Source organism: Streptomyces sp. NPDC020362, from assembly GCF_040642095.1.
Taxonomy (GTDB): domain Bacteria; phylum Actinomycetota; class Actinomycetes; order Streptomycetales; family Streptomycetaceae; genus Streptomyces.
Window position 1 is genome coordinate 1 of sequence record NZ_JBFAET010000030.1, and the last position, 55,559, is coordinate 55,559.

A 55,559-nucleotide genomic window follows, 5' to 3' on the forward strand; every position below is an offset into this window, starting at 1 on the left:
CTGTCGGCCGACGAGGTGCGCGAGCAGTTGGAGGGGCTGGCCGGGCCAGGCCGTTCGCTGCCGGACGCACGGGCGCACGAACTGTTCGAGCAGCGGGTACGGGCGCATCCGGACGCGGTGGCGGCCGTGCACGGCGAGCAGCAGTGGACGTACGCGGAGCTGAACGCGCGCGCGAACCGGTTGGCGCGGGCGCTCCTGGAGCGGGGGCTGGGCCGCGAAGACGTGGTCGCCGTGGTCACCGAACGCCATCTCGACTGGCTGGCCGCGACGCTGGCGGTGTTCAAGGCGGGCGGCGCGTACCTGCCGATCGAGCCGCACTTCCCGGCCGACCGGGTCGCGGCAACGTTGTCAAGGGCGGCGTGCCGGCTGGTCCTGACCGAGCCCGGCAGCACCCAGAACCTCGACCGGGCGCTCGAATCCGTGCCGGGGACCGAGAAGCTGCTCATCGAGACGGCCTACGCGGAACCGCACGCCGAAGGCGATCTCGGAGTGCGGGTCGACGCAGGTCAGCTGGCCTACATCTACTTCACGTCCGGCTCCACCGGCGAGCCGAAGGGCGCGATGTGCGAGCACGCGGGCTTCCTCAACCATCTCCACGCCAAGATCGACGACCTGGGAATCGGCGAAGGCTCTGTGGTGGCGCAGACCGCCCCGCAGTGCTTCGACATCTCGCTGTGGCAACTGGTGTCCTCGCTGATGGTGGGCGGGCGCACGCTGCTGGTCGGGCAGGACGTGATCGTGGACGTGGAGCGGTTCGTCGACACGCTCGTGCGCGGCCGGGCGGCGGTGGCACAGCTCGTGCCCTCCTATCTGGAGGTCGTCGTCTCGTATCTGGAGCAGCACCCCCGCGAACTGCCGGACCTCCGGTGTGTGTCGGTGACCGGTGAGGCGCTGAAGCGGGAGCTGGTCCAGCGCTGGTTCGCGATCCAGCCGGGCATCAGGCTGGTCAACGCCTATGGGCTGACCGAGACGTCGGACGACACCAACCACGAGGTCATGGACGCGGTGCCCGAGCGCGTTCTGCTGGGGCGTGCGGTCAACAACGTGCACGTCTACGTCGTGGACGAGCACCTGTCGCTGGTGCCGCTGGGCGCCCCGGGGCTGATCGCGTTCTCCGGTGTCTGCGTCGGCCGCGGGTACGTCAACGATCCCGAGCGGACCTGTGAGGCCTACCGGGAGGACCCGTACCGGCCGGGTGAGCGGCTCTACCTCGGGGGTGACTGGGGGCGCTGGCACCCCGGCGGCAAGCTGGAGTTCCTCGGCCGCCGCGACAACCAGGTCAAGATCCGCGGCTTCCGCATCGAGATCGGCGAGATCGAGAACGCCCTGCTGCGGGTGACCGGCGTACGGGACGGTGCGGTGGTCGTCGCCGACCGCGGGGGCCAGAACAAGCACTTGATCGCCTTCTACGCCGGCCGGTGTCTGGACACGCAGGAACTGCGCGAGGCGCTGAGTGCCTCCCTGCCCGCCTACATGGTTCCCTCGGCCTTCCACTGGCAGCCCGGCCTGCCGCTGACCGGCAACGGCAAGATCGACCGGAAGGTGCTCACCGCTCTCGCCGAGGAGACGGAACCTGCCGCGGCCGACGAGCACGACTCCGTCCCGCTCACCCCGACCGAGCGGCGGCTGGCGGCCGTCTGGGCCGATCTGCTGGGCGTCCCCGAGCGCACCATCGGCCGCAAGGACCACTTCTTCGACTCCGGGGGCACCTCCCTGACGGCGGTCCGGCTCACCATCGCCCTCGACCGCGCGGTGTCCCTGAAGGACATCACCCGGCGCCCGGTGCTCGCCGACCTGGCCGCCCTCCTCGACGGCACGGCACGGCAGCGCACGGAGCTGCTGCAGCCGCTGTCGGCAGTGGGCGGAGCGGCGGAGCGCGCCCTGGTGTGCTTCCCCTACGCGGGCGGCAACGCGGTCAACTACCAGCCGATGGCAAGCGCGCTGGCGAGCACCGGCATGGCGGTGTTCGCGGTGGACCTGCCCGGCCACGACCTGGCTGCCCACCACGAGCCGTTCGCCTCGATCGCGCAGGTGGCGGAGCGGGTCGCCGCCGAGATCGCCGCGCGTGGCCTGACCCGGGTCCTGCTGTGGGGCCACTCGTCGGGCACCGCACAGGCCATCGAAACGGCCAGGAAGCTCAAGGAGCACGGCGTGGACGTGCCCCGGGTGTTCCTCGGTGCGCAGTTGCTCGGCACCGCCGCCGCCCGGCGCGCCGCCGTCGCGGAGCTGACGGGCCTGAGCAACGCCGAGATCGCAGCCCGGCTGACCGCGGAGAGCGGCTACACCGAACTCTCGGAGCTGAACGCGGAGCACGCCGAGCACATCGGTGCCGCCTACCGGCACGACTGCGTGTCCGCGCACCGCTACTTCTGCGCCGCCATGAAAGATCCGGCACCGGTGAAGCTGGCCGCGCCGGTCTCGGTGGTCGTCGCCGCCGACGACCCGCACACGGCCGGCCACGCCAAGCGCTATCAGGACTGGCTGCTCCTGGCCGAGCACGTGGACCTGCACGAGCTGCCGGACGGCGGCCACTACTTCCCGCGCACCTGCCCGGCCCAGGCAGCACAGGCCGTCCTGGGCGTCGTGGCACCACTGTCCTCCTCCTGAACCGTCGTACAGAGCCTCCAGACGGGCAACCGAAGGGAAACCGAGATGTCGTCCTCACCTCTCGCAGCGCCTCTCGACGTGGAGCTGCGGCCGGACAGACCCGCGATCCTGCACGTCGACTCCCCCGGTGACGCGCCGAGTTGGGCGGCCGAGTGCCGCGAGTCGCTGCGCGCGCAGGTCACCCAGCACGGGGCACTGCTCGTCCGCGGCCTGGACCTGCGGGAGGCGTCCCGGGCCGGTGCCGTCTTCGCAGGGCTCGCCGGCGTGCTCATGCCGGAGCGAGAGGCCTTCGCCCCCCGCGAGGCGTACGGCCCCGGGCTGTACTCCTCCACCACCTGGCCGGCCAACCAGCCGATGTGCATGCACCACGAACTGAGCTATCTGCTGGAGGTTCCCGGCCTGATGCTGTTCGCGTGTCTGACCGCGCCCTCCCAGGGCGGGGCGACCGCGGTGGCCGACGCGGAACAGGTGCTCCAGGCGCTGCCCACCGCGCTGACGGAGCGGTTCGAGCGCGAGGGCTGGCTGCTGACCCGCTCCTACAACGACGAGATCGGGGCGTCCCTGACGGAGTCGTTCGGCACGGACGACCGCACGGAGATCGAGCACTACTGCAGGGCCAACGCCATCGACTTCACCTGGCTGGCGGACGGCTCCCTGCGCACCGAGCAGCGCCGCAGCGCCATCGTGCGCCATCCGCTCACAGGCCGGCGCTGCTGGTTCAACCAGGTCGCCTTCCTCAACCAGTGGACGCTGGCCGAGGAGGTGCGCGAGTACCTGGTGGACGTCTACGGCGAGGACGGACTGCCGTTCAACACCCGCTACGGCGACGGCTCGCCGATCGGCGAGGACGTCGTCCAGCTGCTCAACGCCACCTACGAGGAGCACACCCGACGCGAGCCCTGGCAGGCCGGTGACCTGCTGCTCGTCGACAACATCCGCACTGCGCACAGCAGAGAGCCCTTCACCGGAGAGCGGCAGGTGGTGGTCGGCATGGCCGAACCCCGCCGCCTGGCCGACTGCTGCCCGACCCCGGAGGCAAGCCAGCGATGACCCGTATGTCGTCCACCGCCGCCCAGCCGTCCGTCCCGCAGGGGGACTCGGCGCCGACGTTCGCGGTGATCACCGGTACGCAGGTGCAGCAAGCGCTCAGCGGACGCGAGAAACAGATCGTGGAGCTGGTCGAGGCCACCTACCGGCTCCACGGCGCCGGGGACACGGTCAACCCGCCGTCCTACTTCCTGCGCTTCCCCGACCGTCCCCGTGCGCGGATCATCGCGCTGCCGGCCTCCGTCGGAGGCTCGGTCCACGTGGACGGCCTCAAGTGGATCTCCAGCTTCCCGGACAACGTGAGTGCCGGGCTGCCCCGGGCCTCCGCGGTCCTGATCCTCAACGACCCCGAGACGGGCTATCCGTTCGCCTGCCTGGAGAGCTCCATCATCAGCGCGACCAGGACCGCGGCGTCCGCCGCGCTGGCCGCCGACTGGCTCAGCCGCACCCGGCCCCGCCCCACCCGAGTCGGATTCTTCGGTACGGGTCTGATCGCCCGCTACATCCACACCTTCCTGGCGGGCACCGGCTGGTCGTTCGACACGATCGGCGTGCACGACGTGTCCGCCGAGAGCGCCGCGGGCTTCCGCGGGTACCTGCGTCAGGCCGACACCACCGCGCAGGTCACCGTCCACGACAGCGCCGAGGACCTCGTCCGCTCCAGCGACCTGGTGGTCTTCGCCACCATCGCCGGCGAACCCCATGTCAGCGACCCGGCCTGGTTCACCCACAACCCCCTGGTCCTGCACATCTCGCTGCGCGACCTCGCGCCCGAGATCCTGCTCGCCTCGGCCAACTTCGTCGACGACGTCGAGCACTGTCTGAAGGCCGACACGTCCCCCCATCTGGTCGAGCAGCGCACCGGCAACCGCGACTTCCTGAACGGCACCCTCAACGACGTGATGCTCGGGCGGGCGGCCCCGCCGACCGACCGACCCGTCATCTTCTCGCCCTTCGGACTCGGCGTCCTCGACCTCGCCGTCGGCAAGTACGTCTACGACGAAGCAGCAGGGGCGGGCGACCTCCGCCTCATCGACGACTTCTTCCACGACCTGCGCCGGTACGGCTGAGGCCGTTGTCCTCAGCCCTGGTCTCAGGAGGCCCACGTGCCCGTCATTTCCGCTCCCCATGACTTCAACGAAGGCGGTCTCTTCGTCGATCTGGAGTCGATCTTCGGATGCCCCCTCTACCTGAAGTGCGAGGGATTCAACTTCGCCGGCTCCATCAAGCTGAAGGCCGCGAACGAGATGGTGGAGAGCGCCGAGCGTGACGGAGTCCTGACATCGGACTCCATCCTCGTCGAGTCCTCTTCCGGGAACCTGGGTGTGGCCCTCAGCATGATCGCCGCGAGCAAGGGCTACCGGTTCCTGTGTGTGACGGACTCCCGCTGCAACCTGTCGACCAGACTGCTGATGGAAGCGCTCGGCAGCCAGGTGCACGTCGTGGCCGACCTGGACGCGAACGGCGGCTTCCTGGGAACGCGGATCGACTACGTCCGCTCCCTGTGCGAGTCCGACTCCCGCTATGTGTGGCTCAGCCAGTACACCAACGCGGGCAACTGGCGGGCGCACTACCGCACGACGGCCCAGGAGATCGCCCGCTACTTCCCGCAGTTGGACGTAGTGTTCATCGGGGCGGGCACCGCCGGGACCCTGATGGGCTGCGCACGCTACTTCCGCCAGTGGAACCGGCCGGTGCGGATCGTGGCCGTGGACAGCGTGGGCTCGGTGGCCTTCGGCGGCAAGCCGGGCCGGCGGATGATCCCCGGTCTGGGCATGAGCATGGTGCCCCCGTTGCTCGACGTGTCCTTCGTGGACGAGGTCATCCGGGTGGAGGAGGCGGACACCATCCGCACCTGCCACCGCATGGCCCGGCGCGGGTTCCTGTTCGGCGGCTCCACCGGCACGGTGGTCAGCGGCGCGACGGACTGGCTGACCCGGAACAACACACGGGACATGACCGCGGTGGCCATCGCGCCCGACCTCGGCGAGCGCTACCTCGACACCATCTACCAGACCAACTGGCTGCAGGATCTGTACGGCGACCACATACTCGACCCCGAGCACGTGACCGCCACGACCCAGCGCGGCAAGCCCGCATCACCGCAACCGGAGCGTCGGCCGAGATCCTAGCCGGGGCCCCGTCGGGCAGAGCATGATCACGGCACCCTGGGGCGGCGGGCTGCTGCTCGGCCGCCCCAGGAGGCGAGCAGGCGCAGCCCGTCGTGAGTGGGCGTGCCGGGCTCGGCCGTCCACACGACCAGTTGCCGGTCGGGGTCCGTGCCGACGGTGAGGGTGTCCCGGTCGAGGGCGAGTTCGCCCACGACAGGATGGTGCAGGATCTTGGTGCCACGCTCATGGCGTCGACGTCGTGGGCGGCCCACCAGGTCCGGAAGTCCTCGTCCTGCACGGACAGCTCACCGACCGGCACGGCCAGCTGCTCGTCCTGGGGGTACTCGGCGGCCTCCGTGCGCAACTCGGGCGACGCAGGTCCGGGCCACTGTGTCCCACTCCGAACGAAGCCGCCGCAGCGCGGGCCCGGTGAAAAGCAGCCGTACGTAAGTGCGCCGCTTCTCCGGGATCCGCGAGAAATCGGTGACGCGGGCCGCCCCGGGGGAATTCCAGGCGAGGATGTTCATACGCCGTCCCAGGACGATGGCCGGGGTGGACGTCAGATCGTCCAGCAGCCGCTGCAGCTGCGGCTGCACCTTCTGGGCGGCCCGCCGCCGGGCCGGGCACCGGCCTTGCCTCAGCCTGCCGGGCCTTGAGGAACTCGCCCAGTTCCTTCAGGTGCGCGCTGCTGGTCACACGGGTCGGTCTCGCACCGAGGGTCGCCCGGGCGGGTGGGAGAAATTCTTCCCAGGATGCATGCGTCCCGGGAAGAAACTCTCCCCTTTGCACGTCCCGATTCACCATGTGAGCGTTGCCTGTGTACGGATTTCACCGTCGTACCGGCAAAGAATCCATCTTCTGGGAGCATCACCCGTGCAATTCCTCAAGAAACAGTCCACGAGCAAGGCGCCGGCCGAGTGGTTCACCGGCGATGCGTGGTGGGACGTGATCCATCCGGGCGCCGAGCCGTCCCGGATGCGAGTGAACCTGGTCCGCTTCGCACCCGGTGCCCGCACCGCCTGGCATCGTCACGCCCTGGGCCAGACGCTGCACGTCGTCTCCGGCGTCGCCCTGATCGGCACCCGTGACGGCAAGGTCTTCGAGGCCCGTCCCGGTGAGACCGTCTCGTGCCCGCCCGACGAGGAGCACTGGCACGGCGCCGCCCCCGAGTACTTCATGGAGCACCTGGCGATGTGGGAGGGCACGGCCGACGGCACTCCCGAGTTGCTCTGGGCCGAGCACGTCACCGACGAGCAGTACGCCCGCCCGCGCACCCGCTCCTGACACCACCCCCGACTGCGAACACCGGGGTATCACCCCATGCGGGCAACATTCCTGTACGGCGCGGGCGACGTGCGCGTGGAGAACGCGACCGACCCGGTCCTCGAACAGCCCACCGACGCCGTCGTGCGCATCGTCCGGTCGTGCATCTGCGGCAGCGATCTGCACCCGTACCACAACCTGCCGGCCTCCGAGCAGCGCACTCCGATGGGCCATGAATTCATCGGGGTGACGAGGAACTCGGCTCCGAGGCCTCGGGACTGCAGCGCGGCGACCTGGTCGTGGCCCCCTTCGCGTACTCCGACAACACCTGTGTGTTCTGCCGGGAGGGCCTCGACCCCGGCCGCGTCTTCAACCGCACCACCGGCGTCGAGGAGGTCCCCGAGGGCTACCGTGCGATGGACCGCCGCGAAGCCCTCAAGGTCCTCGTCCGCCCCTGACCCGGGGCCCGCGGCTCCTAGGCGGCGAGGCGTTCCGCCAGCGCCTTCGCCTTGGTGGCCGCCTCCTGGAGGGCCCGGTCACGGGAGGCCTCGAAGAGCGGCACCAGCTCGGCCATGGCCGGGTTCTGCGGCGCCATGGTCAGCTCCGGCACGATGAAGTCGAGGTCCAGGCCGAGGAAGTCGGCGAGAACCGCGGTCAGGTAGTTCTGGACGTACTCGTAGGACTCGCGCGGGGTGCCCGGCGCGTAGGAGCCTCCGCGGCTGGCCACGACGGTGACCGGAGTGCCCTTGGCGGAGGGGGTCTCGCCCGCCGTACGGCCGAACAGGATCACGTTGTCCAGCCACGCCTTGAGGGTCGAGGGGATCGTGAAGTTGTACATCGGCGCGCCGATGAGGACCGCGTCCGCCTGCTCCAGCTCCTCGATCAGCTTCACACGGTCTGCGAAGTCGGCCGCCTGCTCAGGCGTGTGGGTGGCGGGATCGGCGAAGCCGGCGGTGTGGGCGGCGGCGGTGATGTGCGGGACGGGGTTCACCGCCAGGTCGCGGTGGATCACCGTGCCGCTGGGGTGCTGCTCCTGCCAGGCCTTGCGAAAGGCGTCCGTGACGGCCCGCGAGGCGGACGCCTCACCCGGGAAGAGGGACGAGTCGATGTGCAGCAGGGTGGCCATGGGTGTCTCCAGAAGAACGAGCCCGGCGCGCGACGCGGGGCTGAGGTTTCGTACTCAGCTATATCTAACACAGGAGCTTACTTTTTTTCACCCCCATACAGCGGGGTAGTACCCTGATGCCATGGCGGAGCAGACCCATGACACGGCCGAGTGCAAGCGCGTGGACGACGGCATCACCCGTGTCTTCCAGGTGCTGGGCAAGCGCTGGAACGGCCCGATCCTGGCCGTCCTGATGGGGCAGCCGACACACTTCGCCAATCTGCGCCGGGCCATCCCGGGCATCAGCGAGCGCATGCTCTCCGACCGGCTCGCCGAGCTCGGGGCCGCGGGACTCGTGGTGCGTGAGGTCGACGAAGGACCGCCGCTGCGCGTCGCGTACCGGCTGACCGAGTCGGGAGCCGCACTGGAGCCCTCCCTCAGGGAACTCGGCGAGTGGGCGAAGAAGCACCTGCCGGACGCACCGCCCTGCCCGGGCACGGCCGGTTAGCGCCGGATCTCCCCCGCGCGATCCACGGCGACGGCCCGGGTGCGGCCGGGGGATCCTCGGCGACGCGCCGACGCGCATCCGGGGCACGGCCACGGCGTGAGTCAGGGTGTCAGCCGGGGTACTCGCGGACGCGGGACGAACCGTGCTGGACGGCCCCTCGAAGGCATGGTGCATCCCGTGCGAGAGGAGCAACGGTCGTGGAGTACAAGCTCGAGGTCGTGGTGGTCCCGGTCGGTGACGTGGACCGGGCCAAGGCCTTCTACAAAGGGCTGGGCTGGCGCGAGGACGCCGACTTCGCCACCGGTGAGGACTTCCGCGTGGTGCAGATGACGCCACCGGCCTCGCCGGCCTCGGTCATCTTCGGCAAGGGCGTCACCTCAGCCGCACCCGGATCGGCCCAGGGCATGATGCTCGCCGTCGACGACATCGAGGCGGCGCGGGCCGACCTGGCCGACAAGGGCGCGCCGGTGAGCGGTGTGTTCCACGACGCCGGCGGGGTGTTCCACCACGCCGGGACGGACGCACGGGTCGACGGCCCGGACCCGGACGGCAGGAGCTACGGCTCGTTCCTCTCCTTCGACGACCCGGACGGCAACAGCTGGTTCGTCCAGGAGATCACCGCCCGGCTGCCCGGACGCTGATCCGCGCATGCCCCCGAGGCTCCCGGTTCAGCGTCTGGGCGCGTGGGCCGGGAATCCCGGGCGGAAGGAGATCCCATGGCCACAACCTATGCATCTGCGGCCGAGCTGGCCGCCGCGCTGCGCCGCGCCGCCGAGGCGCACGGCAGGCACGAGGAGGAGATCGGCCACGCCGACCCCGACTGGCCGGACTGGTACGCCCGGTTCATGGTGGAGGAGCAGCCCCGGGCGAGCGAGGACGCCCCTCCCGGCTGACGCCCGCAGCTTCCGACCGGCCCCCGGCCAGACAGGTCTGATCCGGCCCCCGGAGGTTTCGGAGCGCCGGCTCGGACTTGGCGGCGAGTGGGGACGATGCGCTGCACAGGCGACTGCTGAAGCACGTGCACATTGCGGACACCGTCAGCCACAGGGGCTCCAGCGGGAACGGCCGGGCACAAGCGGTGGAGCGAACTTCGGTGGAGCGAAGGGGCTTCAGTTCTCCGGCGCGCCGGCCGGACCGGACTCTGGCTCGCGCTCCTCATCCGTCGAGCCCTCCCCGCTCGACGAGCCGGCTGACGATCACGTTGCGCTGGATCTCGTTGGTGCCCTCGCCGACGATCATCAGCGGGGCGTCGCGGAAGTAGCGCTCCACGTCGAACTCGGTCGAGTAGCCGTAACCACCATGGATCCGACGGCGTTGAGGGCGATCTGCATCGCGGTCTCGGACGCGAAGAGCTTCGCCATGCCCGCCTCCATGTCGATCCGCCGGCCGGCGTCCGCCTCCCGGGCCGCGTACAGCGTCAGGTGGCGGGCGGCGGTCAGGGAGGTCGCCATGTCGGCCAGGTAGGTGCCGATGGACTGGTGCTGCCAGATCGGCTTGCCGAACGACTCGCGCTGCTGGGCGTAGGCGAGCGCGTCCTCCAGCGCCGCCCAGCCCACCCCGAGCGCGCGGGCGGCGACCTGGAGGCGGCCGGTCTCCAGGCCCCGCATCATCTGCGCGAAGCCCTGGCCCTCGTTCCCGCCGAGCACCGCGCCGGCCGGCGCCCGGTAGTTCTCGAAGGAGAGTTCGCAGCTCTCCACGCCCTTGTAACCGAGCTTGGGCAGGTCCCGGGAGACGGTCAGGCCCGGTCCGTGTTCGACCAGCAGGACGGAGATGCCCCGGTGTGCGGGGCTCGCCTGCGGATCGGTCTTGCACAACAGGGCGATCAGCCGGGAGCGGCGGGCGTTGGTGATCCACGTCTTGGTGCCGTTGACCACGTAACCGTCGGCGTCCCTGCGGGCGACCGTGCGCAGGGCCTGCAGGTCGGAGCCGCCGCCCGGCTCGGTCAGGGCCATCGTCGCCCGGATCTCGCCGGAGGCCAGCCTCGGCAGGTAGCGGCGCTTCTGTTCCTCGGTGCCGAAGTGCAGCAGCAGCTTGACGACCACGGTGTGGCCGCCCATCGCGCCGGCCAGGCTCATCCAGCCCCGCGCCAGTTCCTCGGTGATCAGCACGTAGCAGGGTGTGGAGACCGGGGTGCCGCCGTACTCCTCGGGAACGGCGAGGCCGAAGACGCCGAGGTCCTTCATCCGGTCGACGAGGGCCTCCGGATAGGTGTCCGTGTGCTCCAGTTCCCGGACGACCGGCTTGACGTCCTTGTCTACGAATGCGTGCACCGTCCTGACGACGGACTGTTCCTCTCCGGACAGGCTGTCCAGGGCGCTCATGAGCGACGCTCCTTCGAGAAGTGTTTCTGACCCGAAACCGCTCCGTACCATCATGGGGACTCATGACCGTCGCGGTCACCCACGCGCCGGCCGCCCCGCGCCGGCCACCAGCACCGGCACGGTCCCGACGGTCGTGGAGTCCGGCAGTTGCTTCCGCGCCGGTGCCTTCGGCCTCCTCATATCTGCCTCCTCGATGCCGGGTGACGACGCGACAGCCAACCTGTTCCGCGTCGCGGTCGAGGAGCCGCTGGAGTGGTGGGGCTCTCATGGACCGTCTCACCGCGGACATGGCGGACCCCGCGGCCGCGTTCGCCCAGAGCTCCCGGACGACCGGCCGACGGGCCGACCGGCGGACCAGCCGACCAGCCGACCAGCCGACAGCACCGGCGGCACCCCGAGCCGAGCCGGGTCCTGCTGCACCACGGACCCGAACCGGCCCACTCCGACGGCTACCTGGCACCGCGGGCGTTCCACGACCTCCGCGCCGCGGTGGACGCGGGGCGGTGCCAGGTGGCGGACCCGGAGCTCGCACCGGCGCTGACGGCGGGCTCGGCGCCGGCGCTGGGCTCACTGCTGCACGCACAGCCCGACCGTGTGTTCGCCACGGGGTGCCGGGCGGTTCTCACCGCTCGGCTGCCGAGTGGCGGGCCACCGTGCCCCGTTACGGGGGAACGGGGTACCGGCCGGCACATCACCGATGCGATGATCGCGGCGGCGCTCGACGAGCCGCCGCGAGCGGCAGCGCCGTGCCCCTGTGAGGGATCCCTCTCCATCACGTCAGGAGTTCGCAGTGAGCAGTGTCCACCACGACGTCGGCCACCTTCCTCCACCCCGGGTGGAGGAGGTCAGCGAGGACGTGTTCGCCTACATACAGCCCGACGGCAGCTGGTGGATCAACAACACCGGCTTTCTCGTCGGGCGGCGCGGCGTGATCAGCGTGGACGCCTGCTCGACGGTGCGGCGCACGCAGGCGTATCTGGACGCGATCGCCACCGTCACGCCGCAGCCGGTCCGGACGCTGATCAACACGCACCACCACGGTGACCACACCTTCGGCAACCACCTCTTCGGCGGTGCCACCATCGTCGGGCACGAGGCCACCCGGTCGAGCATCATCGAGTGGGGCGGGCCGGGGGCGGCGGCAGCGTTCTGGACCGAGGTCGAGTGGGGTGACGTCACGGTCGAACCGCCGTTCCTGACGTACACCGACGCGGTCACCGTGTGGTCCGACGACCTCCGCGCCGAGGTGCGTCACGTCGGTACGCCCGCCCACACGACCAACGACTCCATCGTCTGGCTGCCCGAGCGGGGGCTGCTCTTCAGCGGCGACGTGCTGTTCAACGGCGGTACGCCCTTCCTCCTCCAGGGATCCGTGGCCGGTGCCGTCCAGGTCCTGGAGGAAGTGATCAAGCCTCTGGGGGCGACGACCATCGTCCCCGGACACGGAGCCGTCGCCGGACCCGGACTCGTCGACGACGTTCTCGGCTATCTGCGGTTCGTCCAGGCCACCGCCCGGGCAGGCCGCGACGCCGGTCTCTCGCCTCTGGAGACCGCCCGTGAAACGGACCTGGGCAGGTACGCCGACCTGCTGGACTCCGAGCGCATCGTCGGCAATCTCCACCGGGCCTACGCGGAACTGGAGGGCGGCCCCCTCGGCCGGCCCATCGACGCCGCGGCCGCCCTCGGCGACATGGTCACCTACAACGGCGGCCGCCCTCTGACCTGCCTCGCCTAGGGCCTTTCACTCGGGTCAGGCCGGCTTCTGGCGACGGCGCCTTATGACAGACCCGAGCGGGGGCTGGTGCGCGCAACTGCAAGGCGGAGGAGGGAGTCGACGCGATGGGGTCCCCCGCGCGAGCGAAGCCGAGCGTGGGGGAGTCGGCGAGTGACGACAACGCCGCTGGTGGTGCCCCCACGCCCTTGAGGCAGTGGGAGAGTGCGTGCCGGCCCCGCGACTCCGGCAAGATCTGACAGAGAGGCCCTGAGAAGCCCTGACGGCATGCGCGATGTGGGCCCGATACTCGGCGGGGCGCCTGCACCGTTCACTCAATGCGCAACTGCTTGGTTGCGCAAGGGAGTCCGGATGTGCAACCTTGAGGTAGCGCATCCGGACGAGATGAGGTTGCAATGATTCCCGACGCGATCGAACGGTCCATCGCGATCGATGCCCCCGTGGAGCGGGTGTGGTCCGTGCTGACCGAACCAGGTTTCCTCGGCCGCTGGTTCGGCAATGGAGAGCCGGTCAAGATCGACCTGTGCCCCGGCGGTCTGCTCATCTTCGACCACGGCGTCCATGGCGTCATTCCCGCCCGTATCCAGACCGTCGAGCCGCCACGCGTCTTCTCCTGGCGGTGGTCGCAAGGTGCTGCCGGCGAAGAGCCGGACGACAGCAACGCCACCTTGGTCGAGTTCACGCTGACCGGGGACGACTCCACCGGCGGCACCCGACTCACCCTGGTCGAGAGCGGCTTCACGCGGCTGGGACTGTCGGCCGACGAAGTCGCCGACCGTCACCGCGCCAACAGCCACAACTGGCCCGGCAAGCTCGGACTGCTGCGCGCGGACTGCGAACAGACCAAGGCATGACCGGCACCGCCGATGACGAGCAGGCGCCCGAGGACGTCCTGGTAGCTTTGGCCGACCCGATCCGCCGGGAAGTGCTCGCCATCCTCGCCCGCTCGGGCGGCGCCACCTCGACATCCCTGGCAGCGAGCCTCCCCGTCACCCGCCAGGCGGTGGCCAAACACCTGGCCGTCCTCGACCGCGCGGGACTGGTACGCGCTCACCGGGCCGGGCGCGAGGTCCGCTACGAAGCCGACGTGCAACCGCTGAGACAGGCAATGCGCTGGATGGACACCCTCGCCACCCAGTGGGAACAGCGCCTCGACGCAATCAAGGATCTGGCGGAAGGGACCACTCCGCCCTGAACCCCCGCAGTGCCGTCTCAGGCCCGCTGTACAGGGCGGAGCCTCCTGCAGCAGATGAGCGCGCAACCGAGGATGAGGAAGGCTTCGTGGATGCCGCCTGCGGATCTCCCAGCGGATCCGCAGGCGGCGGAACCAGTGCAGATGGGCGAATGCACGCTCCACGACCCACCGTCGGGTGCCCAGGCCGGAGCCGTGCTCGGTGCCGCGGCAGGCGATCAGCGGCTTCACGCCGAGGTCCCGGACCAGCCCGCGGTACTTGTCGTGGTCGTAACCGCGGTCGGAGAGAACAAGATCCCGGCGACGACGCGTTCGGCCCTGGTTTCCCCGCACGGGCGGCACCGCTTCAAGGAGCGGGATCAGCCGAGTGACGCCGTGGCGGTTGCCACCGGTCAACGTGACCGCAAGCGAGCCGGAGCCGAGTTCCTGCGGCAGGTACTCCCGGGCGATCCCGGTATGCAGCACGAACAGGATGCCAGGAAACACCAGTCGGTCCGGATGCCGCCTGCGGCCCGGATGCCGACTCCGCCGCTCGACCTTCGGCAACAGCGGCTCAATCACCGCCCACACCTCGTCATCGGCTTCCCGGGGTTTCTGCCGAGCCACCCCGCACCCCGCATTATCGATCCCGGAGCGATCCAACCACTTCGAAGATCATTTCGTTAGGAGTTCCAAGAGCCGGAGCCGTCGCTCGGTTCCGCGAAGTCCCTGATGTGGGCCGGGAGATCGCCGGAAGACGGCGGCTGGGGCCGGCGGGCGGCGTCGCTGCCGGCCGGCGCGGTGACACCCAGATCACGACGCATCGCCTCTCTCATCCCGGCGGTCAGGGACCAGAGCGCATGTTGCGCCTCGGCGGCTGACCGCAGGGTTTCACCCGGTCGCGGATTCCCCTGTTCCAGGCGCTTGACCTGCCCGTAGACGCGGGTCAGCGCCCGGTTCAGCTCGCCGGCCGGAGCGACCACGGCATCGGGGGCGATCATCAGCGCCTCGGACCAGCGGTCGCGATGGGCGTCCTTGGCTCCTTCCAGCGCCCGAATGTCCTCGTCCCCGGGCGTACCGTCCCGCAGGACGTACAGGTGACGGCCGAGCGCCGTCGAGAACTGCCGTGCATCCCGGTGCAGTTGTGAGTAGCAGCTCCTGCGCAGGTCGCGGTTGTCGCGGGCATCCTGGATGGCCCGGGTCATCTCCAGTTCACGCCTCTTGGCCCGGTCGGCACCCCGCTGGGTGAGCAGGACTCCCGCGAGCGTCCCCGCCACACCGGTCACCGCAATCAGCGCCGCCCCCATGTCCATTGGATCACCCTAGACCGCGCCCTGCGGTCGGCGGACGGAGACGAACTACGGGCAGGAAACGCCCGGTTCGGTGAATCGCTACAGGGGCCCGGACGCCGAGGAGGTGTGTCGGATCAGGCCCGTCCGTTTGACGGTGGTCAGGAGGGGGGTGGTGTCGATGGCGGTGATCCCCTCCAGGGCGCCGACGGACTCGGTGAGGAAGGTGTACAGGGCATCGAGGTCGGCCGCGGCGACGGCGACGACGAGGTTGGCGGGACCGGTGGTGGCCGCGCAGAACCGAACCTGCGGGTGGACGCCGAGGGTCTGCGCGGTCTCCTGGAGCGCGCCGGGGCGCACGGCGATCCACAGCAGGGCTTCGGCGTGTGCGCCGAGCAGTGCGAGGTCGACCTCGGTCGCCAGGCGCAGGACCCGGCCGCGCACGAGTGCGTCGAGTCGTCGTCGGGCGGTGAGTGCGGTGGTGCCGGCGCGGCGGGCGAGGTCCGAGTAGGTGGCCCGGCCGTCCTCGGTCAGCGCCGCGATCAGCGCGCTGTCGATGTCGAGGGACGCAGGCGGCGCTGTCGGCGCAGGCGGCGGTGTCGGGTCGGGAGCGAGCCGGGCCAGCTCCTCGGCCGAGAGGAGACCGGCGGTCCAGCGGAACGCAGTGGGGAAGACGCGCAGCAGGGTGTGGGAGGTCCAGGAGCCGACCGCGTCGGTGGCGGGCAGGTCACGCAGAAGCAGTGCGTTGCGGGCGTCGGGACCGTCGAGGAAGAAGACCGTGGAGATCTCGTCACCGCCGCCCAGGATGTCGACCCAGACGGTGTCGGTGCGACGCGCCAGGGCGTGGGCGACCTGACGGATCTTGTTGGGGCGGCAGCGGATCCGCAGGGCCATGGGGATCAGATGCGGGAAACGTGCCGGGTTGCGGACGACGGTCGCGCGCAGGGTGCCGTCCGCGTACAGCGGTGCGACGCGCCGTACGACGGTGCGCTCGGACAGGTCCAGGCAGCGGGCCACCTCACGCCAGGAGGCGCGCGGCGAGGCGACGAGGGCGGCCGCGATCCGGCGGTCGGTCTCGTCGAGTGCTTGTCGCATGATCTCCATGATAGGCCGCATCATTGGCAGGATTCCTGCCCCGACGCCCGCCATGTGTACGTGAATCACCGACAGGCTCGTACAACGGTCTCGTCGGCGGACGCGACGGACCACCGGTCCGGTCTCCCGCGGCCCCCGGCACGCTCCGAACGAAACCTTCGAGATCCGGTGGAGAATGCGATGACCGACCACGGAGCCGATCTGCTGATCCGAGCCGCTGCGGTGCACACCCTGGTGCCCGGCCGGGCCCCGCAGCGGGCGCTGGCGGTGCGCGGCGACCGTGTCGCGGCCGTGTCACCCGACCCGAACGGCCTGGACCACTGGGTGAGTTCACGCACCACGGCCCATGACCTGCCCGGCGCCACGGTGCTGCCCGCGTTCGACGACACCCACACCCACCTGATCTTCGCCGCGCTCGGCGCTCACGATGTTCCCGTCCACCAGACCCGTACCATCCCCGAATTCCTGGACCTGATCCGGCAGCATGCCGAGACCACCCCCGCGGGCCAGTGGATCCGCACCACCACCAACTGGCAGGAACTCAACCTGGCCGAGCGCCGCATGCCCACCGCTGCCGAACTCGACCGGGCCACCGACCGGCATCCGGTCCTGGTCAAGCGCGGCGGCCACAACGACGTCGTCAACACCTGTGCACTGCGCCTGGCGGGCATCACCGAGGACACCCCCGTACCACCGGGCGGCATCATCGGCCGCGACGCCGACGGCAGGCTGGACGGCCGGCTGATCGACAATGCCCTGGGGCTGGTGGAGCACCTGGTCCCGGCCCCGGACCGGGCCCAGCGCATCGACGGACTGCGCCTGGCCAGCGGCGACTACGCCGCCACCGGCATCGGCACCGTGCGCGACTGCGCGGTCTCCCCCGAGGACTACCGGGTGCTCCTGGCGGCCCGTGCTGCGGGAGCGCTGAACACCAGGGTGCGGGCTCTGGTCTCGGCGCTCGGCCTGACCGGCAGGGCCCAGGTGGAGGACCTGCTCGACGTCATGGAGGACTGGCGCTACAGCTCCGACCCGTGGCTGCGCGTGTGGGGAGTGAAGTTCGGCCTCGACGGCGGTCTGGAGGCGGGGGCCACGGAGGAGCCGTACGCGTGCGACCACTCCTTCTCCGGGATGCTGACCTGGGAGCCCGACGCGCTGGTCGAGGCGGTCGAGGCCGTGGTCCGGCGAGGCTGGCGGGTCGGCACCCACGCCTACGGCGACCGCGCGGTCCGTGTCCTCCTGGACGTCTACGAGCGCGTCCTCGAGCGCAACCCGGGCCTGCCCGCCGGCACGCTCGTGATGGAGCACGGCGGTCTGGCCGGCCCCGAGCAGCGCGCCCGCGCCGTCGCCCTGGGCATCCCCGTCACCATCCAGCAGCCGCTGCTGCACGACACCGCCGAGGTGGAGGAGGGCTTCTGGGGCCCGGAGCGCGTCGCGCGTCTCTTCCCCGCCCGGGGCTGGATCGACCTGGGCGCAAAGGTCAGTGCCGGATCCGACTTCCCCGTCGGCCAGTTCGGTGCGATGCGCTCCGTGTGGGGCATGACCACCCGGCAGACCGTCATCGGCGTCAAGGGCCCCGAGCACGCCATCTCCTACGACGAGGCGCTCGCCCTGCACACCACCCAGGCCGCCCGGCTGAACGGCGAGGAGCACCTGCGCGGCACCCTCGCCCCCGGCCGCTTCGCCGACCTCACCGTCTGGGACCGGGACCCCGCCCACTGCCCCAGCGGCACCCTGCGCGACCTCGCGCCGACCCACACCTTCGTCGGCGGCCTCCTCGTCACACCCGCCGGCGTGCGGTGACGGGCCGCGCCCCACGACCGGTGGCCCGGCCGCGGAAGCGGTACAAGACGTAGGGGCGGGTCGCGTAGCCGAGCGGTACGGCGAAGGCATGGACCATGCGGCTGAACGGCCACAGAGCGATCAGGGCGAGGGCGAGGAGCGCGTGCCCCTGGTGGACGAGGGGCGCGTGTGCCGGCGCGGTGACATCGGGGTCGAGGGTGAACAGGCTGCGGAACCAGACGGCGACACCGAGCCGGTAGTCGTAGGGGTCGGTCACCGACGAGGCTGTGGCGGTGAGTCCGGCGAGCAGGACGAGGGTCAGGAGCGGGGACGGCTAGGTAGCTGCGGCTGGTCGCCCGGCGTACGGCGGGAACGCGCAGCCTCCAATACAGCAGGATCGCGAGGCCGGTCACCGCCGCGACGCCCGCCGCGATGCCCGCCGCGCCGCCCATGTCCAGGGCGACCGCGTGCAACCGGGCCTCGCTGATCCGCAGGCGCAGGGTGACGCCTCCGGGACGAGCAGCCCCACCACATGGCCGCCGATGACGAGGAGCAGCGCGTAGTGGAAGAGCGGTCCGCCGATGCGCAGCATGCGGGACTCGTGAAGCTGGCTGGACGTAATAGCCGGTGCTTCACGACGTAATAGTCGGCACGCAGGCATCCGGCGGCGTCCCGGACGTGCCGGATCTCGTACTCGCCCTCCCAGGCGTGCCCACGGCGCAGACAGACGAAGGAATACGCTTCGCATGTCGGCTCGGCCTCCACGGTCATCACCCTTGACGCCGGAGCCGTAGCGCCCGCATGGTCCGGCATGCCGACAGTTTGTCATTGCAGTCTGCAATGGTCGCTGCGGGTGGCCGGTGAAGTCCGCGGCCGCCGACGAGGAGAGGGGAACGAGATGCCCGAGGGCCGGCCGGAAGCACATCGGGATGAGTCCCCGTTGACCCCGGAGGCCGAGGAGGAGGGCCCGGACCGCGAGGCGATGGCCGCCACCCTCGGGGTCAACCCCTCCGCGGCCCTGCGCATGGTCGAACGCCTCGAATCCCTCGGGCTCATCGACCGGCGCGTCAACCCGGACAACCGTCGCGAGGTCGTGCTGCGGCTGACACGAGAGGGGCAGGGGCTGGTCGACCGCGCCCTCGGCCACCGGCGCGCGGCGATCCGGGCGCTGGTCGAGCGCCTGCCCGCACGGGAACGTGCCGGTCTCGTACCAGCACTGAGGGCACTGACCTCGGCCGCCGACAACCTCGTCCCGCCCTCGATCCGTCGGGCGAAGCCGGTCCCCTGGCCGGGTTGGTCGACGACCCGCTCAGCCCGGCCCCGTAAGGAGGTCGCGCCTGCCTGATCACCCCAGCGGACTCGCTCGCGAAATCATTGCACAGTCACATATTTCAATGCTCAATGGATCGCGGGGTGGGGTGCAGTCACTCTTTGGCCGACGCATTCGACCGTTTGCGGCAGTGACGCGCCACCTGACTCGGAGAGGACCACATGTCATCCAGCCGAGGACCTGGCCTCAGCACCGTCACCGCTCACCTGCGCAGGGCCGTGGGCAACGCCGACTGGCAGCTCCTGGCCGAAGCCCTGCACCCGCACGTCCATTGGAGAGCGCCCCGACCAGGCACACTCGTGTGCCGCGGCCGCTCGCGCGTCCTCAGTCGCTGCGCCCGGCTTCACACCCGCCTGTCGGGGGTGACGGTCGAGGAGACGTTCATGTACCCCGGGGCCATAGTCCTCGGGCTGTGGCTCCACGGCACCGCGTCCACGCCTGGATCGGGCGCACTCGTGTATCAGGTCCTCGACGTCGTGGACGGGCTGATCATCCGCATCACCGGCTACACGGATCGCACGCAGGCCCTGAACGCGGCCTACGACGGGCCTGCGGCCGGGTTCTGAGGGATTCTCCCGCGGCACTGACGTTGGTGCTGTGCGATGAGTTTCGGGGGTGCGCGGGGTCCAGGAGTGCGAGGACCACCCAGGAGAGGATCGGCCATGTCCGCATCACAGACCCCGCAGAGTGTCGACGCCGTCCCCGCACCGTCGTCGACGGACGCAGAACGGCGGACCGACGGAGGCAAGGTGCTCTGGCACTTCACGATGTCCTTGGACGGGTTCGTGGCGGGGCCGAATCATGCGATGGACTGGATGACAGGGGTCTCGCTGCGCCCCGGCCTCGTCGAGGAGTACGCCGGGACCACCGGCGCCGTGCTGGGAGGCCGGGACGGCTGGGACGCCCACCCCGACCCGGGCACCATCTACGGCGGCGCCTGGCAGGGACCCCTGTTCGTCCTCACCCATCACCCCGAAGACGCTCAGCCCGCAGAGGGCGTGACATTCCTGAACTGCGATGCGGCCGAGGCGGTCCGGATCGGTCTGCACGCCGCCGACGGCAAGAACCTCGAGGTCTTCTCGCCCACGATCGGCCGCCAGCTTCTTGAACGCGGATTGATCGACCGGATCGACCTGCATATCGCGCCGGTGCTGCTCGGTGACGGGATCCGGCTGTTCGACAACCCCGGGGGCACCCCCGTCCGACTCGACCTGCTCGGTGGAGAGGACCGCTCGGCCGCGGTGCATGTGCGGTACCACCCGCAGCCCCCTCGGGCAGCGGCATCGACGTCGTCCGGCGCCTGAACCGCCCCACGCCGCCCATGAACGGCACTCCCGTTCCCTGAACATACGGACCACTCGATGTTACGGACACCGCTCGTGTTACGGGCCTGTGACACCGAGCGAACCATTCCAAGATCGTGGTCTGCCAGGCTTTGCTCCTGAGCAGAGCGGCAGGCGGTCGCGTGGCCTTCGACGGCCCCGGGGGACAGTGGCGCGGCTCTGGCGTTGATGCAGCACACGACCCGTCGACGTTCCTGGGGGAATCACTCATGACCACACGCATCCGAGCCACCGCTGTCGCCATCAGCGTGGCCGCCGCCGTGACCGGCACCGCGCTGATGGGCGCCTCCGGCGCCGCCTCGGCCGCCACCGGTGCCTCGCGCGGAACCCTGACCATCAGCAATGGCAGCAAGTACGTACTGATCAACGGCCACCAGGTGAACTTCGGTGTGCCCGTCCGCGATCTCGCCTGGTCCCCGAACGGTGCCAAGGCCGCCTTCATCGACGGCTCGGGGAACCTGGACGTCGCCAACCCCGACGGCAGCGGGCGCGTCGTCGTCGCGAAGAACCCCGGTGGCCAGAACTGGTCCCACCCCACCTGGCAGGTGACCGCGAAGGACTCGCAGGTCGGCCTCCCCGCCAAGGACAACCTCATCTTCGCGGCCCGCGCGGGCGGTGTGTCCCGGCTGAAGTACATCTCCGCCAAGGCCGTGCACGGCACGCCCAAGACGCTGTCCCTGTACGGCGAGCCCGGCCCGGACGTCCCGCCGCTGCCGCAGACCGGCAACGTGTGGCCGAACGCGGCCGGGCACTACGGCACCGCGGTCTACGCCAACGTCAACACCGGTGACGTCTACATCCGCGACGACTACACGCGCCAGCAGGGTGGCAAGCTGACCAAGGGCTCCCAGCCGGCGCTGTCGCCCAACGAGGAAGAGGTCGTGTTCGTCCGCTCGGTCGCCGGCCACGACCACCTCTTCGTCGAGGACTTCACCCACAACAAGGTGAGGGACCTCACCCCGCACGCCACCACCGACTACACCGAGCCGGCCTGGTCCCCCGACGGCAAGACGCTCGCGGCGCGCACCCCCTCCGGCACGGTGACCCTGCCGTCCAACGGCACGGGCCACCCGACGAAGGTCACGAAGACGGTGGGTCTGGCGGCCTACCGTCCCTGACGGCGGGCGCCGGAACGGGCCGGGCCAGTCCGAGCGGCGGAGTGCGCTGTCACTCCGTCATCCGGGCGAGCTCGGCCCGCAGTTCGTCCAGGTGCGCGTCGGCCGTGTCGTGCGGCAGGAACTCGACGACGTCGAGGAAGCGGAACAGCACCTGGCTGCTGGTGACGGCGTACTCGTACTCCGCGAACCCCACCACAGCGCCCATCGCGCCGCGGGCGGTGCCCCGCACCACGTGCGAGGTGAACTCGTCCGGCTGGGCAGCCGACAGTCCGCGTCGCGCGTTGGGCCGGGCGAGATACGGGCACACCATCGCGGCGTACAGCATGCACGCACGGTGTCCCGGGCCCTCCAGTGTCGGCGCGAGATTGCGGTAGGGCCGTCCGGCAGCGAACGCGTCCCCGATCGCCGCACTCTCCCCAGACCCGACCACGCGCCACACCGGCCCCTGCGGCATGAGCCGGTTGCACACGGAACACAGCCGCTTCCGCGCGCACTCGGCGCTGCGCTCGTAGTCCGTGAGCGCGAACTGCGGCTCGTCCCCCTCCCACGGGGTGATGGCCGGGACGGGGTACCCACGAACATCCCGAGGCCGCGCCTCAATCCCCGCGGGCATGGGAACACTCTCAAATCGCACGTCCCATGCCTACCAGTCCCCACTCCACAACACCAACGCGGGGGGGCGAACCCGGGTGCGTCGGCGCCGGGTCGGGGACGCCGTACGGACGCTCTCCGGCCTGCTGGTGAACGTGACGATGGACTCCGTCCCGGGGCGTAGCGCACGGCAGGAAGGTGTGGGTGCCGTCAGGCTCTGACGGCACCCACAGCGGTGTTCAGGTCCTGTCGTGCAGGTCGAGCAGCGGGCCCCGGGCGTGGAGCAGGGACCGCAGGGCGGGGATCTGCCTCCAGGCCAGGCCGCATTGGTGTGCGGCGAACCGGAGTGTGCAGTGCCGGGCACCGCCGGCGGCCTCCCGGATCACGGCGAGGGCCTGTGCGGCGTCGGCGGGGAGGGCCTTGGGTTTCGGGGGTGCAGGAATACCCTCCGGACGGTGCTCGCGGTTGATCTCATGGATGCCGGTGATCTTCTCGGACAGGTCGGCCGCCTCGGCCAGGGTGCCCGGCCGGGTCTCGACCAGGGCCTGCGCGACGGGATTGTGGGCGATCGCGTCGGCCAGGGGCAGGTGATGGATCCGCGCGGACTCCTCGGTGAGGTCGAGCTGCCGGCCGACGGTGCGGACCGTGCCCCGTACGCCGTGCACGGCGGCCGCGAACAGCGCGGAGGCCTCCGACGGATGCCACGCAAGGGCACCGGCCGCCGTGTCCGCGTCGTCGGCCGACACCGTGAGCCGGGGGCCGGGAAGCCGCTCAAGGAGTACGTCCTGGGGGATCTCCCCGTCGGCACCGGGGCCCGCGACGTACACGGTGCCCGGCGCGCCGGCGAGATGGCAGGCGGCCAGGGTCAGTGCGTCGACCAGGGGCGAGCACAGGGTGGCCTCACGGCCGTGCGTGAGGATGTCCCCGCCGATGTCGACGATCCGTACGTGCTCGAACCCGCGGGCCAGCGCCTGGCGGAACTGATCGGCCAGTGCGCTCACGCCCTGCCACGGGTCCAGGAGCAGCAGCCGTGCGGGCAGTTCGGCAGCGAGCCCGGGCAGCGTGGATCCGGCCGGGGGCAGCACGCCGGTCGCCTCGTCGACGAACACGCCGACCGCGCTGGTGGCGAGGCGGGTGAAGTCGCGGAAGCCGAGCGGCCCCGGGGTGGGGTCGACTTCGGGGCGTTCCCAGGCGTAGGTGGCGATCGTGGACCGGGCGCCGGGGCTGATGACGGAGGCGGCGATGCAGGTGCCGAGCGGGTCGCCTCCGCCGCCGGCGGCGGCGTACAGATCGCTCACGCGGTGTCCTTGAGGTCGATGCCGGTGATGCGGACCGGGACGGCGCCCATGTTCTTCTTCGCGCGCTGGTTCGCGGCGTGCAGGCCCTCGTAGTACTCGCTGTCGAGGCCCTTGACGTCCTCGGAGTAGAACATCCAGGACAGGATGTCCCGGTACTTGAAGCCCGTCGGGGTGAGCTGGACGCGGTTGCCGAACCGGTGGATGAGCCCGTTGTGTTCGGCCGCGTCGAGGACGGCTTCGACCTCGCCGCGGATCTTGTCGAGGCCGTGGTGTTCGAGTTCGCCCAGATTGAGATCGAAGGCGTCCAGGACGAGGCGTTTGCGGACCAGTTCCTCGTCGGAGAGCACGAAGCCGGTGGTGGGCCGGAGTTCGTGGTTCCTGGCCTTGTGGATGTAGTCGGCGACCTCGGCCGCCGACGGCTTGACCGACCCGGTCATGTAGTCGAGCACGCTGGTGTAGGAGCGGGCTCCGACACCGAGGCCGAGCAGGGGAACGCCCTGGAAGGTGAGGACCTTCTGCACGTATCCGCCACGTCCGGGCTTCTTGTAGCGGACGGAGCCTTCCTGCACATAGCCGTGGTCGGTGAACACCTTGCGGGCGTAGTCGTAGCGCTCGTACAGCTCGGGCTGCCACATGTACTGGTAGGCGCCGGTCCTGGAGAACCAGGCGTCGGGGCGGACGGTGAGGAAGTACGTGGAGATGGTGGTGGGGCCCAGCTCGGCCAGCTCTTCGACCGAGTGCCGCCAGGTCTCGGGGGTCTGTCCGGCGAAGCCCATGATGAGGTCGGTGGACAGGTCCGGCAGGCCCAGTTCCTGGACGATCCGCACGGCCTCGCGGATGACGTCCTCGCCGGCCTGGCCGCGTCCGGCTTCCCGGATCTCCTTGGGCACCAGGGACTGGATGCCGATGTTCGCCCGGGTCAGGCCCATCTGCAGCAGGCGCCCGAACCCGTCCGGATCGGCGACGATCGAGTCCGGGGTGGCCTCCACCGCGACCTCTTCCGTGGTGGAGCGCCAGTTCGGGTAGACCTCCGTGATCGTGTCGAAGATCTGCTCGAAGTGCCGCGTCGACAGCAGCGCCGGAGTGCCGCCGCCGATGTAGATGGTGCGCAGACGGCGGGCGCGGATGATGTCCGCATGGTCCCGGATCTGGGTACACAGGGCGTCGGTGTACGCGTCGTAGACGTCCTGATCGGTCGAGATGATCGTGTACAGGTTGCAGAAGCCGCACTTGTACTTGCAGAACGGCACGTGCAGGTACAGGTTCAGGGCCGGGGTCCTGTGGTTGAGCAGGTCGCGGTCCCAGACCTCGCGGATGCCGAAGGCGTCGCCGTCCAGCGGCCGGTACGTGGAGCGGGGCGGATAGGAGTACTGGTAGGGCGGTATCACGCCCTGGTCGATGTACTCGGCGAGCTGGGTGCGCAGGCTGTTCACGGTGAACTCCCCCGTTCGGGCTGTTCGTTCAGTGACCTTGCACCCGAGATTCGAGCACGCAACGTTTTGTTGAAGCCATGGGCAAGGTCCACCAAGTCGGCTGCTCCGCGAGCCGCTCCCTTCGGTTCTTGCTCCAACTTCCGCGCATCGCGGGCGTGTTGATTTCGGACGACACGCCGGTGGACGGTACAATGCCGCCCCGGCTGTAGTGATCCAATGGACACCTACAGGGGGAACACGCCCGCCGGAGTACTCGTCATCGAGCCGATGGGCAACGCCGGACGCTTCGTCGTCGAAGCCGCCCACCAGTTGGGCATCAGCCTGTACGCGGCCACCCACAAGGACATCTACGACACCTATCCGGCCTGGCTGACCGGCGCGCTCGCCGACGTCTGCTTCACCGATCTCGCCGACACCGGGCGCGCCCTGGCGGACATGAAGGCCTTCTGCCTGAGCCGCCCCGTCACCGCCGTCGGCGTCTGCTGGGAGCTGCTCAGCCACCTCGCCGCTCCGCTCGCCGCGATGCTGAACCTGCCGGGCAACGACCCCCTCGTGGCGCAGGCCCCCCGCAACAAGATCGTCATGGCGGAGGCGTTCCACGCCGCCGACGTCCCCGCACCCCGCTGGGCCCTCGCCCGGGATGCCGAGCACGCGCACCACGTGGCCGCCTCACACGGCCTGGGCTGGCCTCTGGTCGTCAAGCCCGCCGAGCAGGGCGGCTCCTGGGGCGTGCGCGTGGTCGACGGCCCCGACCAGCTCACCGACGCCGTCCAGGCCGCCCAGCAGTTCGCACGGGCACTCCCGCACGGCCTGCCCCTGGACCGGCGCGTCCTGATCCAGGAGTACGTGCCCGGCGACGAGTACTCCGCCGACACGATCGTGGTCGGCGGCGTCCCCTACCCCCTGCCGGTGGTGCGCAAGGACACCACCCCCGGCCGCTACCGCATCGAGACCGGACACACCTGCCCGGCCGGCATCCCGCCGAGCCTGGTCCGCCGTATCCAGCACACCGCCGCCCGAGCGGCCCTCGCCGTCGGCATCCGCAACGGCATCGCCCACACCGAACTCAAGCTCACCCCGCGCGCCGTCGATCCCGTGGTCATCGAGACCGGAGCCCGCCTGCCCGGCGGGAACATCTGCGAACTGGTCGAAGCAGCCACCGGCATCAGCGAGGCCGCCGCCTACCTCCGGGCGATCGCCGGGCAGATCCCCGACACCGCCCCCACCCGGCAGCAGGCCGCAGCGATCCGCTTCGTCCTCGCCCCCCACGCCGGAACCCTCCACGACATCCGCATCCCCCCGATGCCCGGTACCCGGCACGAACTCCACCTCGCCCCGGGCCAGTACGTGAACGACCCCGCCGACTCCTCCGCCCGCCTCGCCCACATCATCGCCACCGCCGCCAATTCCTCCGAAGCGGCCCGACTCGCCGAGCAGGCCGCCGCCCGCACCGTCGTGAAAGTGAGCTGAGCCCCCGTGAAGAAGATCGCGTTCCTGCGCTCCGTGGACATCCAGCGCGCCGACCCCTACATCCAGCAAGCCGTCACCGAACTCACCGCCGAGAGCATCGCCTGCGGCCTCTTCCACACACACGGCGACGCCACCGACGCCGACTTCCCCGGCGAACGCATCCGCATCGCCGCGGACATCACCCCCCGCGCCCTGGCCGACCAGGTCACCGCATGGGGCGCCGACGCCGCGGTGTCGATCAGCCTCCCCTGCGAGAACGCCGTACGCGATGCCGCCGTCCAGCAGATTCTCGAAGGGGCCGGCATCCCCACGATCATGACGCCGCTGGCCGCCACGCTGCTGCTGACCGACAAGTGGGAGACCAAGCAGCTCCTCCTCCGGCACGGACTGGAGGTGCCCGCGGGCTTCCGCGCGGACTCCGACCTCCTCGCCGGACGCGGCCTGCCCGTCCCCGGATACGCCGACGCCCTGCGCCTCCAGGCCGCCAGGACCGGCTACCCGCTGCTGTCCAAGCCGATCTGGGACTCCACCAGCATGGGCATCCGCGCCCTTACCGGCCCGGGCGACCTCGACGCCTACCTCGCCGACCCGCCGCCCGTCTCCGCCGTGATCGAACAGGCCGTCACCGGCGACCTGTGCTCGGTCGACATCGTCGGCGCGCCCGGCGCCTACCGTGTCGGCCCGCTCGTATGGACCGGGCGCGCCGACGCGACGCCGGTGTTCACCTTCGCCGACCTGCGCTGGTGCGGCCCGCGCCCCCGCGAGGACGCCGAGTTCCGGCCCGTCGCCGACCGGCTCACGGCCGTCTGCACCGCCTTGGAGGTCACCGGCTCCGTCAACGTCGACATGATCTACGCCGACGGCAGCTACAAGATCCTGGAGTTCAATCCGCGCATCGGCGGTGCCACCACCCTGACCTGCGCCGCCTCCCGCACCAACACCTTCCGCACCCTCGCCCGCATGGCTCTGGGCGCCCCGGACGCCGAGCCGGATGCGGGGCCGGGGCGCCGGTGGGCGATCGAGTTCCTCACCCCGCAGGGCATCCCGGACGCGGTCCGCAACGAGTTCGCCGGCGCTCTCGACCTGGTCACCTGTCACGCGCTCGTCATCGACGGCCACGACCACGGCCACATCACCGTGTTCACCGCCGAAGAAGGCAGTGAGGAGGACACCGTCCAGACGGTCAAGAACCTCCACGAGACAACCGGATACCCGAACCCGGACACCGTGGACAAGATCCGCGCCCTCCTCACCCCGTGACGGCCACCATCGCACCGGCCCGGCGCAGCAGGCTGGGGCTTCCCGCCCTCGCCGGGCACCGGCGGCTCGTTGCCGGAAACCTCATCGACTCCGTCGGCAACGGCATGCTCCTGCCGCTGGGGCTGCTGTACTTCACCACTGTCCAGCACCTGCCCATGGCCACCGTCGGCACGGCCGTCACCCTCGGCCAGTTCGCCGCACTGCCGGTCACCTTCCTGGCCGGATACGTCATGGACCGGCGCAGCCCCAAGTACCTCACCACGAGCGCGAACATCCTCTCCGCTGCCGGCTTCCTCACGTTCCTGACCGCCCGAACCGCCTGGCAGGTCGCCCTGTGCTACCTCCTCGTGCAGTCCGGCATCAACGCCTTCTACACCGCCCAGCGCACGCTCATCACCCACACCACACCGCCTGAGCAGCGCAGGGCCTGGTTCGCCTTCATGTCCTCGCTCCGCAACGCCGGGATCGGCGCCGGCGCCGCCCTGGCATCAGCTCTCCTCGCAGCCTTCGGGACGCGCGCCCTGACCTGGCTCGTCGCACTCGCGGCTCCGCTCTACCTGCTGGCCGCCGTCTGCTACGCCGGGCTGACCACCACTCCACCCCCACCCGCCGTCGAGGCGACACCCGGGAACGTGACCCGCGCCGACCACAACCGCCGCTACCTCCTCCTGGTGGCCTGCACCGTCCCCTACGTCCTCGCACAGGCCATGCTGTCGGTCCTCGTCGCCCTCTACACCACCCGCAGCCTGCATCTCCCGGCCTACGCCGCCGGCATCCTCCTCATCGTCAACACCGCCTTCGTGTCCGCCCTCGGCGCACCGCTCAACGCCCGCCTCGCCCCCCGACGTCCCCGCGCCGCCGTCGCGCTCGGATACACGCTGCTGATCGCGGCCATGGCGCTGTTCGCGCTCCCCGCGCTGCCCCTGCTGGGCTTCACGGCGTGGCCCGCGCTCATGGCGGGCATCGTCGTGTTCTCCCTGGCCGAGGTGTTCATCTCCCCGGCCGTCAACGAACTGTCCGTCACTCTCACCCCGCAGGCCGCGAAGGGCTCCCGGCAGAGCCTGTTCCAGCTCTCCTTCTCCGCCGGATTCATCGCCGCCCCGGCCCTGTTCACCACCCTGCTCGCCCACGGGCAGCTACTGCCCTGGCTGGCCCAGGCCGCCGCCTGCCTCCTCGCCCTCGCGGCGGTCCCCGCCCTCAAATCCCCCAACCGGCACCGCAGAAGGAACCCACGCCGTTGAACACCGAGATCGTCCACAGCATCCATGACGTCGAACCGGCCGAGTGGGAACGTCTCGCCCACCGCACCGGCAACCTCTACGCGTCCCACCGATGGCTCGCCGGCGAGGAGGACGACCCCACCGCACACCCCGCGTACGCCCTGGTCCGCGACACCTCGGGAACCCTCCTGGCCGCCGCCCCCCTCTACCTCGTCCACGACGAACCCAACGCCAACTACAGGCCCGGCACCGACCCCGCCCCCGACGTCATCGCCGGCAGCCGCCGGGGCTACCACAACATGCCGCTGACCGAGCCCGATCTCTCACAGCCCGGCCGCCGCATGGTCCTGGAGGAACTCCGCGACGCCATCCGCTCCTTCGCGCGCGACCACGGCACCCACCACTGGTGGCCCTACCTCACCCGGGCCGCCGCCGACCAGCTCGGCCCCCTCTACCCGTGCCGGCCCGATGTCGTCGAGGACGACGCCACCATCCCCCTGACCGGACATGGCTTCAACGACTACCTCGCCGGCCTGTCGTCCAAGCGACGCGTCGTCATCCGCCGTGAACGTGCCGCCTTCAACGACGCCGGCCACACGGTCAGAACCCTTCCGCTGGCCGACTGTTACGCCGAGGCGGGCCGCCTCCTCTCACTCCTCCAGACCTCCCACGGCCGCGCCGACGACACCGAAGACGTCATGGTCAAGGTGCTGCACCGCCAAGCCGAAGCCATGGGCCGACATGCCCGGGTCATCGGCACCTACCACGACGGCTCCATGACGGGCTTCGCCCTCCACTACCACTACGGGCCCACCACCTGGCTGCGCGCGGTCGGCATCGACGCCGACCGCGCGGCCCCCTTCGCCTACTTCAACCTGACCTACTACCTGCCGATCGAGGACGCCTACCGCAACCACACCACCGCCCTGCACGTCGGCATGAAGGCCATCAACGCCAAGCGTCTGCGCGGAGCCCGCACGTCACCCCTGTACCACCTTCACGACGCCTCGACCGCCTAGCCGGACCGGCCGGTCCTGCCGTGGCCGGGCGGCGGTCGGGCGTCTGGATGCGGCCGCGTGTCGGGCGCCGCGGCTCAAGTGGGGCAGTGAAGCAGCCGGTCCCGGTACTGGTCGAGGTGCTGGGGTGCGTCCTGCTGCCTGCCGGTGCTGCAGGCGGTCAGCAGTCCGTCGTAGGTTGCAGTCTCTGCGGTGCTCAGGCCGGTGTGGAGGGTGCGTGCTCGCAGCCAGACCGGTGTGAGGTGCCTGACGGCGTCGTACAGCGGTGGGTTGGCGGCGGCGTGAACGAAGACGTCCCACCGGGCGCGCTCGATGCGCATGGCTTCGCCGGCGTCGTGCCGCTCGGCGGCGAGGCTGTGCCGGGTGGCGCAGTTGCGCAGGGCGGCGAGCGTCTCGTGGGGCGATGCCAGGGGGTGCTGCGGACGGCCGTGCGGTACAGGCCGTGGAGGACGGTCGCGGTGTGGCGGGATGTTCGGGTGTCGACGGCGGTCACTTGGGCGGTGGTGGTGCCTGTCTAGTGGAGCAGGCGACGGGAGGCGAGGGTGAGCACGGCTTCACGGACCGGTGCGTGCGGTGCCTGGAGCCGCTCGGCCGTGCGGTGCTCGTCCGTCAGCCGGCCGGGAGGCTGGGCGCCGTCGACGATTTCCGTCCGGAGCGTTTCGTGGATCCGCTCGCGCAGGGCGTGCGGGTCGTCGGACCCGGGACGGGGTACGAGCGGGTCGGCGGCGGGCATCGCGGACTCCTGCGGGTGGTGGCGGTGTGAGCCGGCAGAGACTCTCGGTCCTCGAGTGTGCGGAGTGCGGCCGGGGCGATCAGGTTGCCCAAGCCGTCGTCGTCCCGGCCTTGGCGCGGTGCCGGGATGCGCGGTCCAGTGTGTAGTGGACGGTGAGGCTGACGGCGCTCCAGCCGGCGAGCAGGGCGAGCCCGGCCGAAAGGTGCGCCGAGTGGAAGTAGGCCGCGTCGCGCAGGGCACGGACGGCGATGCCCGGGGGCATGGCGTAGGCGAGGGGCTCCAGCCATGCGGGCAGGTACTGCGGGGGCAGGATGCCGCCGCTGGACGCATTGCCGAGGATGAGCAGCGCGATGGAGGCCAGCGGGATTCCGGCGGGTCCGCACGCGCGCATGATCAGGCTGGCGGAGGCGGCCAGGGCGAAGGCGAGCAGGGCGGTGACGGCCGCGGTGGTGGCGAAGGAGGCCGGGATCGCTCCCAGGGCAAGACAGGCGATGGCGGCGACGATCAGGCCGGAGGCGACGGAGAAGGCGGCCATGCTGGCCACGCGCGCGATGAGGGCCATACGGGGGGCGATCTGGTACGAGGACACGGCGAACAGGTAGCCGGCCAGGACGACCCCGAAGCACGAGTAGAAGATCGACAGCCCACGGGAATCGCGTGAGTCCAGAGGCACCACGTCGGTGACGGGGACCGGACGGCCGAGCGCTGCGGTCAGGGTGGCCTGGAGCGAGCCGGTCGCGGAGGGCCCCTGGGCGCCGGCCACCATGAGCTTCAGGCTCCGGTGTGCATCGGCGACCAGTGCGGCGGGGACCTCATCACGCCGGACGGCGGCGCGGGCGGCTGCGGGATCCGGGTAGCGGTGGAAGCTCATGGCCTGGCCGTCGAGGTCGTTGACCGCCAGTTCGACTCGGGCTGCTGCCGCGTCGGAGGCGGCTATGCCCAGCGGCAGCCGGTGGGAGGCGGGGGCGTGGAAGGCCGCGAGGAAGACAGCGATGAACGCGGCGCCCACGAGCAACGAGGTGATCACGGGAACGGTGATCGCTTTGCGGGTCGGGGCACCGGCGTCCAGGACCGGGGCGGGTATGCCGTGTTCGGTGTCGGCCAGCTGGTGAGGATGCCGGTCGGCGTGTTCCGCCCGGTGGCGGGGACGGCTGGTCTCGACGGCTGTAGGGAGATTCGGGGAGGGCATGGTGCCTTCTTGTCGACTGCGGGGCCGCGGGGACCGGGACGCGCAGGGGCGGGAGCCGGTCTCGCAGCAGGGCATGGGCAGGTGCAGGGAGGTCAGAAGAAGCCGCCGTCCAGGGGGAGGGTGCGGCCGGTGAGATAGGCGGCGGCGTCGGAGGCGAGGAAGGCGTATCCGGCGGCCACCTCCTCCGGCTGCGCGAGGCGGCCGAGCGCGCCGTGGACCTCGACCCACTGCGGCAGGGGCATGGCGCCCCGGAGCTTGGGGTGCTGGTAGCTGGGGCCGTGTTCGGCTGCCATGTCGGTGGCGGTGCCACCAGGGGCGATGGCGTTGATGGTGATGCCGCGCCGGCCGAGTTCGGCGGACAGGTTGAGGACCATCGCTTCCACGGCTGCCTTGGATGCCGCGTACAGGGTGTGGCCGAAGACCGCGCGCGAGGCGCTGACGGAGGAGGTGAGCACGATCCTGCCGCCGACGGCCATGTGGGCGGCGGCATGCTGGGCGGCGAACAGCTGGCCGCGGGTGTTGACGGCGAAGACGTGGTCGAAGTCGGCCGGGGTGATGTTCTCCAGGGCGTCGAAGTGCTCGATGCCCGCGCACGATGCGAGGACATCGAGCCGCCCGAACTCCTCTACGGCCTGATCGATGAGGAGCTTGGTCTGGTCGGGGTCGGCGACGTCGGCGCGGAGCGCGAGGGCACGGGCGCCGTCGGCGCGGAGCGTGGCGACCAGGTCCTGCGCCGCCTGCTCGTTGCCCCGGTAGCCGATGACGACGGCGGCCCCCTCCCCGGCCAGCCGGGTGGCGACCGCCGCGCCGATGCCTCTGCTGCCGCCGGTGACGACGGCGACCTTGCCCGTGAATCGCGAACGGTCCACTGCTGTCATCGGATGTGTTCCTCTCGCCGCTGGTTGAGCCCTTGCCGGGCGTGCGGGTGCGCCGGTGCAGGTGTGCGCCGCACAGCAGCCGGTGCAGGTGTGCGCCCACAGCAAGCGTTTCGGGCGCTCCCTGTCGTCGCGGCGCGGTGCCCGCATGCCGAGGCTAACACTAACCGCAGGGAATCCTTCACTTCCTGGGTGTCGTACTCTCGACGGGCAGACCACGACGACATCAGAGGTGACCCCGGTGACCGCCAGCCCGGCCGAAGGGCGCCCAACGGCGCGGTTGCGTACCGACGCAGCGCGTAACCGCGCCCAGATCCTGACTGCCGCCCGCAGCGCCTTCCTGGAGGCGGGAACCGCCGTTCCGCTGGAAGAGATCGCGCGTCGCGCGGGCGTGAACATCGCCACTCTCTACCGGCGCTTTCCCAGCCGTGATGCGCTGATCGCCCAGGTCGTCATCGAGGGGTTCGACCTCGTGCTCGCAGCCGCACGTGCGGCCGCGACGTCCGCGCAGACGGATCCGTCCGCGGCCGTCGAGGCGTTCCTGCAGAGCGTGATCGACAACCGCGACTCGCTGGCCCTGCCTCTGATCGGCGGACCCCAGACCGACGCCCCGCAGGCCCGCGAGCTGCAGCGGGAGATCTCCGCCACCCTGGAGGAGGTCCTGGCTCAGGGGCGCCGGGGCAACGTGATCCGTGCGGACGTGACCGCGGTGGACCTGATCACCACCGCCGCGCTGCTGTGCCGCCCCCTGCCCCACCTCCCGCCGCCACAGGCCGCCGCACTCACGGCACGCCACCTCGGCGTCTTCCTCGACGGGCTGCGTCCCGGCCGCTCCCGCTCCCTGCCCCCGCCTCCCGGCAACGAGGAATTGGCGGACCATCTCCACGGGCACGCTTGAGACACGTCACGGGCCGGCCGGTGGTGCCGGCGGTGTCAGTCCAGACCCCAGCCGTGCCCGCGCAGGTAGTCCTCCAGCGACAGCATCCCGGGACGCAGCTCACGCAGCCGGCCCGGGTCGGCTGCGTAGCCGGTGGTCTCGAACCAGCGGTTCATCACGTACATCTCCTCGCCCTGCCGATCGCGGAAGTCGTCCCAGGAGACCCGTCGCACCTCCACCGGCCGCTGCAGGACCCGGGCGAAGACGTCGGCGGACTGTGCTGTCGACAGCTCGTCCCCGGCCAGATCCACCGATCGTCCCTTCCACTCGTCGGGTCGGCTCAGGGCCAGCAGGGCGAAGGCACCGATGTCGTCGACGCCGACCTGCTGCACCGGTCGATCAGGTGACAGCGGTGTCTCCAGAAAGCCGTCCATGATCTCTTGCCGACGGCCCTCCCAGTTCTCCATCAGGAACACCGGCCGCAGCACGGTGAAGGGCAACGAACTCCGGGCGAGGTACCGTTCGATCTCGTACTTGCTGTCGAAATGCGGAATCCCGGTGTTCTTGTCGGCGCTGCCCACCGAGCTGAACACGAAATGCCCGACCCCCGCATGCGCCGCAAGGTCCACCATGAGGCGGCCCTGTGCCACCTCGCCCTCGTAACCCGCCTCGAAGAACTGCGTCACGCAGAACACCGCCTGGGCATCCGCCAAGGCATCGCGCAGCGAATCCGCGTCCCCCAGATCCCCGGCGACCACCTGCGCACCCTGGTCCGCCAGAGCGCGGGCCGCAGGCTTGACGGGATTGCGGGTAAGCGCCCGCACCTGCCTGCCCGCCGCCAGTAGATGGCGCGCCACCGCTCCCCCTTGCCGGCCCGTGGCACCGACCACCAGGACCGCGCCGCGCGGCTCCTCCGTATCCGACGTCATCGGCACCCACCTCTCAACGCACCCGGCGTGACCGCTCGCCTCACAGCAGCCCAGGTCACCGACAGCAACGGCCGATCGGTACCACCGACTGCCGGCCGACGAAACCAATTCCGGCCCTCTCGTGCTCGGCAGAAGGCATCGCGAAGTACGTCGCCGACCGCCGGCCGGGGAGCAGGCGTCAGACGATCGAACAACACCACCACGCCTGCGCCAGGCCTGCGGTCTTCCCAGGGCGGCTGCTGCGAGGCACAGTGATTGGTCTCGGGGGGTGAAGCGAATGCCGCAGAGTAACGACGGCGCCGAGCTCGGGGACGCCATCGAGGCAGTACGGCTCGGTCTGGAGCGGGCAGCCGCACAGGGTGAGGGCCATCTTCTGCGGTTCACTGTCGAGTCCGTGGAACTCGAGTTGGCTGTGGAGCTGCGCCGTTCGGGAGCAGCCGGGGGTGGGGTGAAAGCCTGGGTCGTCTCTGCGGACGCCCGCCACGAGCGGGCCAGGACCCGGACCCAACGGATGAAGGTCACTCTCAAGGCCGCCGGATCGGTGCCCATCTGCGACTCGACGGACACCGGCTCCCTCGGCCCGGACCCCATCGCCGGAGACCCGGCCTTCAAGGCCCCGCAAACCGGTGAAGACTACCCGGAAGGCGCCCCGTGACGGTTTCTGCCCGGGTGGTGGCAGTCGAGACGCGAAGCCGGCCGGACACGACGAAGCAGGCCTCCGGATACCGCATCAGCAACCGTCTGCTTCTGACCGTGGCCCATGCTCTGGACCTCGACGGCCGCGCGGGAAAGGCCTCGGTGGTCTTCCAGGACCGGCCCGGCGAGACCTACGAGACCGCCGTGGTGTGGAATTCCAGAGAATGCTGCGCGCCGGCGAATCGGCAGAAGGGTCACCCCGGCCGGGGCGAGCCGGGCCCGGACGCCGCAATCCTGCAGCTGACCGAGGAGGACAGCACGAGACTTGGCCCTGCCGGTCCGGTGCGCTGGGGCACGTACGCGACCAAGGGCTGGCACGATCTCGAAGGTGTCGGCTTCCCGGCCTACGAGCGGCATCGGCGCACCACGACCCCGCGCACTGTCACCGGAGTCATCGACACGGCCCGCAAGCTCTGGCAGGGCGCGTGGGTGCTGGAGCGGACCGACGGCGCGGCCCGCTTCGGCGTCGGACCCGGCCGGGCGGCGGGCCTGTCCGGCACAGCGATGCACAGCATCGACGGCGGACTCCTCGTGGGCACCCTGATACAGGCTTACACCGACGGCACCTTGGTCGTAATGCCGGCCGAGCGCATGCTGAAGTACCCCTGTCTCGACGGCGTGTTCGCCGGGGAGCAACTCCCCCGGGAAGCGGAACCGGTACTGCTGAGTGAGGTCCTGACGCTGCCGTCGGCGCCGCCTTCCACACCTGCGGCGCTGCTGGAAGCCAAGTACGGGGTCTTCCCTCTGCAGGGCGAAGCCGAGGTCACGCTCCGCAAGCTCGAGCAGTGGTGCGCATCGGCCCCGCCGCAGGAGAAGGTGATGCTGCTTCACGGGGTGGCCCAGTCGGGCAAGACCCGCATCGCCCATGAACTGGTGAAGCAGGCACGGACCTGGAGATGGCACTCGGGGTTTGTCACGCGCACAGCACACGAAACCCGTTTGAGGGAAATCCTTTCCGAGCTACAGCATTCGACCCTGCTGGTGGTCGATGAGGTCGAGACCCGTCCCGGGCAATGGGACGAGTTACGGCGGCTGGTCACCCATGCACCGACCCAGTCGGCGCCTGTCCGGCTTCTCGGCCTCGCGCGCACCGACCTGGCGGCGGGGCACGCCGACATGCCCCAGGGCACATGGAGGAGTCTTTGCACGCCGAGCGCCAGGATCGCTCCGGCACAGGCGACCGATGTCCTCCAAAGGGCCCTGAAGAACTGGCTGGATATTCGGCTCGACGAACACGACCCGGGCGGCGACCCTCCCGAAGAGTTGCTTGCCCTCTCGGCCGGCGAGAGACTTCCTGTGGCCGAGGCACTGGTCCGCGCGCTGTCGGGCCTGCTGCTCCACCATGGCTTGGCGCTCGGAGAACTCGAACCGGAGCGCATCCTCCTTCGCCACGAGCAGCGCTACGCCATCCGGACGCTGCAGGCCTGCCAGCCCTGGCTGAATGCCCGGTTGTGCCGTGAACTGCTCACTTCGTGCGCTCTCTTCGCGGCCGCTGATGACGAAACCACGGTCGACGACATCAAGGTCACCCTCCACCACCACTATCAAGCGGTTCGCGGTTTCGGTCTGGACCAGCCTTCCCTGCTGGAAGCCGTCTTCCTCCGTGACATCGCCGACACCCTCGCCCTGCTGTACCCCTCCCGAGACCGTGCCGGCCGCGGCACCCTGCCCGAAGTGGTCCGTCAGGCGCAGCTGGCGGACCAAGTGGACAACGCCGGCTGGTCCCTCCAACGGGACCTCGTCGAACGGGCCCGCGAGGCATCAGGCAACGCTCGCCTTGAATCCTCCTACCTGACGATGGACGAGACCTTTGGCGACGCCGGACCGCTCGATGAACTACGGGACGGTCTCGACGCGACTACCTCCCAGCACATGGAAGTCATTGCGCACCAGCAGGGCCGTTCGCCTCATGGGCGCCGTGTTCGTCGGGTCCCGACGAAGGAGCCGCACACATCAGAACCAGTCAACGTCTCGGACGCGACGAACACTCGAGAACCAACGGACCCGCTCGAGCCACGAAAGCCGACGGACCTGCCGAACCCTGGTGGGTCCGGCGGGCTCACCCTGTGAACGCCGCGCGGCCTGACCGCCGAACGAGGTATCTCGGCCCGATCGCGATCTCGTTCCGGCTGCCCGCTCGCACATAGTAGCCATGTACATAGTAGCCATGTACTGTATGTGAAGCGGGTGAGGTAGCCGACACAGCCACCGCGGGGCTCCCGGAAGTAGTTCACCCGCAAGCCGGCGCCCCTGCTCGGCGCACGTCTTGATGCACACACGCGGAACGACCTTGACGCACACGCTCAAAACGACGAGGAGCAGTCATGACCACCACCACCGCACCCACGGTCAATGGCCGGGTCATCGCCCTGGCGCACTATGCCGGGCGCGCCCTGCTGGAGGGCGTGCTGGCCCGCCACGGCGCCACGTTCAACCAGAGCGTGACGCTCCGGGCCGTCGTGGCCGCGGGCGAGTCCATCGGCCGCGACCAACTCGTCGCCGACGTCAGCGGCTCGCTGAAGACCGACGAGCCGGCCGTGCGTGACGTGATCGAGGAGCTGACAGCCGCGGAACTGATGGAAGAGGACCCGGCGGAGGCATCCCGGATGCGACTCACGGACGCCGGACGGGAGCTGTACGAGAGCACCACCGCCGAGACCGCCGAGATCTCCGCCCGGCTCTACGCCGGCATTCCAACCGAGGACCTGGAGATCGCGGGCATCGTGTTGGCACTGGTCACGGAGCGGGCGAACGCCGAGTTGGCTCGCGCCTGAGGCTCTGCCCCACCCATCACGAGGGGCGGCGCAGCCCGTCTTCGGCGGGACACGGCGCAGGCCGAACGACCCGCACAAGGACGCCCCCGACAGGCTTCCGCCCACCAGCCGCACCGATGGGCATCCGGTGACGACAACGACCGGCACCTCCGACTGCCCTGTGTCCGGCAGATGGTCGGGCCGGAGCCGCCACTGCCGATCACTCCAATGGCCCACACAACGGCCAGTCGCCAAGTGGTGGGATTGGCACACAAGTTGATTGACCACCCATAAGGGCTGCCACCGACATGTGTCGTCCCGGCACCGGCTCAGAACCTCACTCTGCCGCTCGACGGCAAGGGACAGCGGTCGCGCGACGGAAGCAGCAGGACAGAGAGCACACCTCATCCGCCGATGCCCCCTCCCCCACGAGTCGCCCGATCACCGACCGGCCCTCAACTCCTCGTCAGGAGCCTGCTTCTGGTCGCCTCCCTCGCCCTGTCGGGCTGTGCGTCCCAGGCTCCCCCACACCGCCGCACCCCGGACGATGTCATCAAGGCCGCGACGCAGCGTCTGACCGACACGTGCCCGACCCGTCAGGGCCTCACGACCATGCAACGCCTCGCCGCCCTTCTCGCCGCAACGGTGATCTCCGCCGGCGCCTTGTTCGCCACCTCGGCCACGGCACAGGCGGTACCGTGCGGATCCGGCAACTTCTGTGTCTGGAACGACGCCAACCTCACCGGTCTGAAGATCGAGCACAGCGGCGACGACCACTGGTGGGAGGGCGACATGTTCAAGCACGACTCCTCGTGGGCGAACCACGGCATCTCCGGCCCGGGAGTCAAGGACCACGTCAAGGTGTACGAGGGCCGTGACTTGTCGGGACGCCTCACCATCTGCCTCGCCCCCGGCCAGGAAGTCGGCTACGACGCAGGTGCGAACGACCAAGGTGGCTCCCACACCTGGGCCATGAGCTGCTGAACCGCCATCCGCCGGCCGTACCGACGGCAACCTCACCGCCCGCCGACCGCCGCATGCGCTCCTGAACTCCTTCTCCCCGGGCCGGAGCCGGCAGCTCGGGGATACTCGGCCGCACCGGCTGGCAGTCCGGGGTGCTCGCTTCCGCGGGCCCCCGGCCTGCCATTTCACGGCCCGTCCCGCTTCACCCCGTTGCAGGCCCCACTCACTCGGCACCTCAGAGGAGATGACGATCACGGGTCAACGGCCGTGCCGGCCGGCCGCTCGAAGTACTGGAGGACTCCGCCTGCCGCGAAGCACAGTGCACCGGCGAGGGTTCCCCCGTTGGCGATGCCGGTGCTGACCAGGCTGCCGGTCGCCGGGCGGGTGAACGCGGCCAGGGCGGAGACCAGGAAGAGCCAGGAACCCAGCTGGTTGACCGCGACGATCCACCAGCCGAGGCTCCGCGCGTGCAGACAGGGCCACGGCCACGGCCATCCATGGCAGATCTCGCCGAAGGCGAGGTGCCCGGAGATGAGGAAGAGTGCGCATCCGATCACGTCCGGGGCCCAGATCAGCCGGTTGGTCTGCTGCACGGTGAGCCCGTGCAGGAAGGAGTCGAGAAGGTTGACGCCGAAGACGAGTGTTCCGGCGAACAGGACGAAGGTGCTCAGCCAGTCGATCCGGTGCGGCTCGTAGCTCCACCATTTCCACGCGGAGGTCGTCAGGGCACCGTGGTCGGCACGGTGCGGCGCGTTGATCGCCTGGAGCAGGGAGGCGTAGCCGCCGGTGTTGAAGAACAGCCCCCCGGCGAAGTAGATCGAGGCACACGTCGTAGGGCTGCCGGACCCGAACTGCGCGACCCCCGCGCCGAGGGCGAACAGGAGTCCGCCGACGCAGAACGCGACGGACGCCAGGGCATTCAACCTGCGCAGGCGTACCAGCGACACGGTGTCCGCACTGCGCAGCCGCCCCTCGGTGGCGCCTTCGGCGCGCACGCTCAGCGTTCCGCGCTTACGTGCGGGACGTGACTCCCAGACCGCAGTACCGCCCTCGGGCAGGGTCCAGGTGAGCCGGGTCGTGAACGGTCCCGCGCCTTCGCCGCACTGTCCGGTTTGCCCCATCCGCCGAGCCTAGCGCCGCGCCTTCCGTCCAGCAGAGCAAGCCAGTGTCGTCGGCGGTGGCGCCCGCCCCGTGGCGGGCGCCACCCTCGCAGCCGATGAGGGCACTGTCCGCGGTGAGTGACAGATGCCGTTCGGAGCCCGTGGGCGCATCGGAGCCCGTGGGCGCATTCGGCGGCCTTTGCCGGCCTCAGGCAGTGGCGGGCGACTCCACGCCGAGCCCGGTGAGGAAGACTGTGAGGACACGGTTCAACCGGGGTTCCACCTCGACGACGGCGTGGCCGAGCCGGGGGTCGCTCGTGTGGAGGTCCCGCAGGCGGGGCCCGGGTGTGGCCATCTGCCACAGGGCTCCCGCCAGGCTGGTCGCCGCGGCGATGGTGTCGACGGTCTGCAGCTCGGTGGCCGCGTCCTCCCCCCTCGCCCTCGCCGTTACCGGTGCGGATGCGGCCCGCGAGGCCGTCGAGACCACGGTCGCGCACTTCGGGCGGATCGACGTGCTCGTGAAGAACGCGGGGTACGCGAACGTGTCTGCCATCGAGACGGCGGACGACAACGACTTCCGTGCCCAGTTCGAGACGAACTTCTGGTGTGTCCACAACGTCACGAAGGCCGCGCGGCCCAGCCTGCGCCGACAGGGGGGCGGGCATCATCGTGCAGTTCTCGTCGGTCGGGGGCAGGTCGGCGGATCGCCGGACATCGCCTCGTACCAGGCGGCCACGTTCGCGGTCGACGGCTTCAGCCGTGTCCTCGCCGCAGCGAGCCCTACCCCGTGCGGCTCCCGCCCGAGGAGAGGACCGTCGAGCCGGAGGCGGACGTTCACGGCAGGTGACACGCAGGACGCCCACGCGCGACAGGACAGCAGGAGGCCCGCGGGCGAGATGACACAGGCGTTCCGGCACGACCGGGTGCAGATGCGTGCCCCGCGCCGACGTCTCGTCGCACTCCGCCCGCTGGGGTCCCGTATCGGCCTGGCGTCTGCTCGTATGTGCTGATCGACCATGCCTGTGGCGCATGCCGCCGCCTCCGCATCACACCACCACCCGCCCCCCGTACGACTCCGCGCGCTCCCTCATACGTGTGTCCAGCCGACCGTTCGTCGGTGCCTCGCCAGCTAGAAACGAGGCTTCCGACACTGCGGTACGGCATCCGGATCAGGTACGGGGAGCGGGGATATGCGAGGCGGATGGCACCGAGCGCGGGCGCGACGGCGCCTGGGCTTCGCCGTGAGCGGGGCCGCCCTCGCGGCGCTCGCGGCCGTCCTGAAGTTCTGGTGGTCGAACGCCGCCGTCGCGGGCGTCCTGATCTCGGTGATCGGAGCACTGCTGTCGGTCGCGGCGCTCGTGGCCGACGTCCTCCGTGGCGACGCCGACCAGCCCCCGAGGTCGGCCGACGCGGACCGGCGCAGGGCCGCCGACGCGCTCGCCGAGGCCGTACGGGACCAGTGGGCGGCGGAGGCCCGGCTGCGACGGCTCCAGGACCCGGTGCCGATCGAGGTGGGGTGGGCGCCTGCGGACCGGCGGCTCGCCGATCATGCGGAGAACATCCGGCGATCCCGCCCACTGCCCGCGCCTCGCGAGGCCGGGCCCGAGGGTGTCGAGGATGTCTCCGGATCGCTCGCGGCGCTGCCTGGGCGGCGGGTGGTGGTGCTGGGCGGCCCGGGGTCCGGGAAGAGCGTGCTCGCCCTGCGGTTCGTTCTCGGCAGGCTGGCGGCGCGGCGCCGCGGCGGACCGGTCCCGGTGATCTTCCCGCTGGCCGGCTGGGACCCGTGGCAGGCCGGTCTGCGCGAGTGGCTCGCCGCCAGGCTCGCCGCCGACTATCCGCCGCTGGCTGCGGCGGCCGACGAGCGGCGCACCCTGGCTCGAGCCCTGCTGGACGCGGGACTCGTCCTGCCGGTCCTCGACGGCTTCGACGAACTGGCACGCTCCGCCTGCGGAGAGGCGGTACGACGGCTCAACGCCGAACTCGACGTCGATCTGCCTCTGCTGCTCACCAGCCGCGGCGATGCGTGGGCTGCGGCGGTGGCGGAGGGCGACGTGCTCACCGCGGCCGAGGTGGTCGAGTTGCTGCCCCTCGACCTCGCCCAGGCCGGAGCCCACCTGGAGCGCACGGCCCGGCCCCTGCCGACACCGGACGGGACACGGGCGACCGTGTGGACACCGGTATTGCGGCAGCTCGCCGAGCAGCCTCACTCCCCGCCGGCGCGGGCGCTCACCACTCCCCTCATGGTGGGGCTGGCCCGCGCGGTCTACGGCGACGGCTCCGGCGATCCGTCGGAGCTGCTCCGCACGGAGCGCTTCGCCACGGTGGCCGCCGTCGAGGAGCACCTGATCGGAGCCTTCGTGCCCGCCTCGTTCGCGGACTCGGGACCCCGGGCTGCCACCGGTGCCGAGCGTCGGCTCACCCTGCTCGCCAGGTCCTTGCAGCAGCGCGACACCAGGCTGCTGGCGTGGTGGGAACTGGACACGATGGTGCCGCGGGTCCTGCGGGTGTACGCGCCGGGACTGTTGTCCATGGCCGTACTGTCCGCGCTGGTCCTGCCCGTCACGCTGGTACGCGCGGCCGGTGAGCTTGCGGGCGTCGAGGACACCGTGTCGGTGATCGCCGCCCTCTTCGGCCAGACCCTCGGCTTCGCCTTCGGCGCGGCGCGGCTGCTGCCCTCGGGCGGGAACCCGCCGGACCGGCGTTTCCTCGCCCGTCAGCTGCTGGTGACGGTATCGGTGAGTGCACTGCTGTGGGCGGGCTTCGCCTGGGCCGACGACTTACGGTTCGGCTTCCGCTTCGGCTCGGTCACCGACGGCTGGGTGCCGGACCTGCTCGGCGGATGCCTGTTCTCCTTGTTGTTCACCGTGTTCTTCGGCATGGCCGGACTGCCGCGGCGGCCGGTGCCGCTCAGCCTGCCCTGGAGCGGTGCCGCGGGGCGAGCGGCGGCGCGGGCCCTCGGGACCGCCCTGCTGCTCGGCGGGGTGGTCGCCGCGGGCACGGCGCTGTCCGGCCGGTCCGGCACCCCCTGGTCCCTGGTGATCGGCACCACGTGTGTCGCGGTGGGCACGGCGCTGATGGTGAGCGGCACACGCAAGGCCGGGCAGGAGGGCCCGTACCCGGCCGGGGTCGCCCTTGTCGCCCGGCGGTTCGCCGCCGGCTTGGTCCGGGGCACGGCTGCAGCGCTGTTGCTCGGGGTCGCCGCCTGCACGGCCGCCGGACTCACCGCGGCCGGGGTGACCATGCTCGCCTCTCGGTCCCCCGCCGAACTGGCTGGACGACAGATCGACGGCTGGCGGTTCACCGAGTCGAACGGACTCAGGGCGGCGACCACCTCGCGGCCGCTGCGGGGCACGCTGCTGATCCCCGGCGGCGGTGGCCGTCCGATCGCCTACCCCGAGGGCACCCGGCCCTCGGACTGCACGATTCCCCTGCTGCGCAGCCGCCGGTGTCTCCCCTTCGCCGCCCGGCGCACGGCGTTCGAGTCCCGGCAGGGCGCCGTGGTCGTACGCCTGGAACTGACCGGGAACTCGGCAGCGGGAACACCGCCCTCCACCACGGTGGCCTACGCGGCGAACCTGCGGTCCGTCCTGCCGCAGGCGGCGCGCGGCTGGCTCGCCCAGGGACCGGCCCGGGGCGTCCTGGAGCGGATCCTGCCGGCTGTGGTGGCGGGTGGAGTGCTGGTCGGAGTGGTGGGCGGGTGCGTGTGCGGTGTCTACCGCGCGCTGAGCGTGCCGTCGGACATCATGCGGGCGGCCGCTCCCGGCTCCTCACTGCGTACGGACCGAACGGCGTCCTTCACGCGCGGGGGTGTGGTCGCGCTGTTCGCCGCCGCCGTCTGTGCGCCCGTGGTGGCGCTGCCCGGCGACCGGGGCGGGCTGGCGAGCGTCGGTACCCAGCTGTGGCTGCCACTGGGCACGGCGGCGCTGGCGCTCAGCGCCTGGGGACGCTTCACCGTGGCTCGTGTCTGGCTCGCGGTCACGGGGCGCCTGCCCTGGCGGCTGATGAGCTTCCTGGAGGACGCCCACCGGCGGGGTGTGCTCCGGCGGTCGGGGGCGTACTTCGAGTTCCGGCACCAGCGGTTGCAGTCCCACCTCGCGGGCAATGAAGCGGACGGCGACGACCGCGGCACCACCGCGGACCGTGCTCGGGGCCCCCGCGACAGCTCGGGTCCCACCTCACGGGCCGAACCGTCTCCACCTCGGCCGACGCAGCCCCCGCGTCCCAACACCCCGCCATGACGACCGGCCGGTCGGGCCGCCCTCGCCCGCCGCGCCTGCTGTCTCCGGTGTGCACTGCTCCGAGCCGCTCCGTTCGGTGCGTGCCGCTCAGCACCGCTCCGTTCGGTGCGTGCCGCTCCGTGCCATTCGGTGCTACTCCCGTGTCTCTGCCGGGGATTCCTCCCCGGCGGACTGGCCCGCCGGACCGCGGCCGTGCGGCTGCTGCGGCTCGGGGTGCACGGGGGCGGGTGGCACCGGGCGGTCCACCGGGGCGTCGGCGCTCACGGTCAGCGGCTCCCCGTAGTGCATCACCACGAGTGGTTCGCCGTCCACCAGCCGGTAGCGGGCGTGGGTCTGACCGATGTCCACCGTCAGCCTGCGCCCGCGCACCAGTACCGTGAACGCCAGCTTGGACAGCGCTTCGGGCAGGCGCGGCGCGAACCCCAGTTGATCCGGCTTCCCGTCGTCACCGAGGTGCCGGCGCATGCCTCCGAAGCCGGCGACCAGGGCGATCCAGGTCCCGGCGAGGGAGGCGATGTGCAGCCCGTCCCGGGTGTTGTGCTCCAGATCGTCCAGGTCCATGAGTGCGGCCTCGCCGAGGTAGGCGTAGGCCAGCCGCAGGTGCCCGGTCTGGGCGGCGAGCACCGCCTGGCAGCACGCGGACAGGGAGGAGTCCCGCACGGTCAGTGCCTCGTAGTAGGCGAAGTTGCGCGCCTTCTCCTCGTCGGTGAACGCGTACGAGCACTCCATCATCGCGAGCACCACGTCGGCCTGCTTCACCACCTGCTTGCGATACAGATCGAAGTAGGGATAGTGCAGCATGAGCGGGTAGTTCTCGGGCGGCGTCGCTTCGAAGTCCCAGCGCTGGAAGTGCGTGAACCCGGACGACTGTTCGTGCACGCCGAGGGTCTCGTTGTACGGGATCGCCATGCGGGTCGCGGCGTCCCGCCAGGCCGCGGCCTCCTCGTCGTCCACTCCGAGTTCGTCGGCCCGGTCCGGATGGCGGGTGGCCGCGTCGGCTGCGGACAGCAGGTTCTGTCGCGCCATCAGGTTGGTGTAGAGGTTGTCCCGGGCGATGGCGCTGTACTCGTCGGGTCCGGTCACGCCGTCGATGTGGAAGACGCCGTCCGCGTCGTGGTGGCCCAGGGAGCGCCACAGCCGGGCGGTGTCCACGAGGAGGTCGAGCCCCTCACCGCGTTCGAACTCCTCGTCCCCGCTCATCATGACGTACCGGACCGCGGCCATGGCGATGTCCGCGTTGATGTGGAAGGCAGCCGTCCCCGCCGGCCAGTAGGCGGAACACTCGGCACCGTCGATCGTCCGCCAGGGGAACACAGCCCCCGACAGCCCCAGCTGACGCGCCCGTTCGCGCGCTGCGGGCAGCGTCGTGTGCCGCCATCTCAGGGCCGACGCGACGGCCTCGGGCGCAGTGAACGTGAGAACCGGCAGCACGTAGGACTCGGTGTCCCAGAAGGAGTGCCCGTCGTACCCGGTTCCGGTCAGGCCCTTCGCGGGAATCGCCCGGTTCTCGTTGCGGGCCGCCGCCTGGAGCACGTGGAAGAGGGCGAACCGTACCGCCTGCTGGATCTGCGCGTCTCCTTCCACCTCGACGTCCGCGCCGGCCCAGAACCGGTCCAGGTAGGCCCGCTGCCCGGCGACCAGCCCGTCCCAGCCGGTGCTGACCGCGGCCGCCACCGCTCCGTCCACCTGGTCGTGCACGGCCGGCAGCGAACGCTCCCCCGACCAGCCGTGAGCCACGAACTTGACCAGCCGCAGCGGCTGTCCGGGCTCCAGGTCCGCGGTCACCGTCAGACGGCTGACATCAGGCTCGCTCTGTGCCGTCCAACGGGTGCTGTCGGGCCCTTCGACGAGATGGTCGGCCGCCGCTCCCACCCGCAGTGCACTGCCCTCGGTGCGGTGCACGAGCCGTAGCCGGGTCTCCTGCGCGAAGTGCTCCTCGGCCACCAGCGGGGACTCGGTCGCCGCGGCGACGCGCGGGTCCCCCTCGAAGCGGGGCAGCTGCTCGTTGGCGACGAGTTCGGACTGCACGGCCACGGTGGCCGGTCCGTCGACCGGCTCGACCTCGTACACCACCGCGGCCACCGCTCGCTGGGTGAAGGACACCAGCCGCCGCGAGGTGATCCGGACCGTGCGGCCGCCGGGCGAGGTCCACCGCGCGGTGCGGCTGAGCACGCCGGTGCGGAAGTCCAGCACCCTCTCGTGCGCCAGCAACCGACCGTAGCGCAGGTCGTACGGGTGATCGTCGACCAGCAGCCGGACGATCTTGCCGTCGGTGACGTTGATCGTCGTCTGGCCGGACTCGGGATAGCCGTAGCCCGCCTCCGCATACGGCAGCGGATGCCGCTCGTGGAGGCCGTTGAGATAGGCGCCGGGCAGCCCGTGGGGTTCCCCCTCGTCGAGGTTCCCGCGCCACCCGACGTGCCCGTTGGACAGAGCGAACACCGATTCGCTCTGGGCGAGCACGTCCAGGTTCAGTTCGGTCTCGCGCAGGCACCACGGCTCGACGGTGAAGCTGGGATGGGTGATCACCGCGTCTCCAGAAGTTCGGCCAGGTCACGGACCACCACATCGGCCCCGTGCGCCCGCAGTTGCGCCGCCTGGCCCACCCGGTCGACCCCCACGACCACGCCGAAGCGCCCCGCACGCCCCGCCTCGACACCGGCCAGGGCGTCTTCGAACACGGCGGCGTCCTGCGGCTCCGTCCCCAGTGCGCGGGCCGCCTCCAGATAGGTGTCCGGAGCGGGTTTGCCCCGCAGACGGCGCTCGTGCGCCACCACCCCGTCGATCCGCTCGTCGAAGAGGTCCTCGATACCGGCCGCCACCAGGACATCGCGGCAGTTGGCGCTGGACGACACCACCGCGCGGCGCAGACCGGCGTCCCGCACGGCATGAACGAAGCGGACCGAGCCCTCGTAGGGTTCCACCCCTTCCTCGCGGATCCGGCGCAGCACCAGGTCGTTCTTCCGCGTGCCCAGTCCGTTCACGGTCTCCGCCTCGGGCGGATCGTCCGGCGCACCCTCGGGCAGGCGCATCCCCCGTGCGGCGAGGAACGTGCGCACCCCGTCCTCGCGGGGCCGCCCGTCCACGTACTCGTCGTAGTCGTCCACCGCGTCGAAGGGCACGAAGGCGGTCCCCTCACGTGCAGCGCGCTCGCGGAGATAACCGTCGAACATCTCCTTCCAGGCAGCCGCATGCACCTTCGCGGTCTGGGTGAGCACCCCGTCGAGGTCGAACAAGCAGGCACGGACGTGAGCAGGAAGCCCCAGCATGTCCTTGAGGCTAGGAGGCACCCGCGGACGGCGGCGCCAGGGCACCCTGCGGCACGCCGCAAGACACCCGCTCGGTCCAGACGCGCACGGCGGCCCGCCTGACGTGCCACGACGGACGCGGCCCGCTGACGGCTGGGGTCCGGGTCCGCGGGCGTGTGTGTCACCTACGACACCGTGCTCAGCCTCGGCAGCCGTCGGTACGCTCCGTCCCTCCGACCGGTCACTGCCCCCTGGGTGCGGCGCACGCACTCGAAGACAAGGGTCGGCACGCTGCCTCCCTCCGGCCGGTCACTCCCCCTGGGTGTGCCGTACGCACTCGGAGACGAGGGTCGGCAGGCTGCCCGTGCGCTCCATGACCAGGCGCTGCTCACGGGCACCGTTGCCCCGGCCGAGCAGTTCGGCAACGACTTCTTCGGCGAGGGCCGCGTCGCCGCACTCGGTCAGCGCGTCCCCGCTGTGCTCCAGCAACGAGCGCACCACGTCCGCGGCGGCCCGGGGTCGCATGGTCGCGGGGTCGAGCAGATCCTGGTCAAGGCCCGAGCGGGCGGCCCGCCAGGCGGCCAGCCTCAGCAGGCTGACACTGTGGTCGAGCGGTGGCCTGCCCGCCCGCCATTCGCGGGATGCGGTCTCCACCAGGGCCCGTGCCAGCGCCGCGACGAGGACGGCGGTGTCCGCGCGCAGACACACGTCCGCCACCCGGATCTCCACCGTCGGATAGCGCGCGGACGGACGCGCGTCGAAGTAGGCCATCGCCTCGTCCAGGATGACCCCGGTGGCCACCATGTCCGCCACGCGCCGGTGATACCGCTCGGCGGATCCGAACAGCTCGGTCGGCCCCGCCGACGGCCAACGCACCCACAGCCGGCTGCGGTAGGCGGCGTAGCCGGTGTCCTGCCCTTGCCAGAACGGCGAGTTGGCACTGAGCGCACACAGCACGGCGAGCCATGGCCGCAGCCGGTCGACCACGGCCACGCCCTCCTCGTCTGACTCCACCGACACATGCACATGGCAGCCGCACACCAGTTGCTCCTGGGTGGCGAACCCGTAGTGCTCGGCCATCCACTGGTAGCGCTCGTTCACGTTGATCGACGGGCTGACCGGCAGCGGGGAGGTGGCGAGTGCGGCCACCGCACACCCGATCTCGCCGGCGTGCCGTGCCGCCTCCTTGCGACAGCGCACGATCTCGGCGCCGAGGGCCGCCATCTCCGACTGCGGGTGCGTGGCGAACTCCAGCATCTGCCCGAACAGTTCCTTCTCGAAGACGTCCTGTCCGGGATCGTCCTGAGCCGCACGCGCGAGGACCGCGGCCGACAGCGCCTTCGGCTCCCCGCTGTCCGGGTCGACCAGAAGGAGTTCCTCCTCAACTCCTACGGTGCGCACCTCGTGCCGCCCTTCTGCCCGTGCCGCCGGGCGGCGTCCGGCACCCACGGGGCCGACGCGGCACTGCACCACCCCGACCGCTCCAGGAGAGCCGTCGACGCCCGCGGGAGTCGGAGCACAGCCTCGCAGACCCGAAGGTCCGGATGTGGCTGACCGGTTCTCGGACACCACCCGGACGTTCGACGGTCAGCCGACGCCCAGGGCAGCGGGCCACCGCGCCCCTCCACCGTCGCCCGGCATCCGTGCTCCGGTCTCACGCCTGCTCGTCCTCCTACCCACCTTTTCCTTCGTCCTCCTCCTCGTCTTCGTAATCGCCTTCGTCCTCGTCCTCGTACTCCGTATCGGCGTCCTGATACTCGCCCTCCGCCGGCTCTTCCTCCTCCTCGCCGGGCTCTTCCCCGGGCTCGTCCTCCTCGTACTCGGCCTCTTCTTCCTCCATCGCCTCCTCGTGCGTGCGCACCACTTCGCCGTCACGGATCTCACCGCGCCAGCCGTCGGCATCCTCGTCGGAGAGCGTCACGTAACGCTGGAAATGCTTGGCGTCGAGCCGGAGTCGGCGTCCCTGGGCGCGCCAGAGGTTGCCGGTCTTCTCGAAGAAGCCGGAGGGGTAGTACTCGACGACGAGCACGATGCGCGTGAGCGTGGGTGTCAGCTCATGGAAGGTCACACAACCGCGGGTGCTGCCCTTGGCGCCGTCCGAGGTCCACATGATGCGCTCGTCCGGGATCTGTTCCTGGATGGTGGCCTTCCAGGAACGGGTGGACGGCCCCACCTTCACCTTCCAGTCGCTGCTGGTCTCGTCCCCCTGGGACACGCTGCGCACGCCCTTGGTGAAAGAGCTGAACTTCTCGAACCGGGTCCAATGGTCATAGGCGACACGGACCGGAACACCTACATCCAGGTGTTCGATGATGCTCGTAACCTTGGGATTGCCGGACTTGCGGCCCTTGCCGCCACCGAACAGACTCGAAGCCTTTTCGACCACACTGTCCTTGATGCTCGTCGCCTTCTCACCGATCAGCGCTTTGAGGGGTGAATCCCCCTGGAGGATGCGGGCGCCGACTTTCGGGAGAACTCCCCCGTTCTCGGCCACATCCATCAACTGGTCGGTGAGGCCCTCCACTTTGTCGCCCGCCACGTCCGCGAGATGCTCCATCTGAGCACCGAGGTAGTCGACGAGTTCGTCCCGCAACCGGTCGAGGCCGGAGAGCTCGTCATGCTCGCCCTTCTGTGCCGTCCTGGCCATGGCCTACCTCCGCCGTGTGGACGACTTCTTGGCCGTCGTCTTCTTCGGGGCAGTCTTCCTCGGCGCGGTCTTCCTGGGGGCAGCCTTCTTCGCCGCGGACTTCCTTGCGGGTGCCGCGGACTTCTTCGCGGCAGTCTTTCTCGGTGCTGCGACGGTTTTCTTCGCGGCGGTCTTCCGCGCAGTGGTCTTTTTCGCCGCGGTCTTCCGCACAGTGGTCTTCTTCGCGGCAGTCTTCTTCGCGGCGGTCTTCTTCGCGGCGGTCTTCCTGGGCGGTGCCGCGCTCTTCTTGGCCGTCTTCTTGGCCACCTTCCTCGCCGGCTGCGCCTTCTTGGCGGCGGTCTTGCGTGCCGTCGCCTTGCGCGGCGCGGGCCGCGCGGACGGACGCCTGGCTGTGCGGCGATGCCGGGGAGGCTCCTCCTCCGGCTCCTCCCTGGCCTCTTCGGCCCGGCGGGTGAGGTGCCTGCGCCTGGACATACGCCTCTGCGCCCGCGGCGCCTCCGCCTCCTCGGACTCTTCGCCTTCCGGCTCTTCCTGCTCGGATTCCTCTTCCTCCGGTTCCTCCTCCTCGGGTTCCTCTTCCTCTTCGTTCTCCTCTTCCTCGTCCTCGAACTCCTCCTCCTCGCCCTCCGGCCCGTACTCCTCCTCGTCCTCCTCTTCCTCCTCCTTCTCGCTGCCAATGCGGGCGGTCCTTTCGTGCAAGGCGTCGGCGAGATCGGTGAGTTTGCGGTCGGCCGCGGCGGCGAGCGCCTTGCGGCCCGCGTCCTTGAACTCACCGCGCACCTGCTCACTGAGGTCGGCGAACTGCGGCAACTCCTGGAGCCTGCGCAGGCCTTCGGTGAGCATTTGCTGGGGGTCGAGGCCGAACCGGCGGCCCGCGAGATAGGTGGCCACCCCGAAGGCGAGTCGCCCCTTCTTGGCACGGCCGAGGACGTAGCCCCCGGCGACTGCGGCGGCAAGAGCGATTTTCGTCGAATCGTTCATCGATCATTCCCTCCGGCGAGCCGCTGCGCGGTCGCCCGGCGGCGCACGGCCACCGGCGGCCCGTCGCGGCACACTTTCAAGATGTATATGTTGAAATAGTACGTTTGAGTGACAGGAGACCGCCGCTCCAGCGACGGAGTTGGGAACATGGCCGCGTCAGACAAGGACGGCACGGGGAGTGGCAGGCGACCCTCCCACGGTGACGACACCCCACGCCGCACGCGCAGCGGCAGGTCCGCGAAGCCCGGCAAGCGCTCGGCGGCATGGGTCATGCGCTGCGCCGCGGGGCAGCTGGAGGAACTCCTCGGACGCGCCCCCGAATCGGTGTCGGCAATAAAACCGACCGAAGACGGCTGGGAAGCGGATGTCGAGGTACTCGAACTGGAGCGAGTCCCCGAGACCACCAGCGTGCTGGGCACCTACCACGTCACGCTGGACGCGGAGGGCGACCTGCTGGCGTACGAACGGACCCGCCGCTACACGCGCGGCCAGATCGACCGGCGCCGCTGATACGTACCAGGGGGTGGTGAAGGGAGGCGCCATGACCGTGGTGCCGCAGGGCGGAAGCAGCGTCTCGCGCGGAAGCACGAGCAGCCTGTACGACGTCCTGGAACTGATCCTCGACCGCGGCCTCGTCATCGACGTCTTCGTCCGCGTGTCCATCGTCGGCATCGAAATACTCAAGATCGATGCCCGCATCGTCGTGGCCAGCGTGGACACCTATCTGCGCTTCGCCGAGGCCTGCAACCGCCTCGACCTCGAATCCGGCAGCAAACAGCCCACACAGCTCACGGATCTCGTCGGCGAGATCACCGAAGGCGGGGCCAAGGGCAAGTCCAAGGGAGCCTTGACCGGCGCCGTCGAAGCCGTGAAGGACACCCTGACCGGTAGCGGTGGCGAAGAGGAGGCCGAGGACGAGGAGGAGTACGAGCAGAACGGGGAAGACGAGCAGGAGGAGCCCGAATACGAGGAGGAGCCCAGGCAGCAGCGGCGCCGACCCGCCAGAAGAGCCTCCCGGCGGCAGAGGGAGTGACCATGGCCGTCTACGTCTACTCCATCACCTCGAAGGACCACCCGATGCAGCTCGACGACCTCCACGGCGTCGGAGAACCGCCCAGCCCGCTGCGCACGGTGACCGCCGGAGTGCTGTGTGCGGTCGTCAGCGACGCGCCCGAGGACCTCCGCCCCAGGCGGCGTGACGTTCTGGCGCACCAGGAGGTCCAGGAGCGGCTGATGGCCGACGGAGCGGTGCTGCCGCTGCGATTCGGCATGACGGCCGAGGACGACGAAGCGGTCAGCGGAGCCCTGGAGGACAGAGCGGGCGAATATCAGGAGCAGCTGCAGAACCTGAAGGACGCCACCGAGTACAACCTGAAGGTCTCCTGGGAGGAGGAGGCGCTGCTGCGCCGGATCCTTCTGGAGTCGGAGGAGGCCCGCGAGCTCAACACCGCCATCCGCGACGGCTCCGGTACCCCCGAGATGTCGCTCTCGCTCGGCGAACTGGTCGCGCAGGAAGCCGAGGCACGGCAGCAGGCACTCGCCGCGGGCATCGTCGAGGCCCTGCGCCCGTACGCGCGCGACAACATTGTCTCGGCGCCCGCCGGCAATGACTTCCTCAACGTCTCCTTTCTGGTCGAGGACGACAAGGAGGAGATGTTCCTGGCCACGGGGATCAGCCTGGCCAACCAACTGGGCGAGGAGTGCGAGTTCCGGCTGCGCGGACCGCTGCCCCCGTACAGTTTCGTCTGAGAGTCTGAGAGGCGCTGCTCATGGGCCTGCTGACCCAGATCCTCACTTTTCCGCTGGCGCCCGTGCGGGGCGTGGGCTGGGTCGTCGACCGGGTGGTCGAGGCCGCCGAGCGGGAGTACTACGACCCCGAGCCCGTGGAGCGCGAACTGGCCGCGCTGGAGAAAGCACTGCTCGCGGGCCACATCGACCAGAAGACCTTCGAAGAGCACGAGGAACTGCTCCTCGACCGCCTGGAGGAGATCGCGGCCTACCGGCGGGGCGACAGCGCTCCCTGAGCTGGAATCGAGGTGCCTGCCGTGTCGGAGTCCCCTGCCAACCGGCTGAGCTCGTACCCCTCCAGGGCCGCGGGCCCGTACGGCTACGGACAGGGCTCTTCGGCGAACCTGGCCGACATCCTCGAGCGCGTCCTGGACAAGGGGATCGTCATCGCGGGAGACATCCGGATCAACCTTCTCGACATCGAGCTGCTCACCATCAAGCTCCGGCTCATCGTCGCCTCCGTCGACAAGGCCAGGGAGATGGGAATCGACTGGTGGGAACACGACCCGTCGCTGTCCTCGCGCGCCGATGAGCGTGGGCTGGCCGAGGAGAACCGGCGGCTGCACGCCGAGATCGAAACGCTGAGGAGGGAACGGGAGCTGTCGCCGGGCGAGGAGCCGGACGAGGAGCGGCGGACCGTCGGCCGACGCAGCACTTCGAGGTCCTCCACCAGGCGCAGGAGCGGAGCGGCAGATGACTGAACCGGTCACCTACGCCTACGCCGTGCTGCGGAGCCACGAGGAGAAACTCGCCGGGGTCCTGGACGGCGTCAAAGGCGTGGCAGGTGCGCCGGTCCACCTGGTGGCTGCGGGCCCCGGCAGCGGTCTCGCGGCGGCCGTCAGCCCCGTACCGGCCCAGGACTTCGAGGAGAGCGCCCTGCGACGCCATCTCGAGGACCTGGACTGGCTGGAGGCCGTCGCCCGCGCCCACCACACCGTCATCGAGGCCCTGGCCGCACACACCACCGTGCTGCCGCTGCGGCTCGCCACGGTGTACCTGGACGACGGACGTGTGCGGACGATGCTCCGCGAGGACGCCGAGCAGTTCTCACAGGCCGTGCGGCGGCTGGCGGGCCACCTCGAATGGGGTGTCAAGATCTACGTGGAGCCCCCGCCGGAACCGCAGGGCTACGACGAGGCGGGCGCGGTGGGCACCGCCGACGGGCTCGGCCCCGGCCGGGCCTATCTGCGCGCCCGCCGTTCCCAGCGACACTCGCGCGACGAGTCCTACCGCGCCGCCCGGCAGGCCGCCGAGCGCGTCGAGGGGATCGGCCACGACATGGCGGCCGGCCACGCCCGGCACCGGGTGCAGCAGGGGGTACTCGCCGCCGGTGCCGGGGAGAACGTCGTCAACGACGCCTATCTCGTGGCGCACGAGAACGCGGCGGAATTCCGCACACGGGTCATCGAGGCCGGCCAGGGCCTGCCCGGCGTACGCATCGACGTCACCGGCCCCTGGGCGCCCTACTCCTTCGCCGCCCTGCCCGGCTCCGAGGGCCCGGCACCGGACCCGGCGCCATGAACGGCGTGGAGCGGCCGCCCGCGGCGGAGCCGCTGGCGCAGCGCCAGGTGGCCCTCATCGACCTGCTCGACCGCCTGCTGAGCGGCGGCGTCGTTCTCACCGGTGACGTGGTGCTGTCGATCGCCGACATCGACCTGGTACGCATCTCCCTGCGGGCCCTGATCGTCTCCGTGAGCGCCCGGAACCCGTCGCCGTGGGAGACCGCAGCACGCCCCGGGGACGAGCCGCGCCCCGAGGACGAGCCGTGACGGCCGCGGCGGGCGGCGGGCACCCCGATTCGCCCGACCGCCTGCGCGAGGTCGCCGACGCGGCCGCCCGGGCGTTTCGGCTGTTGCCCGCCGTACCCGACGACATCACACCGGCCGGACGGCCCGGGCCCCCGCGTCCGGCCCGCCGCGTCAGCGCCGACCCCGACACCGTCGAACGCGATCTGATCAGGCTCGTCCTCACTCTGGTCGAGCTGCTGCGGCAGCTCATGGAGCGGCAGGCGCTGCACCGCGTCGACCAGGGCGACCTCACCGAGGAGGAGGAAGAGCGTCTGGGCACCACCCTGATGATCCTCCACGACCGCATGAGCGAACTGTGCGCCCGCTACGGTCTGACCATGGAGGACCTCAACCTGGACCTCGGCCCGCTCGCACCGCTGCTGCCGCCCGGTCACGCCGACTGACGGCGACGGCTACGCAGCGCATCTCACCCTTCCTGAAGACTTCGGCGTTTTCCCGCCACGCATGGGTACCCGGCGTGGGTGAACAACGCCGCCGCATTCGGTGAGGAGGATGAAGGACAATGGCCGGAAATCAAAAGGCCAAGGCCAAGATGGAGCAGGCGAAGGGCAAGGCCGAGGAGACGGTCGGCCGCGCACTGGGGAACGAGCGGATGAAGGCCGAGGGCCAGGCCGAGAAGTCGAAGGG

General features: G+C 70.6%; 53 protein-coding genes and 7 pseudogenes (1 of these 60 running past the window's edge). 38 read left to right on the forward strand and 22 right to left on the reverse strand.

The window, feature by feature from the left end; all coding sequences use genetic code 11:
- The 4 genes from AB0H32_RS14450 to sbnA all read left to right on the forward strand — a co-directional run.
- On the forward strand, nt 1-2,607 hold a 2,607-nt coding region (locus AB0H32_RS14450; protein ID WP_361119300.1), incomplete at its 5' end, for an amino acid adenylation domain-containing protein.
- A gap of 45 nt (nt 2,608-2,652) precedes the next feature.
- On the forward strand, nt 2,653-3,657 hold the full coding sequence (locus tag AB0H32_RS14455; RefSeq protein WP_361119302.1) for a TauD/TfdA family dioxygenase: 1,005 nt from the start codon (nt 2,653-2,655) through the stop codon (nt 3,655-3,657).
- Nucleotides 3,654-4,724, forward strand: a complete 1,071-nt coding sequence (gene sbnB / locus AB0H32_RS14460) for a 2,3-diaminopropionate biosynthesis protein SbnB (protein ID WP_361119304.1) — start codon at nt 3,654-3,656, stop codon at nt 4,722-4,724. The genes AB0H32_RS14455 and sbnB overlap by 4 nt, the downstream gene beginning before the upstream one ends.
- 36 nt (nt 4,725-4,760) lie before the next feature.
- Nucleotides 4,761-5,786, forward strand: a complete 1,026-nt coding sequence (gene sbnA / locus AB0H32_RS14465) for a 2,3-diaminopropionate biosynthesis protein SbnA (protein ID WP_361119306.1) — start codon at nt 4,761-4,763, stop codon at nt 5,784-5,786.
- A 26-nt stretch (nt 5,787-5,812) separates the two neighbouring features.
- On the opposite strand, the pseudogene AB0H32_RS14470 reads toward sbnA, so the two are convergent.
- Nucleotides 5,813-6,382: pseudogene (locus tag AB0H32_RS14470) on the reverse strand (transcriptional regulator); the annotation flags it as partial.
- A gap of 256 nt (nt 6,383-6,638) precedes the next feature.
- Here AB0H32_RS14470 and AB0H32_RS14475 point away from each other — a divergent pair.
- On the forward strand, nt 6,639-7,049 hold the full coding sequence (locus tag AB0H32_RS14475) for a cupin domain-containing protein (RefSeq protein WP_361119308.1): 411 nt from the start codon (nt 6,639-6,641) through the stop codon (nt 7,047-7,049).
- A 36-nt stretch (nt 7,050-7,085) separates the two neighbouring features.
- A pseudogene (locus AB0H32_RS14480) lies at nt 7,086-7,381 on the forward strand (alcohol dehydrogenase catalytic domain-containing protein); the annotation flags it as partial.
- A gap of 122 nt (nt 7,382-7,503) precedes the next feature.
- Here the strand turns inward: AB0H32_RS14480 and AB0H32_RS14485 are convergent.
- Nucleotides 7,504-8,154: an NAD(P)H-dependent oxidoreductase gene (locus AB0H32_RS14485; RefSeq protein WP_361119310.1), complete on the reverse strand. Its 651-nt coding sequence runs from the start codon at nt 8,152-8,154 to the stop codon at nt 7,504-7,506.
- Between the two features lie 121 nt (nt 8,155-8,275).
- On the opposite strand from AB0H32_RS14485, the gene AB0H32_RS14490 reads away from it, so the two are divergent.
- The 3 genes from AB0H32_RS14490 (at nt 8,276) to AB0H32_RS14500 (ending at nt 9,534) form a co-directional block, all read left to right on the forward strand.
- Nucleotides 8,276-8,641 (forward strand): helix-turn-helix domain-containing protein, encoded by a 366-nt coding sequence (locus AB0H32_RS14490; protein WP_361119312.1) that lies wholly within the window; start codon nt 8,276-8,278, stop codon nt 8,639-8,641.
- A 197-nt stretch (nt 8,642-8,838) separates the two neighbouring features.
- The gene (locus AB0H32_RS14495) at nt 8,839-9,282 is read left to right on the forward strand and encodes a VOC family protein (RefSeq protein WP_361119314.1); all 444 of its coding nucleotides are present in this window, start codon (nt 8,839-8,841) and stop codon (nt 9,280-9,282) included.
- A 75-nt stretch (nt 9,283-9,357) separates the two neighbouring features.
- Nucleotides 9,358-9,534 carry a hypothetical protein gene (locus tag AB0H32_RS14500; protein WP_361119315.1) on the forward strand — a complete coding sequence of 59 codons (177 nt, stop codon included), beginning with the start codon at nt 9,358-9,360 and terminating at the stop codon, nt 9,532-9,534.
- 262 nt (nt 9,535-9,796) lie between these two features.
- Here AB0H32_RS14500 and AB0H32_RS14505 read toward each other — a convergent pair.
- Nucleotides 9,797-10,962 (reverse strand): annotated as a pseudogene (locus AB0H32_RS14505) (acyl-CoA dehydrogenase family protein).
- 255 nt (nt 10,963-11,217) lie between these two features.
- Here AB0H32_RS14505 and AB0H32_RS14510 point away from each other — a divergent pair.
- From AB0H32_RS14510 to AB0H32_RS14525, 4 genes and pseudogenes are all read left to right on the forward strand, one after another.
- Nucleotides 11,218-11,460: pseudogene (locus tag AB0H32_RS14510) on the forward strand (hypothetical protein); the annotation flags it as partial.
- Between the two features lie 292 nt (nt 11,461-11,752).
- The gene (locus AB0H32_RS14515; protein ID WP_361119317.1) at nt 11,753-12,697 is read left to right on the forward strand and encodes an MBL fold metallo-hydrolase; all 945 of its coding nucleotides are present in this window, start codon (nt 11,753-11,755) and stop codon (nt 12,695-12,697) included.
- 392 nt (nt 12,698-13,089) lie between these two features.
- Nucleotides 13,090-13,548, forward strand: coding sequence for an SRPBCC domain-containing protein (locus AB0H32_RS14520; RefSeq protein ID WP_361119319.1), 459 nt, complete (start codon nt 13,090-13,092; stop codon nt 13,546-13,548).
- Nucleotides 13,545-13,889, forward strand: coding sequence for a metalloregulator ArsR/SmtB family transcription factor (locus tag AB0H32_RS14525; protein WP_361119321.1), 345 nt, complete (start codon nt 13,545-13,547; stop codon nt 13,887-13,889). Before AB0H32_RS14520 ends, AB0H32_RS14525 begins: the two co-directional genes overlap by 4 nt.
- Nucleotides 13,890-13,906: 17 nt before the next feature.
- On the opposite strand, the pseudogene AB0H32_RS14530 reads toward AB0H32_RS14525, so the two are convergent.
- The 3 genes and pseudogenes from AB0H32_RS14530 to AB0H32_RS14540 all read right to left on the reverse strand — a co-directional run bounded on the left by AB0H32_RS14530 (nt 13,907) and on the right by AB0H32_RS14540 (nt 16,249).
- Nucleotides 13,907-14,492, reverse strand: a pseudogene (locus AB0H32_RS14530) (transposase).
- A 56-nt stretch (nt 14,493-14,548) separates the two neighbouring features.
- Nucleotides 14,549-15,178 (reverse strand): hypothetical protein, encoded by a 630-nt coding sequence (locus tag AB0H32_RS14535; RefSeq protein ID WP_361119323.1) that lies wholly within the window; start codon nt 15,176-15,178, stop codon nt 14,549-14,551.
- A gap of 78 nt (nt 15,179-15,256) precedes the next feature.
- Nucleotides 15,257-16,249, reverse strand: coding sequence for an Lrp/AsnC family transcriptional regulator (locus AB0H32_RS14540; protein WP_361119325.1), 993 nt, complete (start codon nt 16,247-16,249; stop codon nt 15,257-15,259).
- A gap of 180 nt (nt 16,250-16,429) precedes the next feature.
- On the opposite strand from AB0H32_RS14540, the gene AB0H32_RS14545 reads away from it, so the two are divergent.
- Nucleotides 16,430-18,049: an amidohydrolase family protein gene (locus tag AB0H32_RS14545; protein ID WP_361119327.1), complete on the forward strand. Its 1,620-nt coding sequence runs from the start codon at nt 16,430-16,432 to the stop codon at nt 18,047-18,049.
- Here the strand turns inward: AB0H32_RS14545 and narI are convergent.
- Nucleotides 18,027-18,644, reverse strand: a pseudogene (narI, locus tag AB0H32_RS14550) (respiratory nitrate reductase subunit gamma); the annotation flags it as partial. The gene AB0H32_RS14545 and the pseudogene narI sit on opposite strands and share 23 nt — an antisense overlap.
- Before the next feature lie 324 nt (nt 18,645-18,968).
- On the opposite strand from narI, the gene AB0H32_RS14555 reads away from it, so the two are divergent.
- The 4 genes from AB0H32_RS14555 to AB0H32_RS14570 all read left to right on the forward strand — a co-directional run bounded on the left by AB0H32_RS14555 (nt 18,969) and on the right by AB0H32_RS14570 (nt 21,819).
- Nucleotides 18,969-19,373: a MarR family transcriptional regulator gene (locus AB0H32_RS14555; protein WP_361119329.1), complete on the forward strand. Its 405-nt coding sequence runs from the start codon at nt 18,969-18,971 to the stop codon at nt 19,371-19,373.
- A gap of 146 nt (nt 19,374-19,519) precedes the next feature.
- Nucleotides 19,520-19,924, forward strand: coding sequence for a hypothetical protein (locus tag AB0H32_RS14560; RefSeq protein WP_361119331.1), 405 nt, complete (start codon nt 19,520-19,522; stop codon nt 19,922-19,924).
- 96 nt (nt 19,925-20,020) lie between these two features.
- The gene (locus tag AB0H32_RS14565; RefSeq protein WP_361119333.1) at nt 20,021-20,662 is read left to right on the forward strand and encodes a dihydrofolate reductase family protein; all 642 of its coding nucleotides are present in this window, start codon (nt 20,021-20,023) and stop codon (nt 20,660-20,662) included.
- A 248-nt stretch (nt 20,663-20,910) separates the two neighbouring features.
- Entirely contained in the window at nt 20,911-21,819 is a 909-nt protein-coding gene (locus AB0H32_RS14570) for a hypothetical protein (RefSeq protein ID WP_361119335.1), read from the forward strand.
- A gap of 49 nt (nt 21,820-21,868) precedes the next feature.
- Here the strand turns inward: AB0H32_RS14570 and AB0H32_RS14575 are convergent, their stop codons facing one another.
- From AB0H32_RS14575 to AB0H32_RS14585, 3 genes are all read right to left on the reverse strand, one after another.
- Entirely contained in the window at nt 21,869-22,432 is a 564-nt protein-coding gene (locus AB0H32_RS14575) for a hypothetical protein (RefSeq protein WP_361119337.1), read from the reverse strand.
- A gap of 217 nt (nt 22,433-22,649) precedes the next feature.
- Complete coding sequence (locus AB0H32_RS14580; protein ID WP_361119339.1) at nt 22,650-23,708, reverse strand: DUF1152 domain-containing protein; 1,059 nt, start codon at nt 23,706-23,708, stop codon at nt 22,650-22,652.
- Nucleotides 23,705-25,141 (reverse strand): radical SAM protein, encoded by a 1,437-nt coding sequence (locus AB0H32_RS14585; RefSeq protein WP_361119341.1) that lies wholly within the window; start codon nt 25,139-25,141, stop codon nt 23,705-23,707. The genes AB0H32_RS14580 and AB0H32_RS14585 overlap by 4 nt, the downstream gene beginning before the upstream one ends.
- 216 nt (nt 25,142-25,357) lie before the next feature.
- Here AB0H32_RS14585 and AB0H32_RS14590 point away from each other — a divergent pair, with 216 nt between their 5' ends.
- Genes AB0H32_RS14590 through AB0H32_RS14605 form a run of 4 tightly spaced genes read left to right on the forward strand, consistent with a single transcriptional unit; the run spans nt 25,358 to nt 30,110 of the window.
- Nucleotides 25,358-26,611, forward strand: coding sequence for an ATP-grasp domain-containing protein (locus AB0H32_RS14590; RefSeq protein WP_361119343.1), 1,254 nt, complete (start codon nt 25,358-25,360; stop codon nt 26,609-26,611).
- A gap of 6 nt (nt 26,612-26,617) precedes the next feature.
- On the forward strand, nt 26,618-27,871 hold the full coding sequence (locus AB0H32_RS14595; RefSeq protein WP_361119345.1) for an ATP-grasp domain-containing protein: 1,254 nt from the start codon (nt 26,618-26,620) through the stop codon (nt 27,869-27,871).
- Nucleotides 27,868-29,112 carry an MFS transporter gene (locus tag AB0H32_RS14600; RefSeq protein WP_361119347.1) on the forward strand — a complete coding sequence of 415 codons (1,245 nt, stop codon included), beginning with the start codon at nt 27,868-27,870 and terminating at the stop codon, nt 29,110-29,112. Before AB0H32_RS14595 ends, AB0H32_RS14600 begins: the two co-directional genes overlap by 4 nt.
- Entirely contained in the window at nt 29,109-30,110 is a 1,002-nt protein-coding gene (locus AB0H32_RS14605) for a peptidogalycan biosysnthesis protein (protein WP_361119349.1), read from the forward strand. The genes AB0H32_RS14600 and AB0H32_RS14605 overlap by 4 nt, the downstream gene beginning before the upstream one ends.
- 74 nt (nt 30,111-30,184) lie before the next feature.
- Here AB0H32_RS14605 and AB0H32_RS14610 read toward each other — a convergent pair whose 3' ends face one another.
- The 4 genes from AB0H32_RS14610 to AB0H32_RS14625 all read right to left on the reverse strand — a co-directional run bounded on the left by AB0H32_RS14610 (nt 30,185) and on the right by AB0H32_RS14625 (nt 32,907).
- Nucleotides 30,185-30,427: a hypothetical protein gene (locus AB0H32_RS14610; protein WP_361119350.1), complete on the reverse strand. Its 243-nt coding sequence runs from the start codon at nt 30,425-30,427 to the stop codon at nt 30,185-30,187.
- A gap of 194 nt (nt 30,428-30,621) precedes the next feature.
- Nucleotides 30,622-30,840, reverse strand: coding sequence for a hypothetical protein (locus AB0H32_RS14615; protein WP_361119352.1), 219 nt, complete (start codon nt 30,838-30,840; stop codon nt 30,622-30,624).
- A 79-nt stretch (nt 30,841-30,919) separates the two neighbouring features.
- A complete protein-coding gene (locus tag AB0H32_RS14620; RefSeq protein ID WP_361119354.1) occupies nt 30,920-32,029 on the reverse strand; it encodes an ABC transporter permease in 1,110 nt (369 codons plus the stop codon).
- A 92-nt stretch (nt 32,030-32,121) separates the two neighbouring features.
- A complete protein-coding gene (locus AB0H32_RS14625) occupies nt 32,122-32,907 on the reverse strand; it encodes an SDR family oxidoreductase (RefSeq protein ID WP_361119356.1) in 786 nt (261 codons plus the stop codon).
- A 238-nt stretch (nt 32,908-33,145) separates the two neighbouring features.
- Between AB0H32_RS14625 and AB0H32_RS14630 the strand changes: the two genes are divergently transcribed.
- Nucleotides 33,146-33,802, forward strand: a complete 657-nt coding sequence (locus AB0H32_RS14630; RefSeq protein WP_361119358.1) for a TetR family transcriptional regulator — start codon at nt 33,146-33,148, stop codon at nt 33,800-33,802.
- 35 nt (nt 33,803-33,837) lie between these two features.
- Here AB0H32_RS14630 and AB0H32_RS14635 read toward each other — a convergent pair whose 3' ends face one another.
- Nucleotides 33,838-34,710: an NmrA/HSCARG family protein gene (locus tag AB0H32_RS14635; RefSeq protein ID WP_361119360.1), complete on the reverse strand. Its 873-nt coding sequence runs from the start codon at nt 34,708-34,710 to the stop codon at nt 33,838-33,840.
- Between the two features lie 277 nt (nt 34,711-34,987).
- Between AB0H32_RS14635 and AB0H32_RS14640 the strand changes: the two genes are divergently transcribed.
- The 4 genes from AB0H32_RS14640 to AB0H32_RS14655 all read left to right on the forward strand — a co-directional run bounded on the left by AB0H32_RS14640 (nt 34,988) and on the right by AB0H32_RS14655 (nt 39,143).
- A complete protein-coding gene (locus tag AB0H32_RS14640; RefSeq protein ID WP_361119362.1) occupies nt 34,988-35,365 on the forward strand; it encodes a trypco2 family protein in 378 nt (125 codons plus the stop codon).
- Complete coding sequence (locus tag AB0H32_RS14645; RefSeq protein ID WP_361119364.1) at nt 35,362-37,476, forward strand: hypothetical protein; 2,115 nt, start codon at nt 35,362-35,364, stop codon at nt 37,474-37,476. The genes AB0H32_RS14640 and AB0H32_RS14645 overlap by 4 nt, the downstream gene beginning before the upstream one ends.
- A 254-nt stretch (nt 37,477-37,730) precedes the next feature.
- The gene (locus AB0H32_RS14650) at nt 37,731-38,180 is read left to right on the forward strand and encodes a MarR family transcriptional regulator (protein ID WP_361119366.1); all 450 of its coding nucleotides are present in this window, start codon (nt 37,731-37,733) and stop codon (nt 38,178-38,180) included.
- 393 nt (nt 38,181-38,573) lie between these two features.
- A complete protein-coding gene (locus AB0H32_RS14655) occupies nt 38,574-39,143 on the forward strand; it encodes a peptidase inhibitor family I36 protein (RefSeq protein WP_361119368.1) in 570 nt (189 codons plus the stop codon).
- Nucleotides 39,144-39,373: 230 nt separating this feature from the next.
- Here the strand turns inward: AB0H32_RS14655 and AB0H32_RS14660 are convergent, their stop codons facing one another.
- Complete coding sequence (locus AB0H32_RS14660; RefSeq protein WP_361119369.1) at nt 39,374-40,243, reverse strand: hypothetical protein; 870 nt, start codon at nt 40,241-40,243, stop codon at nt 39,374-39,376.
- Nucleotides 40,244-40,430: 187 nt separating this feature from the next.
- Nucleotides 40,431-40,640, reverse strand: a pseudogene (locus tag AB0H32_RS14665) (TetR/AcrR family transcriptional regulator); the annotation flags it as partial.
- Between AB0H32_RS14665 and AB0H32_RS14670 the strand changes: the two are divergent.
- Together AB0H32_RS14670 and AB0H32_RS14675 are read left to right on the forward strand one after the other, a co-directional pair.
- Nucleotides 40,615-41,232, forward strand: a complete 618-nt coding sequence (locus AB0H32_RS14670; RefSeq protein ID WP_361119371.1) for an SDR family NAD(P)-dependent oxidoreductase — start codon at nt 40,615-40,617, stop codon at nt 41,230-41,232. The pseudogene AB0H32_RS14665 and the gene AB0H32_RS14670 sit on opposite strands and share 26 nt — an antisense overlap.
- A gap of 180 nt (nt 41,233-41,412) precedes the next feature.
- Nucleotides 41,413-44,460, forward strand: coding sequence for an NACHT domain-containing protein (locus AB0H32_RS14675; protein WP_361119373.1), 3,048 nt, complete (start codon nt 41,413-41,415; stop codon nt 44,458-44,460).
- A gap of 132 nt (nt 44,461-44,592) precedes the next feature.
- On the opposite strand, the gene AB0H32_RS14680 is transcribed toward AB0H32_RS14675, so the two are convergent.
- The 5 genes from AB0H32_RS14680 to AB0H32_RS14700 all read right to left on the reverse strand — a co-directional run bounded on the left by AB0H32_RS14680 (nt 44,593) and on the right by AB0H32_RS14700 (nt 51,336).
- Entirely contained in the window at nt 44,593-46,989 is a 2,397-nt protein-coding gene (locus tag AB0H32_RS14680) for a glycosyl hydrolase family 65 protein (RefSeq protein ID WP_361119375.1), read from the reverse strand.
- On the reverse strand, nt 46,986-47,729 hold the full coding sequence (locus tag AB0H32_RS14685) for a beta-phosphoglucomutase family hydrolase (protein WP_361119377.1): 744 nt from the start codon (nt 47,727-47,729) through the stop codon (nt 46,986-46,988). Before AB0H32_RS14685 ends, AB0H32_RS14680 begins: the two co-directional genes overlap by 4 nt.
- Nucleotides 47,730-48,017: 288 nt before the next feature.
- Nucleotides 48,018-49,109 carry a glutamate--cysteine ligase gene (locus tag AB0H32_RS14690; RefSeq protein WP_361119378.1) on the reverse strand — a complete coding sequence of 364 codons (1,092 nt, stop codon included), beginning with the start codon at nt 49,107-49,109 and terminating at the stop codon, nt 48,018-48,020.
- 271 nt (nt 49,110-49,380) lie between these two features.
- Complete coding sequence (locus tag AB0H32_RS14695) at nt 49,381-50,355, reverse strand: SRPBCC family protein (RefSeq protein ID WP_361119380.1); 975 nt, start codon at nt 50,353-50,355, stop codon at nt 49,381-49,383.
- Between the two features lie 3 nt (nt 50,356-50,358).
- The gene (locus tag AB0H32_RS14700; RefSeq protein ID WP_361119382.1) at nt 50,359-51,336 is read right to left on the reverse strand and encodes a histone H1-like repetitive region-containing protein; all 978 of its coding nucleotides are present in this window, start codon (nt 51,334-51,336) and stop codon (nt 50,359-50,361) included.
- Between the two features lie 147 nt (nt 51,337-51,483).
- Here AB0H32_RS14700 and AB0H32_RS14705 point away from each other — a divergent pair, with 147 nt between their 5' ends.
- The 9 genes from AB0H32_RS14705 to AB0H32_RS14745 all read left to right on the forward strand — a co-directional run.
- Nucleotides 51,484-51,846: a gas vesicle protein gene (locus AB0H32_RS14705; protein WP_361119384.1), complete on the forward strand. Its 363-nt coding sequence runs from the start codon at nt 51,484-51,486 to the stop codon at nt 51,844-51,846.
- Nucleotides 51,847-51,877: 31 nt separating this feature from the next.
- Entirely contained in the window at nt 51,878-52,369 is a 492-nt protein-coding gene (locus AB0H32_RS14710; protein ID WP_361119386.1) for a gas vesicle structural protein GvpA, read from the forward strand.
- A 2-nt stretch (nt 52,370-52,371) separates the two neighbouring features.
- Nucleotides 52,372-53,085 (forward strand): GvpL/GvpF family gas vesicle protein, encoded by a 714-nt coding sequence (locus tag AB0H32_RS14715; RefSeq protein ID WP_361119388.1) that lies wholly within the window; start codon nt 52,372-52,374, stop codon nt 53,083-53,085.
- 20 nt (nt 53,086-53,105) lie between these two features.
- On the forward strand, nt 53,106-53,360 hold the full coding sequence (locus AB0H32_RS14720) for a gas vesicle protein GvpG (protein WP_361119390.1): 255 nt from the start codon (nt 53,106-53,108) through the stop codon (nt 53,358-53,360).
- Between the two features lie 45 nt (nt 53,361-53,405).
- Nucleotides 53,406-53,825 (forward strand): gas vesicle protein, encoded by a 420-nt coding sequence (locus AB0H32_RS14725; RefSeq protein WP_361119429.1) that lies wholly within the window; start codon nt 53,406-53,408, stop codon nt 53,823-53,825.
- Nucleotides 53,818-54,645: a GvpL/GvpF family gas vesicle protein gene (locus AB0H32_RS14730; RefSeq protein ID WP_361119392.1), complete on the forward strand. Its 828-nt coding sequence runs from the start codon at nt 53,818-53,820 to the stop codon at nt 54,643-54,645. The genes AB0H32_RS14725 and AB0H32_RS14730 overlap by 8 nt, the downstream gene beginning before the upstream one ends.
- Nucleotides 54,642-54,893 carry a gas vesicle protein gene (locus tag AB0H32_RS14735; RefSeq protein ID WP_361119394.1) on the forward strand — a complete coding sequence of 84 codons (252 nt, stop codon included), beginning with the start codon at nt 54,642-54,644 and terminating at the stop codon, nt 54,891-54,893. The genes AB0H32_RS14730 and AB0H32_RS14735 overlap by 4 nt, the downstream gene beginning before the upstream one ends.
- Entirely contained in the window at nt 54,890-55,315 is a 426-nt protein-coding gene (locus AB0H32_RS14740; protein ID WP_361119395.1) for a gas vesicle protein K, read from the forward strand. The genes AB0H32_RS14735 and AB0H32_RS14740 overlap by 4 nt, the downstream gene beginning before the upstream one ends.
- Nucleotides 55,316-55,434: 119 nt before the next feature.
- Nucleotides 55,435-55,559, forward strand: the 5' portion of a protein-coding gene (locus AB0H32_RS14745; RefSeq protein WP_361119397.1) for a CsbD family protein. It continues 49 nt past the right edge of the window; only the first 125 of its 174 coding nucleotides appear in the window; its start codon is at nt 55,435-55,437; the stop codon falls past the right edge of the window.

Excerpts from the sequence above, each read along its gene's own strand:
- AB0H32_RS14455 (WP_361119302.1), top strand. The coding sequence starts at position 2,653 with ATGTCGTCCTCACCTCTCGCAGCGCCTCTCGACGTGGAGCTGCGGCCG.
- AB0H32_RS14730 (WP_361119392.1), top strand. The coding sequence starts at position 53,818 with ATGACTGAACCGGTCACCTACGCCTACGCCGTGCTGCGGAGCCACGAG.
- AB0H32_RS14485 (WP_361119310.1), bottom strand. The coding sequence starts at position 8,154 with ATGGCCACCCTGCTGCACATCGACTCGTCCCTCTTCCCGGGTGAGGCG.
- AB0H32_RS14610 (WP_361119350.1), bottom strand. The coding sequence starts at position 30,427 with ATGCGCATCGAGCGCGCCCGGTGGGACGTCTTCGTTCACGCCGCCGCC.
- AB0H32_RS14590 (WP_361119343.1), top strand. The coding sequence starts at position 25,358 with ATGGACACCTACAGGGGGAACACGCCCGCCGGAGTACTCGTCATCGAG.
- sbnB (WP_361119304.1), top strand. The coding sequence starts at position 3,654 with ATGACCCGTATGTCGTCCACCGCCGCCCAGCCGTCCGTCCCGCAGGGG.
- AB0H32_RS14635 (WP_361119360.1), bottom strand. The coding sequence starts at position 34,710 with ATGACGTCGGATACGGAGGAGCCGCGCGGCGCGGTCCTGGTGGTCGGT.
- AB0H32_RS14655 (WP_361119368.1), top strand. The coding sequence starts at position 38,574 with ATGCCCCCTCCCCCACGAGTCGCCCGATCACCGACCGGCCCTCAACTC.
- AB0H32_RS14700 (WP_361119382.1), bottom strand. The coding sequence starts at position 51,336 with ATGAACGATTCGACGAAAATCGCTCTTGCCGCCGCAGTCGCCGGGGGC.
- AB0H32_RS14545 (WP_361119327.1), top strand. The coding sequence starts at position 16,430 with ATGACCGACCACGGAGCCGATCTGCTGATCCGAGCCGCTGCGGTGCAC.
- AB0H32_RS14615 (WP_361119352.1), bottom strand. The coding sequence starts at position 30,840 with ATGCCCGCCGCCGACCCGCTCGTACCCCGTCCCGGGTCCGACGACCCG.
- AB0H32_RS14705 (WP_361119384.1), top strand. The coding sequence starts at position 51,484 with ATGGCCGCGTCAGACAAGGACGGCACGGGGAGTGGCAGGCGACCCTCC.
- AB0H32_RS14565 (WP_361119333.1), top strand. The coding sequence starts at position 20,021 with ATGTCCGCATCACAGACCCCGCAGAGTGTCGACGCCGTCCCCGCACCG.
- AB0H32_RS14685 (WP_361119377.1), bottom strand. The coding sequence starts at position 47,729 with ATGCTGGGGCTTCCTGCTCACGTCCGTGCCTGCTTGTTCGACCTCGAC.
- AB0H32_RS14575 (WP_361119337.1), bottom strand. The coding sequence starts at position 22,432 with ATGCCCGCGGGGATTGAGGCGCGGCCTCGGGATGTTCGTGGGTACCCC.
- AB0H32_RS14525 (WP_361119321.1), top strand. The coding sequence starts at position 13,545 with ATGACCGGCACCGCCGATGACGAGCAGGCGCCCGAGGACGTCCTGGTA.
- AB0H32_RS14710 (WP_361119386.1), top strand. The coding sequence starts at position 51,878 with ATGACCGTGGTGCCGCAGGGCGGAAGCAGCGTCTCGCGCGGAAGCACG.
- AB0H32_RS14670 (WP_361119371.1), top strand. The coding sequence starts at position 40,615 with ATGGTGTCGACGGTCTGCAGCTCGGTGGCCGCGTCCTCCCCCCTCGCC.
- AB0H32_RS14490 (WP_361119312.1), top strand. The coding sequence starts at position 8,276 with ATGGCGGAGCAGACCCATGACACGGCCGAGTGCAAGCGCGTGGACGAC.
- AB0H32_RS14520 (WP_361119319.1), top strand. The coding sequence starts at position 13,090 with ATGATTCCCGACGCGATCGAACGGTCCATCGCGATCGATGCCCCCGTG.
- AB0H32_RS14640 (WP_361119362.1), top strand. The coding sequence starts at position 34,988 with ATGCCGCAGAGTAACGACGGCGCCGAGCTCGGGGACGCCATCGAGGCA.
- AB0H32_RS14625 (WP_361119356.1), bottom strand. The coding sequence starts at position 32,907 with ATGACAGCAGTGGACCGTTCGCGATTCACGGGCAAGGTCGCCGTCGTC.
- AB0H32_RS14570 (WP_361119335.1), top strand. The coding sequence starts at position 20,911 with ATGACCACACGCATCCGAGCCACCGCTGTCGCCATCAGCGTGGCCGCC.
- AB0H32_RS14540 (WP_361119325.1), bottom strand. The coding sequence starts at position 16,249 with ATGCGACAAGCACTCGACGAGACCGACCGCCGGATCGCGGCCGCCCTC.
- AB0H32_RS14715 (WP_361119388.1), top strand. The coding sequence starts at position 52,372 with ATGGCCGTCTACGTCTACTCCATCACCTCGAAGGACCACCCGATGCAG.
- AB0H32_RS14560 (WP_361119331.1), top strand. The coding sequence starts at position 19,520 with ATGTCATCCAGCCGAGGACCTGGCCTCAGCACCGTCACCGCTCACCTG.
- AB0H32_RS14660 (WP_361119369.1), bottom strand. The coding sequence starts at position 40,243 with ATGGGGCAAACCGGACAGTGCGGCGAAGGCGCGGGACCGTTCACGACC.
- AB0H32_RS14500 (WP_361119315.1), top strand. The coding sequence starts at position 9,358 with ATGGCCACAACCTATGCATCTGCGGCCGAGCTGGCCGCCGCGCTGCGC.
- AB0H32_RS14675 (WP_361119373.1), top strand. The coding sequence starts at position 41,413 with ATGCGAGGCGGATGGCACCGAGCGCGGGCGCGACGGCGCCTGGGCTTC.
- AB0H32_RS14720 (WP_361119390.1), top strand. The coding sequence starts at position 53,106 with ATGGGCCTGCTGACCCAGATCCTCACTTTTCCGCTGGCGCCCGTGCGG.
- AB0H32_RS14535 (WP_361119323.1), bottom strand. The coding sequence starts at position 15,178 with ATGGACATGGGGGCGGCGCTGATTGCGGTGACCGGTGTGGCGGGGACG.
- AB0H32_RS14735 (WP_361119394.1), top strand. The coding sequence starts at position 54,642 with ATGAACGGCGTGGAGCGGCCGCCCGCGGCGGAGCCGCTGGCGCAGCGC.
- AB0H32_RS14650 (WP_361119366.1), top strand. The coding sequence starts at position 37,731 with ATGACCACCACCACCGCACCCACGGTCAATGGCCGGGTCATCGCCCTG.
- AB0H32_RS14695 (WP_361119380.1), bottom strand. The coding sequence starts at position 50,355 with ATGGCCAGGACGGCACAGAAGGGCGAGCATGACGAGCTCTCCGGCCTC.
- AB0H32_RS14620 (WP_361119354.1), bottom strand. The coding sequence starts at position 32,029 with ATGCCCTCCCCGAATCTCCCTACAGCCGTCGAGACCAGCCGTCCCCGC.